Here is a 53,272-nt window from a genome sequence, read left to right on the forward strand (position 1 = left end):
AGAACGACAATCGCCTCTCGGACAAGGAAGCTCTCCATATCGCGGAGACCACCGACGTTTCGCCGCGGCAGGCCAAGGAATTGGCTGAGAAGCACGGCAAGGAAAAAGCCGAGAAGGAAGCCAAGAACTTCAAGGCCGAAGGTTGATCCGGGTCTGGTTCTGACAAGTCCAGTGTCGCAAGTCGACGTCTCGAGGCAGCAGGGCGGGTGGCCGCGAACGGTTCAGGAAAAACTGTCGTAGCCCGCGCGGCCCTCGTCCAGCAGCCGCCTGATCACCGCGACGCCGCCGGCAACATCCTCGCGCCCGCTCGGCTGCGAAACACCGAAGCGCACCCCATGGAAAACCCGCTCCGAGCGCCCCGCCTTGAATTCATCCTCATCGTCAATCAGCACGCCATGCTCCAGGCAGGCATTCTTGAACGTGCCGGAAAGCCAGGGATCGGGCAGGGTGAGCCAGACGAACGGCACCTTGTCGTGCGATCTGAGTGAGAATCCCGCCAAACTTTCGCGCACTATGGACATGCGGGCGCTGATCTCCGCGATGCTACGCTTGCGGATTTCGCTGGCCTGGCCGGAAAGCACCAACCGGGCATTCACCTCCGCCAGCAGGAATGGCATGCCGCCCGTCATCATCTTGTGGGCGACCCGGATGCGATGGCGATAGGCGGGCGGGCAGGAGAGCCAGCCGCCACGCAGGCCGGCGGCGACCGATTTCGACAGGCCGCCGGCGATGATGGTGCGCTCGGGCGCGAATTCGGCAAGCAGCGGAGTCGGGTCGTCGGTCAAATGGCCGTAGAGGTCATCCTCGATCAGGATGACGTTGTAATCACGGGCGATACGCGCGATCGCCTCGCGTCGCGCCGACGACAAGGTCACCAAGGTCGGATTCTGCGCCGTCGGTATCAGGAAGATCATCCTGGGGTGCTTTTGCGCGCAGACGCGTTCGAAATCCGCCGGATCGAGGCCTTCATCGTCGGATGCCACCAGCGCGGTGCGCCGGCCGATCAGGCCGGCACTGCGGGAAATCTGCGAGTAGGTGAGGTGCTCGAAGGCGACATAGTCGCCGGGCGTGGTCAGGGCCGCGATCGCGGCCATCACCGCCGCATGGGTGCCGAGGGTAGGCACGATTGTATCGATCGTTGGTCGGAAGGCATTCCGCGACAGCCACCGGGCGCCGGCTTCGTACCAGCGATCCGGGAAGTCGCGCGTGTAACTTGAAATCTCATGCGGATGGTCCTGTGCGGTGCGCGACAGGACATCGGCTACAACGGCGCCCTGGCCGATATCAGGGGCTGCCGTGCTGTCGAACCGCAACTTGCCCTTGGGGGCATCGACATAGCGCGTGCCCTCCACGCTGGTGTCGGGCGTCTCCGGCTTCGTAACTCCGATGTTCTGGCTAAGCACGTAGGTCCCGCGTCCGACTTCGCCGCTGACGAGACCGCGCTCGCGCAGCAATTGATAGGCCCGCCCGACGGTGCCGACCGTGGCGCCGATGTCGTAGGCAAGGTCGCGCTGTGGCGGCAGTTTTGCCCCCGCGCCGATCACTCCTCGATCGATATCCGCCTCGATGGAATCCGCGAGACGCTGATACAGCGGTCCTGAACCGGTGAGATCTGGAACCCAATTTGTCATGGTGACAATTTTCTATATTGCACCGTTTTCGGAGTCAATACATATCGGCAGTGCACCCAACCAAGGGTGCAATTGACATTTGGCAGAAAGAAAATGAATACAATCGGAACATTCCGCCACTCGGCAACCCAATTGCTCGGTCAGCCTGCTCGCCCGTCCGGGCAGCGCGGCTTCGCCGGCCGAATTGTGCAAGTGCTCAGTTCGCTGGCGAAATGGATCGACCACCTGCTTGAGCGCCGGCGCGGCCGGCTGGCGCTGCTGGAGATGACCGACGATCAACTCAAGGACATCGGCATCTCACGCTGCGACGCTCACCGCGAAGGCATCAAGCCGCTCTGGGAATAGCGGCACGTCTACCGGATGCCTTTGCTCCTGAGGCGTCCGATAGCGTGGTCGACGAAAACGGCGACGACGCATATCACAAGGAAAAGTGTGGTTATGGCGAGCGCGGCCATGGCGACGCTTTCAACGCCGTTCCTGGCGACATCGAGGAAGGGATAGGGCACTTCGCCCGCCAGCGGCGCGCGCGCCAGCGCATAGGCCAGATAGGCGATGGGATAGAGCACCCACCAGGAGATGTCGCTCCATCGCGTCCTGCCATCGGCGCCCGATATCAGCCACCACAGCACGAACAGCACCGGCTTCACGTAGTGCAGCAGGATGTCGCAGAGCAGGAACAGGCCTTGCGGCTGCCAGAGCCGCGCCAGAACCGTGGCATAGACGATGAACACCAGGGTGATCGAAGCCGCGACGCCCGCGCGCATCCGTGGTCCGGCAAAGGCCGGCAGCCATGCATAGAAGCTGGATGACAACAGCGAAGCGTGGACCAGCACGGCGCCAATGTTGGTCAGGATGGTGAAGAAGCTGAAATAGAACACGATCGAGCCGAGCAGGCCGCGGCCCGCTACCATCGAAGCCGGAATGGTGATCGAGAACTGCAAAGCGAGCGCTATCAGGCCAACAACCAATCCCGCGATCTGCAGGAACCGGCCCATGGCAGGCTCAGGCGGTGGCCGCGCAGGCCGGATTGCCCGCCTGCCAGCGCGCGACATCAGAGCTGATGCGTGCGCCGAGCGGGTCGTTCATCAACGGTCCGAAGACGTCGACACGGCTTGAATTGCCCTGTGCCTGCACGACCAGCAACGGTTTGCCGCCATAGTGCTTGGCCGGAACCAGAAGGAAGCGCGGCGTGCCGCTGAACGAGTTCAGCTCATTGGCCATCTGATACTGCTTGAAGGCCGGATCCTTGCTGGCGATCCAGCATTTGTGGGCCGATATCGCCACCTGTTCCATGGAGAGCAGCGCGGCGCTCTTGCCGGACGGCACGGGCGTGCTCTTGGGGCTCGATTGGCAAGATGCCAAGGCAAAGCCTGACGCGGCGATCAGGGCGATCGTCCTGTTCTTGATCAAGCGGCACCCATTTCGAGTTCGGACAGAAAGATCTTCAGGCCGTCGGTCATCTCGCCCCACACCCTGGACAATGCCGGATGCTGCGAGGCGATCTGCTCATAGGCATCGAATCTGGGATAGGCGTCGAGCAGGTCGTGGCGGCCGGTCATGGCGCGGAAATTGTTGAAGATGAACCGCGTCGGCGTCAGCCAGGCATCGGCGAAACTGATGTCGCTGCCGAGCGCGAAGGGGCCTTGCGCCATGCGTGCCTCGATGGCGGCCAGCCCATGGTGCAGACGGGCGAATTGGGCGTCGATCTCGGCAGTGTCGCGCTTCGGCACGAAATGCAGTTCGAAAAGCTTCATCGTCGGTGTGAGTACGTCGAGATCGACGATGCGGGCAAACATGCGCACCAGCGCGCGGTCCTTCGAATCGGGCGGCAACAGAGCCGGTTCGGGAAACCGTTCCTCGAGATATTCGGCGATCACCACCGATTCGACGATCGTTTCGCCCGAGCCGGTGATCAGAACCGGAATCCGGTTCATCGGCGAGATGGCGCGAAACGCCTCGGGGATCGGAAAACCGGGCGGCGGCGCGATGATCTTGATCGGCACGTCCTTGATATAGGCCAGCGCCCGCACGATCGAAGAGTAGGGCGACAACGGCCGCGAATAGAGTTTCATGACCGTCTCTCCCTCACGCTATGATCTTGAATTGCCGCAATTCTTAAGGTTGCGGTTGCAAACTTCAAGCGGCAATGCCCAAGGCGCCTTCGAACAGCGCTCTGCCGTCATTGCCGCCATGCGCTGCTTCTATCAGATTCTCGGGATGCGGCATCAGGCCGAGCACATTGCCTTGTTCGTTGACGATGCCGGCAATGTCGTTGATCGAGCCGTTCGGGTTGGTGCCTTCGGCATAGCGGAACACCACCTGGCCTTCGCCCTCGAGACGGGCAAGTGTGTCGGCGTCGGCAAAGTAATTCCCGTCGTGATGCGCCACCGGCGAGCGGATGATCTGGCCCGGCTGGTAGCGACGCGTGAACATGGTGTTGGCGTTGGCGATCTCGAGCTTGACCTGCCGGCAGACGAATTTCAGCGAGGTGTTGCGCATCAGCGCACCTGGCAGCAGACCGGCCTCGACGAGGATCTGGAAACCGTTGCAAACGCCGATGACCATGACGCCCTTGGCCGCCTTTTCGGCGACCGCCCGCATGACCGGCATGCGTGCCGCGATCGCGCCGCAGCGCAGATAGTCGCCAAAGGAAAAACCGCCTGGGATGGCGATCAGGTCGACATCGGGAATTTCGGTGTCGGTCTGCCAGACGGTTGCCGGCGCCTGTCCGGAAATCTTGGTCAGCGCCGCGATCATGTCGCGGTCGCGGTTGAGGCCAGGGAGAAGGACGACGGCTGATTTCATTTTGGTTCGTAAGGCCTTTGTGCTTCGGCAAGCTCGCGCGGATCGAGACGGTGCTCGATATGTTCTAGCCAATCATCCCGGCGAGCGAGCACGCCATAGATGTTCTTCACGTCACTCTCGGTGGCTATCAGATGACCGCGGATGGAGCCAAGCTCGGATTTTACCTCTCCGAGCGTCAAATCCATCCTGTCCAACCGTGATTGAATGGACTTGAGGCCTTCAAATATCAAGCTTCCATCGCTCTCGGCCATCAGTTCCTCCGGCACAACTTCAGGTAAGCGTCACACTATAATTCTCAATTACAGTGTTCGCCAGCAGCTTGTCGCACATGGCCTTGAGATCGGCCTCGGCCTTGCCCTTGTCGCTTTCCGAAAGCTCGACGTCGAACACCTTGCCCTGCCGCACTTGGCCGACGCCATCGAAGCCCAGCCCCGACAGCGCGTGTTCGATCGCCTTGCCTTGCGGGTCGAGCACACCATTCTTGAGGGTGACGGTAATGCGGGCCTTGATCACGCTGGACATGCTCCTGTTCTGAACGTTGGGGGCAAGCCGCTGTCAGTGCGGCTTGCCTTTGAGGCCATCGGTCGAGGCGACAAGCACCGGACCGGTAGGACGCGGCGGCTCGTTCTCGTTCATGATGCCGAGGCGGCGGGCGACTTCCTGATAGGCCTCGACGAGGCCGCCCATGTCGCGGCGGAAACGGTCCTTATCGAGCTTGTCCTGCGTCGCCACGTCCCACAGGCGGCAGGAGTCCGGCGAAATCTCGTCGGCCACGACGATGCGCATCATGTCGCCCTCGAACAGGCGACCGCACTCGATCTTGAAGTCGACGAGCTGGATGCCGACCCCCATGAACAGGCCGGAGAGGAAATCGTTGACGCGGATGGCCAGCGCCATGACGTCGTCGATCTCCTGCGGGCTTGCCCAGCCGAACGCCGTGATGTGCTCTTCCGAAACCATCGGATCGTCGAGCGCGTCGGCCTTGTAATAGAATTCGATGATCGAGCGCGGCAGGACGGTGCCTTCCTCGATGCCGAGGCGCTTGGACAGCGAACCGGCGGCGACATTGCGCACCACCACCTCGAGCGGGATGATCTCGACTTCCTTGATCAGCTGCTCGCGCATGTTGAGCCGGCGGATGAAGTGGGTCGGGATGCCCATGCGGTTCAAATGATTGAAGATGTATTCGGAAATGCGGTTGTTGAGTACACCCTTGCCGTCGATGACCTCGTGCTTCTTCTTGTTGAACGCGGTTGCGTCGTCCTTGAAGAACTGGATCAGCGTGCCCGGCTCGGGTCCCTCATAGAGGATCTTGGCCTTGCCTTCATAAATGCGGCGGCGATTTTTCATTTGAATTTTTCTCTGGATTTGCGGACAGGCGGCAAGCGACCACTTCCTGTCCGTCCGCCTGAATTAATGCGGCGACGGTGACGTTCAATGCCGGGTCTATCCCAATCACACCGTTTGCTCAATCGGCAAATCCTTTCAATCAACCGCTTTCGGGACTGAAATGCCGCAGCGCAGCATATGACGAAGCATATTGACCGGCCCGCGACCTTTTGGTTTGTGCTTCGGCAACACACATATCCATTGCCAACGAATCGGATTTGACCGGAGGGACGCCATGAGCAGCATGAAAGACCGCGAAGAGGGCTTCGAGCGCAAATTCGCATTCGACGAGGAGCTTCGGTTCAAGGCTTCGGCGCGGCGCAACAAGGCGCTTGGTCTGTGGGCAGCCGAAAAGCTCGGAAAGTCCGGCGCCGATGCCGACGCCTACGCCAAGGAAGTCGTTGTTTCCGACATCGAGGAAGCCGGCGACCACGACGTGTTCCGCAAGATCCGCAAGGATTTCGATGCCGCCGGCGTCGAGCAGTCCGATCACCAGATCCGCCGCACCATGGACGAAATGATGGCGCAGGCGATCGAGCAGATCAAGAACACCTGATCCGGCCGCTTTCTGGCCCAATCGACCGCCCGGCCGATCCGGGCGGTTTTTCTTTGCCTTTGCGGCGGTTTCCGGCTGAAACTGCCGACGTTAACGAGGAAAGAGATTAGATGTCCCTGAAGTCCCGTCTTGCCGCAGATGAAACGCTGGTAACCGCCTGGTCGGGCGTGCCGGACGCCTTGACCGTGGAGATCCTCGCCAGGCAGGACTTCGATGCCGTGACACTCGACATGCAGCATGGCGGCCATCACGAGGACAGCGTCCTGCGCGGCCTGGCACCCGTGCTGGCCGTGGGCAAGCCGGCGCTGGTGCGCATTCCCGTTGGCCGTTTCGACATGGCCAGCCGCGCTCTCGATTTCGGCGCCGAGGCGGTCATTGCGCCGATGGTCAACTCGGTGGCCGATGCAAAGCTGTTCGCCGCGGCCATGAAATATCCCCCGCTCGGCGAGCGCTCGTGGGGTCCGACCTATGCCTTTCCCCGCCATGGCAAGGGCGACTATGCCGAATGGCTGCGCGACACCAATCAGCGCACCATGGCTTTTGCCATGGTCGAGACGCGCGCCGCGCTCGATGCGCTCGACGGCATCCTCGACACGCCAGGCATCGACGGCATTTTCCTCGGGCCGTCCGACTTCTCGATCGCCTGGACCAACGGCACCACGGTCAATTCGACGCTGGAAAGCATGATGGAGACGGTGGCTTCGGTTGCCGAGCGCACCCGCAAGGCCGGCAGGCATGCGGCGATCTATGTCGTCGAACCGGCTATAGCCGGCCGCGTCGTGTCGATGGGCTATCGCCTGCTCGCCACGGGCTCCGAGCACGCGCTGATTTCATTGGGAGCAAGGACCTTGCTCAAGGACATGCGGGACTCGATCGGATCCTGAACCAGCGGACTGCTGTCGCCAGCGTGTTGCTCAGGCCTCTGCACCGCGAGCGCCGTGGCGGCCGATCCGCCGCGTCTGATCCTGTCGAACAAAGCGCCGAGCGCCTGGACCCACCAGTTGTTGAAAGCCATCAGCGGCAATGCCGCGAGGGTCGACCCAGATATCGCGGCGGCAGCGCCGAGTGCGGCGGAGTCGCTTGCCAACAGCGCCCATGATCCCAACGAGCAGATAACGGGTACATGCACGAGGTAGAGCGGGAAAGACAGGTCGCCCAGGAAACGTGCGGCCTTGCCGGAGAGCCATGACGGTGGGTCATCCGTGCTCAGCACGGCGTAAACCAGCATGATGCTTGCCGGGATGGCCACGCAAGCTTGCCGCAAACCGATATCGGAAGCTGCAATATCGAGCACGGCGAAGGGCCGGTATATTCCGACAGCGTCTCCTGCATAACCCAGCAGCACCAGCGAAATAATCGCCATGGCCCCTCTCACCCATCGATTCGGGCGAAATCCCATGGCGAGAAGCGGATAGAGTAGGAGGCTGGCCGGAAAGGCACAAAAGAAGAAGCTGACTTGCGCCGCCAAGAATACGCCTGTTGCTATGCAAAACCAGGACAATAGCGCCCAGCGGCCTTGGAAGAAAAAGACGATCGGGGCGAGGGCGAAGGTCAGCATGCTGCCCCAGAACTCGATCGTCATGGTCCACAGGCTGCTGTCGTAATATTTGTCGCCGAAAATGAATGTCCGCCACGCTCCTTGCAGGAATGCGTCGGAGAAACTCGCTGTCTCCCGCGACAGTACCTTTGAAGCATTGCCGAATCTGCCGAGCCACTCAGATTGAGCGACCGCCGCTGCATCCTCGAAGAAATACAGATCGAGCTTGAAGATGACACAGGACGATAGAACCACAACAAGCACGGGTCCAGCCAGACGAGGCAAACGTTTGATCGCACCCAGCCGAAGGTCTTGTGCGTCGCGGGACTGGAAATAACGCTTCACAAGCACATAGGAAGAGAGGACGAAAAACAAGTAGACGGCAGAGCCGCCATTGAAAGCGATGAAAGCCAGACTTGTCTTGAGCGATTGCGCAGCCTCCTCTTCGCCCGCCGCGGACGGCGCAAAAGCACACAAGATATGCCAATTGAGAACGATAAGCGCTGCGGCACCTCTCAAGAATTCGAGTGAAGCGTCCTTGCGCAAGCATTGACCTCTGTTTCAAGGGCGAAGAATTGGCAGCCCGGTTCAAGCACGGATGATCATCCAGAAAGCAATTTCCACTGCTTCTGAATAGTTAACGCTGGCCCTCTTAAATTATTATTTATTCGAGTCCTGCAGTTTGATCGAATGCCATCGTGCGTTGATTTTGGCGCGCCTCAGAGGTCCGTCAGGAACTTGGCGAAGGTCATCGATCCCTCGGGCCAGGGGCCAAAGCCTGAATCCTCGCTGAGATGGCCGGTTTCTCCGGCATCGATGAACAGCGAGCCCCAGGCGCCGGCGATGTCCTCGGCGACATCGAAAGGGCAGAAGGGGTCGTTGCGGCTGGCGATCACGATGGAGGGAAACGGCAGCGGTTCGCGAGGATAAGGGCCGAAGGTCATCAGATGTCTTGGCTTGATCTTGGGATTCGCGACGTCCGGCGGTGCCACGAAGAAGGCGCCGGCGACCGGCTTCCGGAACTGCGGAATGGCTTGTACGGCCGCGGCCACTCCAAGTGAGTGAGCGACGAGAACGACAGGTCTCTCGGCCTCGTTGACCGCCTTGGCCACACTTGCCGTCCAGTCCTCGCGCACCGGCTTCGACCATTCCGCTTGCTCGACGCGGCGCGCCGTGGACAGTTTCGATTGCCAGCGGGTCTGCCAATGCTCAGGCCCCGAATTGGTGTATCCGGGAATGATCAGAATATCTGCGTCCTTGACTTTCATGGCGCTCAGATAGCGAGCGCGATTGCCTCATGCAACCGTTGATGGGCAGGCTTCCGGTCGCAACGGTGAACACCATGTTCGCTTTTCGCTGTCTTGTGTGAACGATGAAGATCGACGATCTCTGTCGGGAGAGAAACAGCCGTGGAGGACCGGGATTTTGGCGCTGACACGACGTAGAGTGATCGGCGCCGCCGGACTCCTCGCTTTGGGAGCTTCGCGAGACGTCGCCGCAACGGAGACAATGATGAGCGAATTGCCATTTGCCGCCACCACGCCGGTGAGCGTCGCCCGCGTCGGCCTGAAGGCGCGTGATGCCGAGAGTCTTGCCGCCTATTATCGCAAAGTCGTCGGACTGCAGGAATTGAGCCGCGCCGACGGCGCGATCACGCTCGGTGCCGGCAGCCGTCCGCTGATGGTGCTTGAGCCGGACAGCTCCGCCAAACCGGACGATCCGCGCAGCGCCGGCCTGTTCCATACGGCTTTCCTGCTGCCCAGCCGTGCCGATCTCGGACGCTGGATCAACCACGCCATCTCAGACAAGATCGCTATCGAGGGCGCTTCGGACCATCTGGTCAGCGAAGCGCTCTACCTGACCGATCCCGAGGGCAACGGCATCGAAATCTATGCCGACCGCCGCCCGCAGGATTGGAAATGGAACGGCGACAAGATCGCCATGGCGACCGAGCGGATGAACATTCCGTCTGTCGTTGCCGAAGTGCCGGCCGGCGATGCGGGATGGCAAGGCGCGCCGGAAAACAGCATTGTCGGCCATGTCCACCTGCGCGTCGGCAGACCGGAAGAGGCCGAAGCCTGGTGGAACCAGGAATTCGGCTTCGACACGGTCGCCAAATATGGCGGCCAGGCGGTGTTCCTGTCGTCGGGGCATTATCACCACCACATCGGCGCCAATGCCTGGCAAAGCGCCGGCGCCGGCCGCCGCGATCCCTCCCGCTCGGGCCTTGCCTGGGTCGAGATGCGTTCGGACAATGTGACCAGCGAAACGAGCCGTGAGGATCCTTGGGGCACGGTGATCAGGACCGTGCCGGGTAAGGCTTGATTGGACGTCATCACGGCACCTTCTCCCCGTAACGGGGAGAAGGAAAGCTCATGCCCCTCCGAACACCCGCTTGAAGATCGTGTCGACGTGCTTGGTGTGGTAGCCCAGGTCGAATTTCTCGCGGATTTGCGCCTCCGGCAGTGCGGCTGTCACTTCCTTGTCGGCCAGAAGTTCCTCAAGAAAATCAGCGCCTTGTTCCCACACCTTCATGGCGTTGCGCTGCACCAGCCGGTAGGAATCCTCGCGTGACAGGCCGGCCTGCGTCAGCGCCAGCATGACGCGTTGCGAATGCACGAGGCCGCGAAACTTGTTCATGTTGTTCAGCATGTTGTCGGGATAGACGACCAGCTTGTCGACGACGCTGGTCAGGCGTGACAGCGCGAAATCGAGCGTCACGGTGGCGTCCGGGCCGATCATGCGCTCGACCGAGGAGTGCGAGATGTCGCGCTCATGCCAGAGCGCAACGTTCTCCATCGCCGGCAGCGCCATGGAACGCACCATGCGGGCAAGGCCGGTGAGGTTTTCGGTCAGCACCGGGTTGCGCTTGTGCGGCATCGCCGACGAGCCTTTCTGGCCCGGCGAAAAATACTCTTCCGCTTCCAGCACTTCGGTGCGCTGCAGATGCCGCACCTCGATCGCCAGCCGCTCGATCGAGGAGGCGATAACGCCGAGGGTCGCGAAGAACATGGCGTGGCGGTCGCGCGGAATCACCTGCGTCGACACCGGTTCCGGCTTCAGTCCGAGCTTACGAGCCACATGTTCCTCGACATAGGGCTCTATGTTGGCGAAGGTTCCGACCGCGCCCGAAATCGCACAGGTGGCAATGTCTTCGCGCGCGTGCACCAGCCGCTCGCGGCAGCGCGAGAATTCGGCATAAGCCTGCGCCAGCTTTATGCCGAAGGTCGTCGGCTCGGCATGGATACCGTGGCTGCGGCCGATGGTGACGGTGTCCTTGTGCTCGAAGGCGCGGCGCTTGAGCGCTGCAAGCAACGTATCGATGTCGGCCAGCAAAATGTCGCTGGCGCGGGTGAGTTGCACCGCAAAGCAGGTGTCGAGCACGTCCGAAGACGTCATGCCCTGATGGATGAAGCGCGCGTCGGGCCCGACGAATTCGGCAAGATGGGTGAGGAAGGCGATAACGTCATGCTTGGTGACGCGCTCGATCGCGTCGATCTTCTCGACGTCGAATTCGGCCGCGCTTCCCTTTTCCCAGATCGTTTTGGCCGCTTCCTTGGGGATGACCCCCAGTTCGGCCAGCGCGTCGCAGGCATGGGCCTCGATTTCGAACCAGATGCGAAACCGGGTTTCGGGCGACCAGATGGCGACCATTTCCGGCCGGGAATAGCGAGGGATCATCGGTCATTCCTGATGTATCGGAGGGATTTGTCCGCGTCCTAACAGAGGCGGGCCAAATGCTCAACGCTGCTGCCGTGCAAACCAGAGGCTGACGGCGAACAAGGCGACGAAACCAAGCGGGAAATAGAGCCGGATGCCCAGCACCACGAACTGGTAGGACGCCACCGCCATCGTGAAGGCGAGCTGAAAGCCCCAGGTGAGGGTGAATACGGGCGCATGCCATTCGGCATAGTAGGAGCGGTATTGCAGGGCATACAGCAGGGCGGTGAGGCCGATCGTTGCGGCAGCAAGCCCTACGAATATCGCCGCGAAGGCGACCTCCCGGCCCCTTCCGAGCGAAACCAGCCGTGCGGCAAAGAGGCCAACCGGAAAGGCCAGGGCGCCGCCGACGGCAAACAGCAGGGACACGGTGCGGATCTTGCCCGGCGTCACCCAATTGTCCAGCAACAGGTTGACGAGTGCGCTGGCGCCCATGGCGGCGGCCCACAGCAGCGCACCGAGAAGCGCTGCACGCAGTGTCGGCATGGCGCCGCGAAGGTGGTGCAGGGCGCGATTGCGCCTGACGGGTTGGACAAGCTCTGTCACAGGCGGCCGGTCACGGCGATCCAGCGAAAGTCCGGCCCTTCGAAGCCATACTGGCGCACCGCGATCAGCACCGCATAAGCGCTGAGGCTGTCCATCGAGAACGTCTGCACCGCGCCGATGCGGTAGCCGTTCGGGCAGCCCCGGCTCTTGGGGATCGCTTTGTCCTCGTGCAGCAATTTGGTGGTGCCGCCATCCCGCGCCTCGATACGCAGCAACCGGAAGCCATTGATCTCGCCCTGGCTGGCGCAACTTTCGGTGTCATTCATGCCGATCTCGTCGAGCCGGAACTCGAGCGGCTGGTCGACAGGGGAAAAGATCGGTCGCGGATTGACCACTATGCGATGTGGATCGGCCGAAAGCTCGGTCACCGGGTTGGAGCCGGCGGTGATGCCGCGGTTGGCACTCAGCTCGGCCTGGCTGACAATGGCCTCGCCCTTTTGCCGGGCCTGAAGGCGGGCAGCGTCGAGCGTTGCCTTCTCGTCGTCGAGCCGGACCCTGACCGGCGTGCCCTTGAGAAAGCTGTCGTTGCTCGTGTCGATGTAATACCGGTTGGCATAGGGAAAGCCCGACCCGTCCTGGATGCCGTACTCCTCGAAGGCGAACACGCCGCCATCCCGGGTGAAGCCCAGGATTTCGAGCTCCGCGACATCGCCGGCCTGGGCAATCGACGCCGCGAACTGCGTGGCCAGGCAAACGGCAAACAGGAAAAGCGTCCGCATTGTCATCGCTCCTTCGGCCTGATCGCTTCATCCCTAGCACGACGAGATCAAAACGTCGTGCGGACCAAGGCCGATGCATCCAAACCGCTCGTCATTTGTTATTGTCGGCAGTCCCAAGGGAAACCCACCCCAATGGAGAAGCTAACATGACCGACACCAGCAAAATTCGTGAGCACATGGACGTCGTCGGCGCCGACGGCGTGCATATCGGCACCGTCGACAAGGTCGATGGCCAGCGCATCAAGCTGACCAAGGCCGACAGTGGCGAGGGGGCTCACAAGGGCCATCACCACTATATTTCACTGGCCCTGGTTGCCGAGGTCGATGGCAAGAAGGTGTGGCTGTCCGCGAATTCCGATGTCGCGGTGACGTTCGAGGAAGAAAAATCCGATCCGGTTTGATCGACGGCTTTAGCCAGCCTAGTGACGTGACGACCAGACGGGAAACAGGTCGTTGTCGGCTGGCGTCGCGGCAAACACGCCACGGCTGATGGCGCGCGCCATAGTGGCGCCGGCGGCGGCGTAGAGGTCGATTGCCGCGTCGGCGGTCAGTTCGACCCCGCTATTGCCGGTGGCCAGCGCGAACACCAGGTCGCCGTCGGCCGGCGTATGGGTCGGCCAGATGGCGCGTACGAAGCCGTCATGCGCCGAAATTGCCAGGCGTTTGGCGGCGGCCTTGGTGAGAACCGCGTCCGTGGCAATGACCGCGATGGTCGTGTTGCCGCCGCTGTCCAACTGCCGTCCGTGATCCTTGTCCCGGTATTTCAGCAAAATCCGCTTCGCGTCCTCGGGCATGGGCGAGGGATAACCAAGCCCGCCGAATTCATCGCCGATTTCGAAGGGTGCCGCCCAGAAATGGCGGGTGCGGCCGACGGTCACCGAGCCGGTCGGGTTGACGGCGGCCAGCGCGCCGATGGTGATCCCATTGTCCAGCAGTGTCGAGGCGGAACCCAGGCCACCCTTCAGCCCCGACGTCAGTGCACCGGTTCCGGCGCCCGCCGTGCCAAATTGGAAATCGACAGCGGCAGTCTGCACCGACTCGTAGCCGAGGTCGCGATAGGGGGGATAGCGGCCCCAGTCCTTGTCGCCGCCATTGCGCAGGTCGAAGAGGATCGCCGCCGGCACGATCGGTACGCGGAAGCCGCCAACCTCGAAGCCGATGCCGCGTTCGCGCAGTGCGGCCTGCACGCCGGAGGCAGCATCGAGCCCGAAAGCAGAACCGCCCGACAGCACCACGGCATGGATCGTCTCCACCAAATTGTGCGGTTCCAGCAGATCCGTCTCGCGGGTGCCAGGCGCGCCGCCAAGAATCTGGACTCCCGCGACCGCCGGCTCGTCGCAAAGGACGGTCGTCAGGCCGGACTTCAGCCTCGCGTCGGAAGCATTGCCAACGCGCAGGCCCATGACATCGGTGATGAGATTGCGTGGACCGGTGCGGAACATCAGTTGTTTTCCAAGGGCACGAAGCGGGTGCCGTCGAAGCGGAAGACACGGTAGAGGCTCTGGCTGAGGTCGCCCTTGTCGTCGAAGCGGACCGATCCGATCGCCGTGGTGAAATCATGCCCGGTGAGTGCCTCGGCCAGCGGCCCGCCGGAGCCTGCTGCGTCCGACGATGCGGCCTTGGCGATCTCGACCGCAGCATAAGCCGGCAGGGCGTAGCCGTCCGGCACGATCTTGTGCGCGGAGAAGCTTTCCAGCACCTTGGGATCCGCGACATCGGCCCATTCGGGTGGCGCGATCATCAGCGTGCCGGTCGCGTAAGGCACGTCGCCGGGCGGCGTGCGCAGGTTTTCGCCGCCGGCAAGGACGATGCCCGTCTGGAGCTGGGCGGCATCGCGCCCCATAATGGCGATGTCGTCGCCATCGCCGCCGGCAAAGACATGCGTGGCGCCGGCCTTTTTCAACCGTCCCATCAGGCCGATCTGGTTGTCGAGCTGCGGCCGGAACGTGTCGACGAAGACCGGTTTCAGTGCCGCCTGCTCGGCAGCAGCACGAAATGTTTCCGCCATCTCGCGGCCATAGATAGTGCCGTCGTCAATGATCGCGAACAGCTCGTTCTGCCATAGGCGGGTAAGGGTGGAGGCGACGGCATTGCGCTCGTCGTCGCCTCGCGGGCCGAGGCGATAAACCGGCCAGCCGGTCTTGGCGCGGCGGTCGGTCAGGCTTTCGGTTCGCACACCAACGGTGATGGCGGGAATATTGGCGTCCTTAAGGACAGGCATCGCCGCCTCGATCGCCTCCGTGCAGAGGAAGCCGATCACGACATTGACCTTGGCTGCCACGAATTCCCTGGCCGCCGCGGCGCCGCCATCGCCGGTGCAGGCGTCATCAACAGTCTTGAGTTGGATGCCGTCCACCTCTGCCGCGAGCCCGGCGCCAGCCTCGATCTGCCTGCCGAGGATGGCCGATGGTCCCGACAGGGGTGCTGCGACACCAATCGTGAGCGTCTGTGCGCTGGCGGCGCCGGCCATGAACAGCCAGGCCAGCGCTGCGGTTATGGTTGCCCCGGATCGCATGCTGCCGAAGAATTCCTCCAAGCCCGCGACGTCGCGCAGGCGTCAAATTCCCGCCAAGACCTAAAGGCTGCCCGGCCTTGGTGCAACACGCGAATTCGGGATATGGGCCAAGCACTTCGCTTGTGGCATGTGATGTCTGGCCATATATGTCAGGTGAACAATGGCCATGGAATCTTCCAGTGCTGAAGAAGAACGATATTGGACCGCAGGCCTATCGCGACGCGATGAGTCATTTTGCCGGTCATGTCCATGTGGTGACCACCGACGGACCCGCCGGAAAGCGGGGGACGACGGTGATCGCGGCATGTTCTGTGTCGGATACGCCGCCGACCATTCTGGTCTGCCTCAATCGTGAAAATGCCAAGAATGAGCTGTTCGTGAAGAACGGCAAATTTGCCCTGAACACGCTGGCTTCGCACCAGGAGCCGCTGTCGATTGGATTTTCCGGCATGACTGGCCTGCCGGTCGAAGAGCGCTTCGCGCTCGGCGAATGGGATGTGATTTCCACCGGCGCGCCGACGCTGAAGGGCGCGCTCGCCGTGTTCGACTGCGAACTGATCGACACCAAGGACCTGGCCACCCATCGTGTGCTTTTTGGCAAGGTGACAGGTCTGCGTATGGGCGATAATTTGCGGCCGCTGATCTATCACGCCCGCGGCTACCACGTCCTGGAAAGTGGGGCCGCCGCACCCGCGGAGAAGGAATGAGCGACTTGAAACCGCGCCCCGTGCCGCGGACGATCGACGAAACGCTCGATCTCCTGACCGGCGCGGACTATGTCGCGGACCGGTCGCTGGCAACGGTGCTTTTCCTGTCTCTGCGCATGAGACGGCCGCTTTTCCTCGAAGGCGAGGCCGGCGTTGGCAAGACCGAGATCGCCAAGGTGTTGGCCGAGGCGCTTGGCCGCCGGCTGATCCGTCTGCAGTGTTATGAGGGGCTCGACGTCTCCTCGGCCGTTTATGAGTGGAATTACGCCGCGCAGATGATCGAAATCCGCATGGAGGAGGCCGCCGGCAAGGTCGACCGCTCCGCCATGGAGCGTAACGTTTTCTCCGAAAAGTACCTGATCCGCCGGCCGGTGCTCGATGCGCTGACGGGCAAGACGGGCGCAGCCCCGGTTTTCCTGATCGACGAACTCGACCGCACCGACGAAGCCTTCGAAGCCTTCCTGCTCGAAATCCTCTCCGACTTCCAGGTGACTGTGCCTGAACTCGGCACGATCAAGGCGGAAGAGCCGCCGATCGTCATCATCACCACCAACCGCACCCGCGAAATCCACGATGCGCTGAAGCGGCGCTGCCTTTATCACTGGGTGGACTACCCCGATGCCGAGCGCGAACTGGAGATCGTGCGCCGCAAGGTGCCTCGGGCCAACCAGCGGCTTTCGGCCGAAGTGGTGTCATTCATCCAGAAGCTGCGCCAGATCGAGCTGTTCAAGGTGCCGGGCGTCGCCGAAACCATCGACTGGGCCGGCGCGCTGACCGAACTCGACAAGGTGGCGCTCGATCCGGAGACGGTGTCCGACACGATCGGGGTGCTGCTGAAATACCAGGACGACATTGCCCGCATCGGCGCGGGCGAGGGCCGGCGCATCCTGGATGAGGTCAAGGCCGAGCTCGCGGCGGCGGAGTAGGGTGGTGAAGGCGTCCCGACCCGACCCTGGAGAGGCGACGGCGGACGGCCGGATCGCAGACAACATCGTCTATTTCGCCCGCGCCTTGCGCAAGGCCGGCATGCGGGTCGGGCCCGCTTCGGTCAAGGACGCGATCGAGGCGGTGCTCGTCGCCGGCATCGGCTCGCGTGATGACTTTTACTGGACCCTGCACGCCGTTCTGGTCTCGCGGCATGAGGATCATGCCACCTTCGACGAAGCTTTCCGACTGTTCTGGAAATCGCGCGAATTGATCGAGAAGCTGCTGGCGATGTTTTCGCCGGTGGCGCCTGACGTCAGGCAGAAGCAGAAACCGCGCGCGGCTGAAAATCGCGTCAGCCAGGCGATGTTCGAGGGGCATCAGAAAAACCAGACGCCTCAGGAAATCCCTGAGATCGAGGTCGACGCCCGCTTCACCTTTTCCGGCAACGAGCTGTTGCGGGGCAAGGATTTCGCGCAGATGAACGCAGTCGAGATGGCTGACGCCAGGAAGGCGATCGCGGCGTTGCGGCTGCCTGTCGACATGGTGCGGACCAGACGCTTCAAGGCCGATGCGCATGGCCGCCGCATCGATCCACGTGCCATGATGCGCTCGGCGGCGCGCACCGGCGGTGAATTGATCCTGCCGAAATTCCGCTCGGTCCGCGAAGTTCATCCGCCCCTGGTGGTGCTGGCCGATATTTCCGGTTCGATGAGCCAATACACGCGCATCTTCCTGCATTTCCTGCATGCGCTGACGGAAAAGCGCCGGCGCGTGCACACTTTCGTCTTCGGCACGCGGCTGACCAACCTGACCCGGCAGATGCGCCACCGCGATCCCGATGCCGCCCTTGCCGATTGCTCGGCGGCGGTCAAGGACTGGTCGGGTGGCACGCGCATCGGCGATACGCTAGCCGAGTTCAACCTTGTATGGTCGCGACGTGTGCTGGGACAGGGCGCGGTGGTGCTTCTGATCACCGACGGGCTGGAGTGCGACGATATAGGGGGCTTGGCGGAAGAAATGGAGCGGCTGCACAAATCCTGCCGGCGGCTGATCTGGCTCAATCCGTTGTTGCGCTTCGATGGTTTTCAGGCGCGCGCCCGCGGCGTCAAGGCGATGCTGCCGCATGTCGACGAATTCCGCGCGGTGCACAATCTCGACGCGCTCGCCGATCTCTGCACCTCGCTGGACAAGAAATCGGTCCTTTCCGTCGATCCACGGCGGTGGATGGATGCTGGCGCAAGGCGCGCCGCATAGCCATATATTTTCCTGCTTTTGGAAAAACAGACCCTGAGAGAAGCAACGATGAGTGACAGTCTTTATCTCGATGAGGCCCGCGACCCGCTGATCATCGCGGAAGCCTGGATGAAGGACGGCAAGGATGTCGCTGTCGCGACCGTGGTCGAGACCTGGGGTTCAGCGCCGCGCCCGGTCGGCAGCCACCTTGTCATCGATGCCGATGGCAATTTCCACGGCTCAGTTTCGGGCGGTTGCGTCGAGGGCGCTGTCGTGACCGAGGCGGTCGACGTCATCGGCTCCGGCAAAGCCAGGATGCTGGAGTTCGGTGTTGCCGATGAGACCGCCTGGCAAGTCGGCCTGTCCTGCGGCGGCCGCATCAAGGTTTATGTTGAGCGATTGGGCTGACCCCGATGGATCCTTATGCGCTGAAGACGCTCAATGCCGAGCGGCGCGCCCGCCGCGCGGCGATCCTCGTCACCGATCTCGGTGATGGTCGCGACCGTATTGTGCGGGAGGGCGATCAGGTCGCCGGCGACCTCGGAGCGGCGATCGCCAAGGCGTTTCGATCCGGCAATTCGGGGTCTGTCGAGGCGGAAGGGCGGACCTTCTTCCTCAATGCGCATCTGCCGCGGCCGCGCCTGGTGGTGATCGGCGCCGTGCATATCAGTCAGGCGCTCGCGCCGATGGCCCGGATCGCAGGCTATCCATTGGAGATCATCGATCCACGCACCGCCTTTGCCACATCGGACCGCTTTCCCGATGTCGCCTTGCATGCCGACTGGCCGCAGGACGTGCTGGAACGCCAGCCGCTCGACGCTTACACCGGGCTCGCCGCCGTCACCCATGACCCCAAGATCGACGATTTCGCGTTGAAGGCGGCACTCGACGCCAACTGCTTCTATGTCGGAGCGCTCGGCAGCCGAAAGACGCATGCCAAGCGCGTCGAGCGCCTGCTGGCGTTGGGCGCGAGTGCGGACCAGATCGCGCGTATCCACGCGCCGATCGGGCTGGACATCGGGGCGGCAAGCCCCGCCGAAATCGCCGTCGCCATTCTCGCGCAGACCATTCTTGCCTTCCGCTCACGAGGCCTCGATGCGAAGGGCGCGGCGGCGTGAAATTCGGTCCGATCCCGATCGAGGCGGCCGAAGGGGCGGTGCTGGCGCATGCGACCGCGGCCGGCGAAAAGCGATTTCGCAAGGCGCACAGGCTGAGCGCCGAAGATGTCTCAACGCTCAAGGGGGCAGGTGTTTCGCAGGTCGTTGCGGCCGTGCTGGCGCCGGACGATCTCGGCGAGGACGCCGCGGCGCAAAAAATTGCCGAAAGCATGACCTTAGGCGGCATCGAGGCGAAGCCCGCCGCTACCGGCCGGGTCAATCTCCACGCCAAGGCGGCTGGCATCTTCACCGTCAATGCCGCTGTCATCGATGCCATCAATGCGGTCGATCCTGCCATCACCATCGCCACGCTGGCCCAGCACGCGTCGGTCGAAAAGGGCCAGATGGTCGCGACGGTGAAGATCATCCCCTTCGCGGTCTCTTCCTCGTTGGTGGCTGCCGTGACGGAAATCTGCGCCAGCGGCGAAATTTTTGCCGTCAACGCCTATCGGCCGATGCGTGTCGGCGTCATCCAGACGGTGCTGCCGGGCACCAAGCCAACCGTGCTCGACAAGACGCTGCGCGTCACCGAAGCCCGGCTGGCGCGCTCCGGCGGCTGGCTGACGGCGGAGCGCCGTACGCCGCATGAGATCGCCCCTGTCGCCGAGGCCGCCATCGCGCTTGCGCGCGACAACGACATGGTGGTGATCTTCGGGGCTTCCGCCATGAGCGATTTCGCCGACGTCGTTCCGGCGGCGATCGAGGGGGCGGGCGGTACCGTCATCCGCGCGGGCATGCCGGTCGATCCCGGCAATCTGCTGGTGCTCGGCACACTCGGCGGCAAGCGTATCATCGGCGCGCCTGGCTGCGCCCGCAGCCCCAAGGAGAACGGCTTCGACTGGGTGCTCGACCGATTGATTGCCGGCCTGGACGTCACCGCGCGCGACATTGCCGGCATGGGCGTCGGCGGCCTGCTGATGGAGATACCGACGCGGCCGCAGCCGCGCGAGCCGCTGCCGGCCAAAAGCCGGCTCAAGGTCGGGATCGTGCTTCTGGCGGCAGGCCGGTCGAGCCGCATGGGCGGGCCGAACAAGCTGATGGCGCTGTTCGACGGCCAGCCGCTGGTGCGCCGCACCGCCGAACGCGCGCTCGCCTCGAAGGCTTCGGGCACGATCGTCGTCACCGGTCATCAGCGCGAGCGGGTGCGCGCGGCATTGTCGGGCCTCGACGTCACCTTCGCCGACAATCCTGATTTTGCCGATGGCCTGTCGACCTCGCTTAAGGCCGGCACTGCCTATCTGCCCGAAGACGCCGCTGGTGCGATGATCGTTCTGGGAGACATGCCGGGTGTCGCATCCGACGACCTCGACAGGCTTATCGATGCCTTCCGCAGGGCCGGCGGCAACTCGGTGGTCCGTGCCACGCACCAAGGCAAACGCGGCAACCCGGTGCTTTTGCCGCGCTCGTTATTCGCGGCAATCGCCCATCTCGAAGGCGACACCGGCGCTCGCCATCTGATCGAGGCCGAAGGGCTCGATGTCATCGATGTCGAGATCGGCGAGGGCGCGTCCGTCGATGTCGACACCCGAGAGGCACTGGAAGGCGCGGGCGGCGTGCTGCAGGATTGACAAACGGAGGCGGCATTAGCATGCCTGCGGTATGGCTATTCGTACCGTCGCGTGCCGCGTTTTCGTCACGGCAATGCTTTTCTTGTTTTCCTCGGCCGCCAGTGCCGACACCTTGTCCTTGAAACCCTTCAAGGACGATCTCTTCGCCTATCCGGCGACGCTGTCATCCGACAGCAACGGCGCCTACACGGTCCTCGACTACCGCGAGATGCGCGACATCAACCAGCGCGACGAGGTGCCGGAAAAACGCGTGCATGCCCAGTACACCGACACCGGCGTGCGCAAGGTACAGCAGGATCTGATGCTGAAGACCGACGCCGGCGATGTCAGGCATGTCGCCGTCGGTAGGACGCAAGGAGCCGCCATCATCGTGCTTTACCTGCATGGGCAGGGCGGCAGCCGCAAGCAAGGCGTCGACGATTTCACCTTCGGCGGCAATTTCAACCGGCTCAAGAACCTGATGGCCGGCAATGGCGGGCTCTATATTTCTCCGGATTTCCCTGATTTCGGCGACAAGGGCGCGGCACTGGTCGCCGCCCTGATCGACCATTATGCCGAACAGTCTCCGGGCGCGAAAATCTTCGTCGCCTGCGGCTCGATGGGCGGCGCGCTGTGCTGGAAACTTGCCGCACGCAAGGATACTGGTGGCCGCGTGAATGGACTGCTGCTGCTCGGATCGCTGTGGGACGAGGGCTTTCTCGGCAGTCCCGCCTTCAAGCGTCGCGTGCCAGTGTTCTTCGGCCAGGGCAGCCATGACGTGGTCTTTCCCGTGGCGAACCAGGAAGCGTTCTTCCGCTCCATCCTTGCCAAATCAAAAAACTATCCGACCCGCTTCGTGCGCTTCGAGACCGGCACGCACGGCACGCCGATCCGCATGGTAGACTGGCGCGGCACGCTCGACTGGATGCTGTCGAAGGCACCATAAGCCTGATGCGCTAGAGGGTCTAAGGCGCGGTGTTGTAGTCGACGACCGTCTGCGGGTTCTCCTCGCCGTCATAGGACGCGTCGACGTCATACTGGACCAGCGAGAAATCGCCGTTGCGGAACAGATATGTCCCGGCATCCGAAGCATCGCCGACGCCGCGCCATTTGTTGAGCGTGGTGATGGTGTGAGCATTCTGGTCATAGTCGGAATTGACCGCCCACCCTGTGGTCCGGAAGCCGATCACCGTTACACTCAACAGCTTGCCGTCGCTGTCGTTGTTCTCGTAGCGTATATCGGTCTCCGGCTCGGCGAACTGCAATTGCCTGACACCGTCCACCTCGTCGGTCATGTAATAGACCGAGCTTTCATTGTAGGCGGCGGCCGAGCAGGAGAAGTGGAACAGCCGGGTCTCCTTGTCAGGATCGTTCGGCTGAGCATTCCTGTCCTTGTATTTGATCGAAAAGACCTCTGGCTCATTGGCCAGGCGGTCCTTGTCGCATTGGTCGCCATAGGTCGCCAGGAAGGCCTTCTTGGCCTGTTCCAGTGCGGTGTCCTTTTTCGGCGGCGGCGGGCCGTCGCCGCAGCTTGGCGGCAACGCCTCGTCGAAGTCGGCGGTGGAGGGCTTCAGCGCTCCCTTGTCGATGAAGATAGGCTGGAACGGCGGCGCCTGGATCTGGGCGTTGACCTGGCGCAGCGTATAGCAGCCGGCGAAAACCTTCGCCTCGCCCTTCTTGTCGGTTGCCTGGATGGCGACCGGGACGTTGTAATAGATGCTGCCCGCCGCGCCCTCGTCCGAAATCGGACCGGTCTTGACCTCCACCCTATCGGTGCCGTCATAGCCTTTGACGAATGTGTCGAAATCCTTTGCCGGCTTTGTATCACCGAAGTAGCCCCAGGCGCGGGCGAATTCATGCCGGTTGATGGCGCTGTAGAGTGAATGCACGACCGCATCCGCGCTCGACCGATCATCGACGTAAGGCGCTTCGGGCGTATCGGCTGCGGCCAATGCCGCGTGGCCTGTCGTGGCAAGGGAGAGAAGGGCAGTCGCTGCGAAAAGGGCGCGTGTCATCGGGGATCTCCGCTCGATAACGAAGATTCTACCACGGCGATTGCGGCGACGTGGTGACGCCATGCGCCCGCCGCTTGAAGAATCGCGCCTGAGAGCGCTACGTCCTCGCGCCGGCGTTCCTGCCGGACAGGAGATCCGACGTGACGATATCGATGTATGAGGCATCCGTGCCCGTGTTTTCAGCCAGGCTGAAAGCACTTTCCAGTGTGCTGGCTGCAGCCGAACAGAATGCGCTTGACCGCAAGATCGACCCGCAGGTGTTTTTGACGGCGCGGCTGGCGCCCGACATGTTCGCACTTGCCAGGCAGGTGCAGATCGCAACCGACCATGCCAAGGGCGCGCCTTCACGGCTGGCCGGCCGCGAAGTGCCTAAATATGAGGACAATGAAGCAAGCTTCGCCGATCTCGAAGCGAGGCTCGCCAAGACGGTCGCCTACCTGGCGACTTTTTCCGCAGCCGATATCGACGGGTCGGATGACCGGATGATCGAACTGAAGCTGGGGGGCCGGGAAACGACGCTGAGCGGCACGCAATATCTGCTGCATGTGGCCATGCCCAATTTCTATTTCCACCTGACCACCGCCTACGACATCCTGCGCCACAATGGCGTGCCGTTGGGCAAGGCGACATTCCTCGGATCGCATTGAGAAATCAGACTTTGGGATGTCCCGGGTCGATCCGGGACATCTCGCACCTGCTTAGCGGATGGACATTTCGCGGGCGATGCGCGGGAAATCGGCGGGCTTGATGCCGATGTCGGCGCGCTCGGCATTGCTCATCGAATAAAGGAGCGCCAGCGCCGCGCGATATCTCAGATGTTCCTGCGGGCGCGGCCGGGCGAACATTTCCGTGAAGAAACCCATGATTCAGGCTCCTGGTTGGTCCTCCACATCAGGCAATATAGATGAATCGTGAAGATTGTGCAGTGCAGCATATGCATGCCTGCCATGTCCGGATGGTTTTTGTAAAATTTTTTTGCAGCAAGGTGAAACTCTTGCGCCGCGCCCAACGTAGGCTTCGAAGCTGGTACATGACCAGTTTTCCTCGCCGCTCCTGGCGAATTTCCGGACTGCATGAACATGCAGTCCGGCTTTTGCCGGCGCCTCCGGCAACGATCCCCTGAAGGGAAATTAGTTAAGACCGGCGGCATTTATTTTTAACGAGCTGGTTCTATGGTCTGAAACTCGACTGTCGGGCATGGGGGAGGCTGATATCGCTACCGGCGCCAAGCGGGATTTTGCGTCACTGCTCGACGACCTCTTCGTTGCCACCGAAAAGGGCAACGGCGGTGAGGGCGTAGAGACCGGCGCGCGCCCATCCATCCCGTTCGACTATCTCTCGGTCGCCGATGAACTCCATTCCGGCCGCATCAAGGTATCCGCTGCGGAATATCGCGAGGCCGGCGCTGATCTGGCCAGCGAATTTGCCGCCGTGCTTGAACAGGCAAGGCTGGCGCTGGCTGGCGAAGAGCCGAAGCCGGAAGAAACATTGCCGCCAATCGATCCTGAATCGATTGCGGTCGAACTGGGTCTGGAGCAGTCCAAGAGCGCCGCCGACTTCGGCCGCATGCGCCGCAGCTTTGCTTTCGCCAACCATCCCGATCGCGTCGCCCCGCATTTGCGCCAGCGCGCCATGATCCGCATGCAGGTGGCCAACATGCTGATCGACGAGGCCAAGCGCCGCGCCGTGGCCGCCGCACGACGCTAACCCCGCTCTGCTCACGCAAAAGTCGGCCTGGCAAGGCTTGGAGAGCGCTTCCGCTTTTCCTATAAGATGCGAACTCCTCCCCGCGCAGCCGCGCATACATGCCCTCCGGAGCAGAATTCCATGCACAAACGCCGTCTCGGTCGGACCGATCTTCTTGTTACCCAGATCTGCCTTGGTTCGATGACCTGGGGCCAGCAGAACACCGAGGCCGAGGGCCATGCCCAGATGGACCTGGCCTTCTCGCGCGGCGTCAATTTCATCGACACCGCCGAACTCTATCCGATCCCGCCCAAGGCGGAGACGCAAGGACGGACCGAGAAGATCATCGGCAGTTGGATGAAGGCCAAGGGCAACCGCGACAAGGTGATCCTGGCCTCCAAGGTCGTGGGCCGCACGGCCAACAGCTGGTTTCGCGGCGACCGGCCCTCGCAATTGGTGCGGGCCGATATCTTCGATGCCATCGACAAGTCGCTGGCCAAGCTTGGCACGGATTATCTCGACCTTTATCAGATCCACTGGCCGGAGCGGGACATCCCCTGGGGCGCCAACCCGACGCGCGTCGGCGCCGTGGCGCCGCGTGCCGATTCTGTCGGCGCACCGGTCGGTGAAACGCCGATCGCCGAAACGCTCGCGGCATTCGAGGACCTGGCGAGGGCAGGAAAAATCCGCCATTTCGGTCTATCCAACGAGAGTTCCTGGGGCCTGATGCGCTTCGTCGCAGAGGCCGACAAAGGGATCGGTCCGCGCGTCGCCTCGATCCAGAACGCCTACAACCTCGTCAACCGCACTTTTGAGGTGAACCTCGCCGAGGTCTGCGAGCGGGAAGGGGTGTCGCTGCTTGCCTATTCGCCGCTGGCCCAGGGTTATCTGACCGGCAAATACGATCATGGCGCCCGCCCGCAGGGCTCGCGCTCGCAGCTGTTCAACCGCGGCCAGCGTTACGAGACGCCCAATGCCGCCGAAGCGCAGCTCGAATACAATGAGCTGGCACGCTCTTTCGGGTTGGAGCCGGCGCTGTTTGCCAATGCCTATGTCTCGAGCCGGCCCTTCGTGACCTCCAACATCATCGGCGCGACAACCATCTCCCAACTGGAAATGGCGCTGTCTTCGGTGGATGTCGTCTGGACTGAAGAAATGCAGAAGGCGGTGGATGCCGTTCACCAGAGGGTCGGCAATCCTTGCCCGTGACCGAGCCCGGAATTGTCGTGTAGCAGCAAAGGGATGGAGACCATGGTGGATTTTTCGATCGAGGCCGTGCGTGGAAAATTCCCCGCTCTCTCGCTGACCGACAAGGGCCGGCGGCGCATCTATCTCGACAATCCTGCCGGCACGCAGGTGCCGCAGGCCGTGGCCGACGCGGTGTCGCGCTGCCTGCTTACGACCAACGCCAACCTCGGCGGTTATTTTGAAACGACGATCGCGGCGCAGCAGGTCGTTGACGAGGCGCATCTGGCGATGGCCGACTTCCTCGGCGCGGCGAGCCCGCGGGAGATTGTCATCGGCGCCAACATGACGACGCTGACCTATCATATGTCACGCACGCTCGGCCGCACGATGAAATCAGGCGACGAGATCATCCTCACCCGCATGGATCATGAGGGCAATGTGTCGCCCTGGCTGCAACTGGCCGAGGACCTTGGCCTCGTCGTGCGCTGGTTGCCGTTCGACGAAAAGACCTGGCAGATCGAGGAGGCGACGCTCGCCGGTCTGCTGTCCGGGAAGACAAGGCTGGTGGCGTTGAACTATGCCAGCAATCTCACCGGCTCGATCAACCGGGTCAGGTCCTTGACCCAACTTGCAAAACAGGCCGGCGCGCTGGTTTATGTCGATGCCGTGCAATTCGCGCCGCATGGGCTCATCGACGTGCAGGAGCTCGGCTGCGATTTCCTGATCTGCTCGGCCTATAAATTCTTCGGTCCGCATATGGGCATCTTGTGGGGCCGGCGCGAGGTCATCGAAGGTCTGCAAGCCTATAAGTGCCGCTGCTCCTCGAACGGCTTGCCGGAGCGGTTCGAGCTCGGCACGCCCCAGATCGAACTGATGGCCGGCTTGACCGCCGCGGTCGACTATTTCGCCGAACTCGGCGCTGCGGCAGGTGAGGGTGGTTCAAGAAGGCAGAAGATCGCCAGGGCGTTCCAGGTCTCCATTGCCCATGAAAACCCGCTGGCGCAAAGGCTGATCGATGGCCTGTCCGACATTTCCGGGCTGACGGTCCGAGGCATCACCGATCCGAAACGGCTCGGCGATCGTGTGCCGACTGTCTCCTTCACCGTCGATGGGATTGTCCCCGAAACGATCGTGCGGCAGATGAACGCCGAGAACATCTTCGTGTGGTCGGGCCACAACTATGCCTGGGAGATCGTCCATCAGCTCGGCATTCCGGCCGAGCAAGGCGTCGTGCGCATCGGCATCGCGCATTACAATACCGCGTCCGAAATCGGCGAAACGCTGGAGAGCGTGCACCGGGTAATTGCCATGCTCAGGCAGCAACGCTCCTGACTTGGGTTTGAACTCTCACCGCGCCTTGCCGCCAAAGCCGGTGAGGAATGCGGTGAGATTGTCGCCGAGTTCGTCGCAGAGATAGCCGCCTTCCTGGACGATGACCGCCGGTAGGCCGAGCCCGGCGATGGCCTCGCCGATGCGCGAGAAGCCCGGCGTCGTCACCGAAAGCCCGCCGAACGGATCGCCCTCGAACGCGTCGAGGCCGAGCGCCACGACCAGCACATCGGGGGAGAAGGCGCGGATACGCTGGAACGCCACGCCGAGCGCTTCCAGAAACGCCGCATCCGCGGATTTGCGCGGCAGCGGCAGGTTGCAATTATAGCCAAGCCCGGGACCTTCACCGCGCTCGTCGGCATGGCCCCAGAAGAACGGGTAGAACCGCACCGGATCGGCGTGCAGCGACACCGTCAGCACGTCAGGTCGCGCATAGAAAATGCCTTGCGTCCCGTTGCCGTGATGCAGGTCGACATCGAGGATCGCGACGCGGGCCGCCTGCCTGCGCAGCACTTGCGCCGCCACGGCTGAGTTGTTGATGAAGCAGAAGCCGCCGGCGACATCGGCGAAGGCGTGGTGGCCGGGCGGGCGGCAGAGCGCATAGGCGGCCGACGCTCCGGCCATGACGGTTTCGGCGGCTTCCACCGCGCTCCAGGCGCTCCACAGCGCGCTCTGCCATGTCTCGCCCGAGATCGGGCAGGCGGTGTCGGCCATGTGGTAGCCGGCTTGGCCCACTGCTGAGGCCGGATAGGAGCCGTTGCGGGCGATCGGGTGGATGTTGGGAATGACCTCGGCCGACGCCCCTTCGATCCGCTGCCAGCGTTCGAAAATATGTTCGAGGAAGTCGAGATACTCGGGTGTGTGCACCGCCGAGATCGGACCGAGGCCGTGATCGCGCGGTCGCTCGACCGTGCAACCAGCGGATTTTGCGCCGGCTAACAATCTTTCGACGCGCTCCGGCTGTTCAGGGTTGGGCTGCGCCGCGCCACTGGAAAGAAAGGCCCTGGGATCGTGGCGCTTCTGCTCCTGCGCATAGAAGGCCTTCATTGCTGCTCCCCATTTTCCGGCGCGTCGGCGAAGGCGAAAAAGGCCTCACCGATGATTTTCTGCGTCTGCTCGTAGCTCGACCAGGCAATGCCCAGCCGTTCGTAAAAGGACTTGGCACCCTCATTGTCGGTGTCGACCGACAGCCTCAGATACACGCCGCCCTCTTTGCGGCACTCGGCAGCCACGCGTCGCAGCAGGCGTTCGCCGATCTTGCGGCCGCGAAACCGGTCCTCGACATAGAGGTCCTGCACATAGACGCCAGGCCGCCCCATCCAGGTCGAGAAGATCGGGAAATGCAGGCACAGCCCGGCGAATTCACCGTCGACTTCAGCGATCAGGGTCGAGAAGGCGGGTTTTTCGCCAAAGCCCCAGCTTCTGAGATCGTCCGCCGTCGAGATGATTTCCTCGGGCGCCCCGATATGAGTGCCAAGCTTCAGGATCGCCGCGTGAATGGTTTCGACGTCATCGATGGTGCCGGGGCGAAGGATAATCGCACGCGTGACAGGTACAGTGGCAGGACCGGGCGCTGTCATCTCGTCAAAAAGCCACCCTGTCGCCGCCCTTGAGCGCCAGCATGTCGCGCGCTTCGGCCGGCGTGGCGACCTCCAGCGACAGTCCATCGAGAATGCCACGGATGCGCCGCACCTGGTCGGCGTTGGACTTCGCCAGCTGGCGGCCATCATAGAGGCTGTCCTCCAGTCCGACCCGCACATTGCCGCCCATGGCTGCGGCGATCGAGATCAGCGGCATCTGGTTGCGGCCGGCGGCCAGCACCGAAAACTGGTAGCTGTCGCCGAACAATTTGTCGGCGATGCGCTTCATATGGATGAGGTTGTCCGGGTCGGCGCCGATGCCGCCCAGGATGCCCAGCACGAATTGGATGAACAGCGGCCCCGAAACCAGCCCCCGGTCGCGGAAATGCGCCAGCGAATAGAGGTGGCCGACATCGTAGCACTCGAACTCGAAGCGGGTGCCGCAGCCCTTGCCCAGCCGCTCGATCACGCCTTCCATGTCGGCGAAGGTGTTCTTGAAGATAGTGTCGCGGGTGGCCTCGAGCAGCTTCGGTTCCCACTCGTGCAGCCATTCCCTTGGCTTGTCGAGCATAGGGAACAGCGCGAAATTCATCGAGCCCATATTGAGTGAGCACATTTCGGGCTGAGCCCGAAGCGGCGCCGCCAGCCGCTGGTCCAGCGTCATCAGCGAGGAGCCGCCTGTCGTGATGTTGATCACCGCATCGGTCGCCTGCTTGATGCGCGGCAGGAATTGCATGAACACTTCAGGGTCGGCGGTCGGACGGCCATCTTTGGGATCGCGGGCGTGCAGATGCAGGATCGAGGCGCCGGCCTCGGCCGCGGCGATAGCGTCCGCGGCGATCTGGTCCGGCGTCACGGGCAGATAAGGCGACATCGACGGCGTGTGTACCGAGCCTGTAACGGCGCAGGTGATGATGACTTTTCGCGGCGCCATTTTTCGCTACCCTCGGCCTTCGACCGGCAGGTCGAATTCGGCGGCCAGAACCTCAAGCGAGTCGCCGATAATGGAGATGATCTCGCCGACCTGCTCGCTGGTGACGATCATCGGCGGCGCGACCATGAAATTGTCGCCGTCGACGCCACCCTTGACCCTGCGGCCATAAATGATCAGCCTGCGGTCATAGGCGAGATCGAGCAGGCGCTGCGTGGCTTTTTTGCTCTGCTCGATCGGTTTCAGCGTATCGGGATCGGCGACCATTTCGGCGCCCGTAAGCAGCCCTTTGCCACGCACATCGGCAATGAACGGGAACCGCTTCGCAAGCGCCTTCAATCCGTCCATCAGCACGTCGCCCATGGCAGCCGCATTGGCAATCAGGTCGAGCCGGTCCATTTCGCCCAGCACTGCAAGCCCGGCGGCGCAGGCGAGCGGATTGCCGGCATAGGTGTGGCCATGCTGGAAGCCGCCGGAAGCGAGCAGCGGCTCGACCAGTCGCATCGGTGCGGCCAGCGCGCCGAGCGGCGCATAGCCCGAGCCGAGCCCCTTCGACAGCGCGACGATATCAGGCTTGCAGTTCCAGTGGTCGCCGCCGAGGAATTTGCCGGTGCGGCCGGCACCGCTCATCACCTCGTCGTGGATGAGCAGGATGCCGTGGCGATCGCAGATTTCGCGGATGCGCGCATAATAGCTGTCGGGTGCCACCAGGGCCGCGGTTGCAGCACCCCCGATCGGCTCCATGATGAAGGCGACGACGCTTTCGGGACCTTCGGCGAGAATCTTCTCTTCCAGCATGTCGGCGTAGCGGACGCCGCGCTGCTCCATCGAGAGATTGTCGCGGTCGCGCCAGGCGGTCGGTGCCGGCACGGTCGGCATCACCCGCATCATCGGAGTAAAAGTTTCGGCCAGCGCGTCGTCGCCGGTGATCGAAAGCGAACCGAGCGTGCCGCCGTGGTAGGAAGGAAACCGCGTGATCACCTTCCAGCGGCTGGCCTGGCCGGTGGCCACGGCCCATTGCCGCGCCAGCTTGATGCAGGATTCCGTCGCCTCCGAGCCGCCGGACACGAAAAAGATGCGGTCCATGCCTTCCGGCAACTTTCCAGCCAGTTCGCGCGCCAATTCTTCCGCCGGCTCGTTCTCGAAATGCAGCCGGTAGGCGAAGGTGGCTCGGTCCATCTGCCGCTTCATCGCATCGAGCACATTGCGGTTGGAATGGCCGATATTGGCGACCATTGGGCCGCTCGATCCGTCGATGAAACGGCGGCCGTCCTGCGTCCACATGTAAATGCCTTCGGCGCGGTCGATCAGCGGCCGGCGCAGGCTGGAGAGGTAGAACAAGTGCGATTGGCGCCGGGCATCAGTGTCTTGAACGGCGGTCTGGGCTTTCGACATGTCAGGACTTTCCGAGATAGCGGTCGAGGACATTCTGGGTAACCCGTTCGACCATCGGGTCTTGTCTTAGCAGGCCGGCGACCCATTCGCAGCTTCCGGCATGGAACACCTCGCCCTTGCCGCGCGGGAAGTTGACGATCATGCCATTGCCGCGTTTGACCTTTTCGAGATTGGCGTCGCTTGCCTCGCCAAACAAGGTTTCGGCGGTGAAGCGGCCATCCTCGTCGGTGAGGAACTGGTCCTCGATCGGAATGTCGGCGCTTTCCTCGACCTGGCTAGCCATGCCGACGGCCAGCACTTGCAGGCCGTCGGGCGCGCCGCTGTCTGGCGTGGGGTAGGGCAGCCCACCGCGGATCTCGAAATCGAGCCCGTCGACCTCATAGCCATAGACGTGGCTGTCGGCGCCCAGCAGGTCGCCATAGTAGATGCCGGTGCCGGCAAAGGCCCAGTGCTCCGGCCGATAGACCGGAAAGCCGCGTACGCCACGTGGCGCGCAGCCACCCCAGCCGGCATAGACGCCCCGTGTCGCATTGAGCCCGAAGGTCGCCGAACCCGGCCGGCCGATTTCCGGTGCTTCCCAGGAATTGGTGGCGCGGGTCACGTCGCCGCCGCGATAGGCCGGGTCCTCGGTGCGGGCGCGATATTTGTAGCAGACCTGCCGGCGGCCCTCATCTTCCAGCCGCGTCTGCCACATGAAATTGCCGGCAAAACGCGCCGCATGGCCGCCGCGTTCGACATAGAAGTCGACCGCGTCGCGCATCTCCCAAGTCCAGTATTCGTCATGGCCGACGAAGACCGCGCAGTCATAACCGTCGAGAATCTCGGGCGAGAAGTGGAGGTCATGCTGACTGGCGAGGTCGACGCCGTAGCCTGATCGTTCGGCGAAGCGAAAAAAATGACTGTCGTAGCTGGCCCAGCCCGACGAGGCGTATTTCTTCGAATGGCCGGTGGCGAGCGCCCATTCCATGTGCGGATAACGCGGCACGGTCTTCGGCGGCACCGCCACCTCCAACGGCACGCGCGGTGCATCCCCGGGCAACACGACGAAGCCGCGGCACCAGGGGCGCTGCGTCGACACGATGGGCGAGTACTGGTCGCGGTTGGGCCCGGTGATGCCCTGATAATGGTTGGAGCCGCCCCAGGTATTGTAGGCAAGCCAGGTGCCTGTCGCCGCCACCTGCAGCACACGGCCAGGTTTCTTGCCGGGCTGGGGAGAGACGATGAAAATGTGGTGACTTTGGATCGGCTTGCCGTCACGTCCGTCGGCGGTCAGCGTTATCAGGTAGGCGCCGGAGGGCCAGTCGCTCTCCACGCGAAATTCGAAGGAGGCTTCCCAGCCGCAGCCTTCGACCGAGCATTGCTCCGGACTCTCCTGCCAGCGCGCCGCAATGTCCGATTTCTCGAATACTCTCGTTTCGGTGCCGCCATCGCGGATGATCCTCATGCCGAAGGACGGAGCGGTCGAGCTGACATGCAGCGTCACTGTCTCGCCGGCGCGATAGGAAAACCGGTCGCTGTAGCACCAGATTTCGCCGCGCTCGCCATCCATGCCTGGCCACTCGTAATAGTGGCCGCGCACCGCGTGGCGGCGCTGCTCGGCTGTCAGCCCGAAATCGGGGAATTCGGTCGGCGGATTGATCATGAAGCCCTGGCCCATCTGAGGCGCCATTTCGGCGATCCGCCCGCCAGGCGTCAAATGGAAACGATCATGCCAGCATTCGTTAGCCGCACCCTTGGCCGCCTTCGCCAAACCGACTATCTCAGTAAGACGGCGGCAGTTCCGCCATGGGGACAGGGCATGCTCAGGGTTCAACAGGTCAAGGTCGACGACATCTACGTGCCCACGGCGCGGAAGAAGACGCTGCACCCCGAGACCGTCCGGCATCTGGCCGAGGACATACTCGAGAACGGCATGAAGACGCCGATCCAGGTCCGCCACGATGGCAAGCGGCACATACTTGTCGAAGGCCTGCACCGGCTCGAAGCCGCCAAATGGCTGGGCGAGACCGTAATCGACGCCTACCTGGTGCAAGCCAAGCGGCACTGACACGCGCTCCGCTCACGGTTTTCAACCTGCGTTTCCAGAATTTTTCGCGGGCGATGTCGGTTTGCTTTGCGTCGGCTCGTCCTTGGGACGGAAGCCAGATCAAACCGAGGAGACCACCGTGGCCACCAAGCTCGACATCGCCCCCGCCGACGACCGCGAACTGGTTCTCGCCCGCATCATCGATGCACCGCGCGGGGAGGTCTATCGCTGCTGGACCGAACCGAAATTGATCACGCAATGGTTCGCGCCAAAGCCGTGGACGACGCCACGTGCCGAGATGGATGTGCGCACCGGTGGCAACAGCCTGGTCGTCATGGCAGGGCCCGACGGCAATGAGTTCCCCAACCCCGGCGTCTTCCTCGAGGTCGTTCCCGGCGAGAAGATCGTCTTGACCGATGCTTATACCCAGTCATGGGTGCCATCGGAAAAACCGTTCATGACAGTCGTACTGACCTTCGAGGACGAGGGCGAGGGCAAGACCCGCTACATCGCGCGCGTCCGGCACTGGAGCGTCGCCGACCGCGAGCAGCACGAGGCCATGGGCTTTCACGCCGGTTGGGGCCAGTGCACCGATCAGCTCGAAGATCTCGCCAGGACGCTCTGACAGAGCCACACCGGAGGAGTTCGATATATGTCCAAAGTTCTGTTTTTTGCCATTTTTGCCTCGGCCGCTGCGTTTCTCGCTTGCCTGGGCACCATCAATGCAGAGGAGACAAAGCCTGCCGTGACGACCGAAACGAAAACACTGCCGAAGCCGCAAAAGTCCGGCCTGCTGCCGATCAATGGCGTGAATTACTATTACGCCGTCTATGGCAAGGGTGAGCCGCTGCTTCTGCTGCATGGCGGCCTCGGTTCCACCGACATGTTCGCGCCGATCCTGCCCAAGCTAGCCGAAAACCGCACCGTCATCGGGGTCGACCTGCAGGGGCATGGCCGCACCGCCCTTGGCGACCGGCCATTCAGCCTGCAGGCGATCGGCGACGACATGGCTGGTATCGTCAAGACACTCGGCTACGACAAGGTCGACGTCATGGGCTATTCGCTGGGCGGCGGGGTTGCCTTCCGCATGGCGGTCCAGCATCCCGAGGCCGTGCGCCGGCTGGTCCTTGTTTCGACCGGTTATGCCGCCGACGGCTTCTACGACGAGATGCGTCCGCAGCAGGCACAGGTGAGTGCCGCCGCCGCGACGTACATGAAAGACACGCCGATGTACAAATCCTACGTCGCCGTCGCCCCGCATCCGGAGGACTTCCCGAAACTGCTCGACGCGCTCGGCAATTTCATGCGCCAGAACTACGACTTCTCGGCCGACGTTCCCAAGCTGAAGATGCCCGTGATGCTCGCCTATGGCGACAGCGACATGTACAAGCCCGAGCACGAGATCAAGTTCTACCAGATGCTCGGCGGCGGCCTGAAGGATGCCGGCTGGATGCGCGAGAACCTGTCGAGGAACCGGCTGGCCATCCTGCCCAACCGCACCCACTACGATGTCTTCTTCGCTCCGGAACTGACGGCCGCCGCACTGCCGTTCCTCGATGGCGAGACCAGGGTGAAGAGCTGGGACGAGGTGGTCGGCGAAGCCGAATGACCCCTGCCATCTCCGCCGGCCGTCTCCTGCGAGACAGCCGGCGTGCTGTTCAGGAAGCCTTGGCCCGGCGCGGCTGCCTCAGATGCTTGATGCCGCTCATTTCGACGAAGTTCGTCGCTGACTCCCAGAGATAGTCGCCGTAAAGAAACGGCGCGAAGGGTTCGGCGCCATCCAGCGGTAGAGGCGAGATTTCCGCGTCGACGCGTGGCTCGTGGAAGAACGGGATCGAGAACCGCACCGTTTTTGGCGCAATAACCCGGTGCCGTGTCGCCCGCACGCGGCCGCCGGTCCAGCGTTCCAGCAATTGGCCGAAATTGACCGCCAGCGTGCCATCGGCTGGAGGCACGTCGATCCATTCGCCGGCGAGGTTCTTCGCCTGCAAGCCCTCGACGCCGTCCTGCGCCAGCAAGGTGACGAAGCCTGAATCGGCATGTTCGCGGCCTATGATGGTGCGCGTCTCGCCTTTGTGGGTCACCGAAAACTCGGGCCCACTGGTATCGACGCCCGCACTGGCGTCGCGCAGCGGATAGCGGATCAGGCGCAGCGTCGAGATGCCACCGTCGAAATAGGCATCGAAGGTCATCTCGGGCAGGCCAAGCCCGCGGGCGATCGACCGCATCAGCATGGTGCCGACCGTTCCCATCACGCGATAGTAGTCGGCTGCCGCAGCGCGCCAGCCGGGCAGGGCATTCTCGTCCGGCAACGGTGTGGGCTCGCACAAAGGATCGTCGGAAGCCGTGACTCGCGCCGCATCGGCAAGGTCCGGCCCCATGTCGATACCTTCCTTGTAGGAAACGGCTTGCGGCTGCAGCGGAAACCAGCCGCGGTAGAAATTTTCTTGGTGTGATCGAAATTCCAGCGCAGCAATTCCTGCTTCTCGGCGTCAGGAAGCGCGAAGATGCGCAGCAATTGCGCGCGCTTGTCGGGCGTCAGCCAGTTATTGCCGGGAAAATCCCGGACCGCCAGGAAGCCGATGCCGGCCGCCGCGGCCATGATCCCGGCGTCGGCGCGGTCGCGCGCGGGCGAGGGCGACCCGAACAGGGCCGCGATGCCGATCGTTTCGATGTCGGGTGTCATGACAATCCTGCTGCATCACGATAATCGATGACCTTGTATCAAAGCTTTTCAATTGACCCAATCGACCTCGCCGGTACTTTTGCCGCCTGTTCACTCCACCAATGGATCCAGGCGATGGCAAAATACGAGGGCGGATGCCTGTGCAGGGCCGTGCGCTATCGCACCGATGCCGCCCCCATCAACGAGCGCATCTGCCATTGCCGGCTTTGCCAGAAGGCGATCGGCGCGGCGTTCAATGCGCGTGTTCTTTTCCGCATCGACGATGTGACGGTCGAGGGCCCGTCGGCCACGGTCAACACCTCGCCGGACCTCAAGCGCGGGTTTTGTCCGGCCTGCGGTACGACGCTGTTTTCGCGGCGCGATTCCGCCGGCATCATCGGCGTGACGACCGGTTCGCTTGACGACCCGTCGCTGTTCAGGCCCCAGATGCACATCTGGACCGTCTCGAAACAGCCCTGGGTGATGCTGGATGACGGCCTGCCGCAATTTGAAGGCGCTCCGCCGGCCTAGCTTTCTTCTTCCCCGCGAAGGGAAAGGACGTGCCCCAGGATGACCAAAAATTAATCCAAAAGAGACACGTGATAGCCGGCAAAGCGTCATTGGCGGGCCATCTTTGTCTCCCTATCTAAGCGTCGCGGGCCCGGCATTCGAGGAGACGACGGATGAACGACAGCATCAGCACCCTGGACGAGCTTTTGAGCGATCCGATGGTCCTGCTCGTGATGGAACGTGACCGTGTGCGCCCGGAACAGGTGCGCATGCTGCTCGAGCGGGCTCGCCGGCCCTCCACGGAGGAGCCTGTCGTGCCGCCCGCCCATGTTATTGCCAGGACCTGCCAGAAACTTTGGCTCTGCCCATAATCGTCTTGCCAACCTCCAGCCATGGGAGCATCGCCGGCCCTTCGGGCCGGTTTGAACCGTGCGCGTCCGACGCGGCGGTGCCAGCTTACAAATCCGTAAATTGATTATCCGCCGCATGACGGTATGCCTTGCCGGGCACCGATCTCCTCCGATGGTGCCTTCGCAACTCCGATCTCTCCCGGATGGAACCCGACATGGCTGATATCTGCACGCAAGGCGTCGACACGGGCTTTGTCGGCCTTGGATTTGCCAAGGTCGCATTCCTCGGCCTGGTGCAAGGCATAACCGAACTGCTGCCGATTTCCTCGACCGCCCATATGCGCATTGTGCCGGCGGTGCTTGGCTGGCAGGATCCGGGTTCCGCCTTCTCCGCCGCCATGCAGCTTGCCGCCCTTGCCGCCGTGGTCAGCTATTTCTGGGGCGATGTCAGGGATCTCCTGTTCGGTTCGATCGACGCTCTCACACGGCGCGATTTCGCCGATCGGCATTTCCAACTGGCTTCCTGGATCGTGGTGGCGACAATCCCGATTGTGATCGCCGGCGTGGTACTTTCGGGTGTTCTCAACACCTGCAATTCGCCGTTGCGCAGCTTGAGCGTGATTGGCTGGGCCTGCATAGGCATGGCTATCCTGCTGGCCCTGGCCGAGATTTTCGCCCGCCACAAGCGCACCATCGGCGAAGCGTCGCTCGCCGACGCGCTTCTTGTCGGTGTCGCCCAGGTCGGCGCGCTGATCCCGGGCGTCTCTCGCTCCGGTTCGACGCTGACGGCGGCACTGGGGCTCGGCTTCAAGCGGGCCGAGGCGGCACGCTTCTCGTTCCTGCTCGGGCTGCCGGCCATCGCGCTCGCCGGCCTCAAGGAATTGTGGGAACTGCACAAGGTGCATCTCGATGCCCATGGATGGTCGGTTCTTGGCCTGGGGCTGCTCGTCGCCTCGATTTCGGCCTTCTTCGCCATTTGGGGCCTGATGCATGTGCTGGAACGCTTCTCCGCCTGGCCCTTTGTCATCTACCGTGGCCTGCTTGGCGTCGTCCTGCTGCTGGGTGTGGCGATGGGATGGCTCGTCTAGCTCCCTAGCCCGAACCTCGGTGTTGCGCTGCTGCAACCCTCGAAGGGGCATGCGGCGTCCCTCCAAGATGTGATCGGCCGGTTTGGTTGACTTCGGGATACAACCGCCCTTAACGTTCTGTTAACAAAACAGATGGGCGGGGCCGGATGGCATCCTCGATGGGTTGGCGCCGGAAGGCGAAGGGGCTGGGGCTTGCGATTGCCCTGATTGCTTTCTGTTCGGCGGCGAATTCCGCCTACACGGCTCCCGTTTCCATGGCTATCGGCGGCTCGACGTCCCAGCCGATCGGCCACTATGATTTTTGCAAGATTCATGCCGCCGAGTGCTCGATCCGTTCATCCGACAGCGAGCCGGAACAGATGACTGGCAAGCTGTTGCGGGAGATCAGCGCCGTAAACCTCTCGGTCAACGCGCGCGTCAAGCCGATGAGCGACATGGACAATTACGGCAAGGAGGAATGGTGGGCCTATCCGGACAATGGCTTCGGCGATTGCGAGGATTACGCGCTGGAAAAGCGGCGTGAGCTCAACAGCCTGGGCATCGCCATAGCCAATCTCCTGATGACGGTGGTTCGCAAGCCGGACGGCGAAGGCCATGCCGTGCTGACGGTGCGCACCGACAAGGGCGACTTCATCCTCGACAATCTCGTCGACAAGGTTCGCCTCTGGAACCAGACCCCGTATCGCTATCTCAAAAGACAGGCGAGCGACAATACCGGGCGCTGGGTCTCTATTCTTGCCGGCGAGGAGAAGCTGGTCAGCGCCGTCAAATAGTCGCTGCCGACGTCCGGGCGATAACCATACTTCTTTCAGCAAATCCTTCATCGTGCCGGCAAGCGGTGCTATCCACGACAGTTCGTTGGAATGGCAATCCGGAACGCGCATGGATTTTTTGACCGTCCTTTATTCGGCGCCCTTGCTGCTGAGCTTGTTCAAGGCCGCGTTGCCGTACGCGGTCGCCACGACAGCGGCATTCGGCCAGTGGTTCGCTTCGGTGCCGCCGTGCCGCGACGTCTCCTTCGAGGCTACGAGCTTCCTCGTCTGCGAGGTCGATCCGAAGCTCTATTCGATCGAACTGTTCTGGAAAGACCCGGCAGGCAAGCCTTTTCAGTCGCTGCACAATCTCGACAACGCCCAGCGCATGGCGGGCCGGACCATGCTGTTTGCCATCAATGCCGGCATGTACCACCCCGATCTCAGGCCGGTCGGCCTTTACGTCGAACGCGGCCAGGAAATGGCCGGTGTGAAAACGGGATCGGGAAGCGGCAATTTTTCGCTGCAGCCGAATGGCATTTTCTATATCAGCCGCGGCAAGGCCGTGGTGCGGGCGACCAAGGACTTCGTCAGGCAGCGGCCAGCCACCGACTATGCGACACAATCAGGGCCAATGCTGGTAATCGACGGCCAGCTTCACCCGAAATTCCAGGCCGACGGCACCTCGCGCAAGAGCCGCGACGGCGTCGGAGTGCGAAAGGACGGTGTTGCCGTCTTTGCCATCTCGAACGGCACGGTGACGTTCCATGCCTTCGCCCGCCTGTTTCGCGACGCGCTCGGCTGCGACAACGCGCTCTTTCTCGACGGCACGATATCGAGCCTGCTCGCTCCGGCCATCGGTCGCAACGACGACTACTGGAATCTGGGGCCGATGATCGGCGTCTTCAGGAAGCGCGGCGGCTGATGCAAGGCGCCTTCAATCGCGAGACGCACTCCCTGCATTGCGCCTGCCACGCAGTCTGACGACAAGCACGGCGACGATGATCGCCACCACCATGGCCGCGATCACCGCCAGGCCGAACAGGCTGGTCGCGTCGAGTTCGGGCAGATTGTCGGCTCCTTTCGCCACCAGCCATCCAGGCGACAGCACGACCGGCGCCCAGGTGATCGCCGACAGGATGTTGGCGGCCTGGAAGCGCCGCCTGTTCATGCCCATCATGCCGGCGACCAGCGGCACGGTGGCACGCACCGGACCGAAGAAGCGGCCGACGAAAACGGCGGCGACACCGTAGCGGTGGAAGAACAGGCGCGCCCTGGCGATCTCGCGGCGATAGCGGTTGAGCGGCCATTTGTGGACGACGCCGCGCCCCAGCCATTTGCCGAGAAAATAGGAAATGGTGTCGCCAAGCGCCGCGCCGAGCATCGCGGCGAGGAGAACGGGCAGGGGCTGGACGATACCGGCGCCCACCAGCCCGCCGACGATGATCAGCACCGTGGTGCCAGGCAACAGGATGCCGACCAGCACCAGCGATTCGCCGAAGGCCAGCAATCCGACCACGAGACCCGCCCAGGCCTGATGGTTCTCGATGAAACATACGCTCTGGTCGATGAACGACTGCACGCAAGCTCCGTGTTGAAAGTGTTCCTCAGCTGCCCTGTCGAGCAAGCTCCTGAGTTCGTCGAGCTTGCCGTCGACGAGCCAGCCGTAATAATTCTCGACCGGCAGCTTGCGGCCGTTGGCGCGGGCAGGGCCGCCGCGCCGCACCCCGTTCTCAACAGCCACATCATGGCCCTGTCAAGGCTTGGCCGGGCCGCTGCCGACGACTGTCGGAACGCGGCCACAGCTATGGTAAAAAACTTGATTCAAACTTTATTGGTAATTTCTCGTTCATAACTCGTCTGGTTGTCCGTCGGCCGTCGCCTTCGGTCTGTTGTGTTCGAGTACAGGTCCAGATGCGGTTACCAGGCGTCGTGAGTTTCGTGATCGCATCGCTGTGCCTTGCCGGCTGTTCGTCGACATCGGGCATGGATGCGCTCGACATGCAGAAGCCGTCCAATGAAGTCACCAGTTCGGTGGTGCGTCCAAGCGCGCCGATCGCGTCCGTTCCGGTGGCCAGGGCAAACGCGGCGCGCAAGCGGATTGAGGCTGCGGCAGAGGATACCACCGCTCGGCCTTATGGCCTTGCCGAGGAAGAGACGGTGGCGTTTCCCGCACCCGAACTGCCCGACAGCGTCGAGCCGCCGATCGAGGAGGCCGCCCTGGTGTCGCCGCCGAAGCTGTTGTCGCGGGCGGCACCGTCCATGCTGGCCGGCCCGGTCACGCGTTATGGCTTCCGCGATGCCAAGCCGATCAATTTCGGCCGCTCGTCGCCCCGTCACCTTGCCGTGCACGGGGTGGACGTGTCGCGCTGGCAAGGCAACGTCAACTGGGAGAAGCTGCGCGCCCAGGGCGCCAACTTCGCCTACATCAAGGCGACCGACGGCGGCGACCACCTCGACCCCCTGTTTATGAAGAACTGGCGTGATGCCGACGCGGCGGGCCTGAAGCGCGGTGCCTATCATTTCTTCTACTGGTGCCGCACCGCCGGCGAGCAGGCCGACTGGTTCATCCGCAACGTGCCGAAGGTCGACGGCGCGCTGCCGCCGGTGATCGACGTCGAATGGAACGGCGACTCCAGCTGCCAGCGGCGCCCGTCGCGCGAAAAGGTCCTGGAGAAGATGCAGGTGTTCATGGACAAGCTGGAGCGCCATTACGGCCAGCGGCCGATCATCTACACGGCGCCCGATTTCTATCGCGACAACCTCCAGGGCGCATTCCCGGATTACCCGTTCTGGCTGCGCGCCGTGGCCCGGCATCCGTCAAAGGTCTATCCCGATCGCAAATGGCTGTTCTGGCAGTATTCCGGCTCCGGCTTGTCGCATGGCGTGACCGGCCGCATCGATCTCAACGTCTTCCATGGCGATGAGCGGCAATGGCGCGCCTGGGCCGGCGGCGGAGGTCGGGCGGTGATGGCCGACGCGGATTAGAACCCATGCTTTCGCGTCGGCGCTCGTCCTGTCCACCTATTGGAACTGGTTGCTCCCGCCGTTCTTTTCCTCGCTCAACCGCAGCCGCGCCCTCAAGCCCATGATCTCGGCGATCGCGGCATCGATCATGGCGAGAAGGGTCAGCGTGTCGTGCTGGGTCGGATCGGCCCTGACATAGGCGAGCTGGTTCAGTATATCGGTGTCATCTTCGGTTTGTTCGCTCATGCGCATCGTCCCGGCTGTTGTCTCCTGGATCTCCGTCCGATCGGATCGATCGTCCTTTTATCACGTCGTCGTGCGGATGGCCCGCCGCATTGGCCACCAGTTCCTGGCGTGGTTCCCACCGTGCTTCGGACACGTCCTCGGAGGCAAGATGGAGAACATTCGTGTCAGGCTTCGGCTCGGTGGGGCACTGGTCTGCTTGCTGACATTGCTGTTGCCCGCGAGCCCGATGGCCGCGGGTCTGCAAGACGCCACCGCCGATACGCTCGACCGCTGCCTGGATGATCCAGCCAATGGCTCTACAGCAGGCCAAACCGACTGCGAGGCGACGGCATCAAGCGACTACGATCGCCGCATGAATGCCGCTTATGCGACACTCCTGCGCAAATTACCGCGCCAGGCAGCGCAAAATCTTCGCCTGTCACAACGCGCCTGGCTGGCCTTCCGCGACAGCGAGGCGAAGACACGGGGCGCTCTCTATGAAACAAGGCAAGGCACGATGTACGTGCCCATGCAGGCAGCCGACGCCACCAACATCATCCGGGATCGCGCCCTTCAGCTGGAGGGCTATGTTCGTGTCATGGCAATAGAGGATGCCGAATAGCGGCTGGTCGCCGCTCCCATGGCCACGCGACAGCATTGAACCTTGCCGGCGGTCATTTCCTGATCTTGCGAATAGACGAGACATTGCCCTCGCCATGCTGTCTATATGCGTGCTGCTGTACTCTAGTCGTCGGGGGGACGAGTTGGAGCTCAAGTTTCTGTTGGTCGGCTTTGCCTGCGCGGTCGCTGGCATGCTGTCGATCGTCACCTTCCTGAAATGGCTCGAGGTCAAGGCGGCCAGCCGCTGGTTGCCGACGCCTGGAAAGATCGTCTCGTCGCGCGTCGAGGCGCGCGAGGTGACAAGCTCGGGTACCGGCTCGGAGAGCAGCACCTCGACCGAAATCCGCAACTTTCCGGCCATCACGTATGAGTACAAGGTGGGCGGCAAGACATTTCAAAGTTCGCACTACAGCGTGCAGGAGAACCTCGGAAATTTCGAAGTCGCGGAAACCCTTGCGCGGTTTCCGCGTGGCGCGGCGGTAACCGTGTTCTATGACCCGTCCAGTCCGGGCAAGGCCGTGATCGAGCGCACCATGCCGGACGGCGCCTTCAAGTTCATGGTCCAGCTTTCGGCGGGGCTCGTGCTTGGCGCGCTGGTGTTGGTGTTTTCGGTCGGTGGCGTGCTGGAGGCTATCGGGCCGCATCTGCCCAAGCCGCGGAACCTCGGTGTAGCGGCATTCCTGCTGTTCATGGGGCTTTTTGTGCTGCGCATGGGCTTTGCCCAAAGATCGATGGCCGGACAAGCGGCAACATGGCCGACCGCCGCCGGCCGTATCGATGCGTCCGGCCTGCAGGCAATCAAGACCCGCGACCGGTTTGAGGGCGGTGGGTACCGGCCCTGGCGCACGGTGTTCAAATCCCGCATCGTCTACAGCTATGGTGTCGCCGGACAGCGCTACAGCGCCGATCGCGTCGCTTTCGGCGCCAGCGTGACGGCCTCGCTGCCCGGCCTCGTCGGCGGTCAGGCGCGGCGCTATGTCCAGGGCAGCAAGGTCGACGTTCGCTATGACCCCGCCAACCCCGCCTCGGCGGTGCTCGAATGCCGGGTGCGTGGGCTATGGCTGCTGTGGGTCTGCTCGGCAGGCTTTCTCGGCGGCGCGGCCTTGCTGGTCGGGTTGGTCTGAGTGTCACCGCCTTCAGCAGCGCACGAGAGGTCCGCTGTCGAATCCGCGCCAGCTCAACCGCACCGTCGCGCCGTCGATTTTGATATGGATGGTGCGAGAAAATGGCTCGTCGAGCGATGGGTCCGCGCCGTAGCACTGGCTGGCGCGAACCACCCAGCCGATGGCGGTTTTGCGAAAGATCGCGTGCTCGCAGCCGAGGTTGGGAAACGACAGGGCCGACTGATCCACAGTGAAGACAGTCTGGCGCTGGATGTCGGCGGTCGCATGGCAGTTCAACCTGTCGCTGGACCACGTCCCGACATAGGGCGCTGCCGCTACGGCCGGCACAATCGCCGTTGCGGAGATCGCTATGATCAGTGCCAAACGCTGCATCTTTTGTCTCCTGGGCCGCTGCGTTCGATCATACAGATTGCGGGTTTGTGTGGGGCAAGTTTTCGATCGAGGGACGATAAACGCAGCGGTTCCGGATTTCGTTTATGGTTTTGTACCGATGATGCGACTGTGCGGCCCGGCACGCAGCCGGCCTTGCTTCACAAACACATTGCCCGAGATATCGATGATCATTCGCAAACTGGCCTTCGTTGCCCTGGGTTCGCTCGGGCTCATGCAAGGGGCGAGCGCCAAGGAATGCCTCCTGAGCCACGCCACCTACCAGGAGCCACGCTCGGGCGCGGTCATGCAATTCCGGCCGCTGGGCAACGAACCGGCGGCACTGACGACGCAGGTGTTCTCGCTGGCCGTGCCTCATACCGGCATAAGCCTGCCGGCCGATATTACCTGGACCAACGGCAAGAACTCGTTTCCGCTCGGTACCATCCGCCACCCCTGCACCGACGACGACCGCGAAGCGGGTCTGCAAGACGACAGCGGGCTTTGCCGGATATGGGACGGGCAGGTCTATGCCTTGACCGGAGGCGGCGCCGAGCAGCTGAATTCGCGCGAAGCGACACCGGCGCCGAAAGGGTTGCTGTTGCCGGATTTCGGCGCGGCTTTCACCGAATGGGCCGATTTCGCCAATGCCAATCCGGATGGCTGGGCATGGGATGCCTTCACTTTGACGGGATGCAGCGATGAATAGCGCCATGAGATCGATCGTCTGGACCTGCGCCCTGTTCGCGTCCGTGACGGTATCTGCCGGGGCGCGTGCGGAGGAGCCGGTACCATCGCGGCAGCCGATCGACAAATGCGTCTGGGAAAAACTGACGGACAAGACGATCGGCCTGGTCGCATGGGCGCAGCGCTGCGATTCCGGCTTTCGCCAGATCCATTTCGAGTTTGTCGGCAATGCGCTTGCCATCAAATACAGCGATGGCGGTGCGCCAGATCCGCTTGTCGAGGTGCTCGACATCCAGCCTGGCGAAACCGCGGAGGCTGCCATGCGGCGTCTGTTCCTGGAAAAGACCGACAAGGCCGTCAACGCCCGCTGCGTGCTCGCGCCTTACACGGAGGGCACCGTGCCCGCCGGCGTCAAACGCTACACATTCAGCCCCGACGCCGCTTATGAGAAGGAACTGAAGGCGAAGGCCAATGATGAAGTACCCGAACCGCCCTGTGGCGATTGGGGCGAAATGCCGGATGGCATCCAGTATTTCGAGGTGCCGGCGAGTGCGGCGCACAAGCTGCTGTTCGTCCGGGCGGGGCAGGACGAACCGCTGTTCGATGAACAGACGCTGCGGGTGTTATCGGCTGGGTAGGTCGCCAATCCTTTACGCCAAGCAAACGATTGCAGGGCCGCGAACTGGCGATTTATGCCTCCACATACTCGGACAAGCTGACACCTTTGGGCACATTCAGCCCATCGGCTCGCAAGCCTTCAATATGGAATCGTATGGCGTCGCGAATTTCGGATTCTACCTTAGATACGATCGCGCCCGTCGCGATGCAGCCGGGCAAGTCCGGCACATAAGCAGAGAAGTTATCTCTGCCTTCTCGATCACAACGGCGTAGCGCATGTAATCGTCTCCTCGCACCGGACTGCTTAAGGACTCTGTTCGCAGTGGGCGGTGGCTTGTTCGCCTTACTCAAGTGGTATCGAATTCGACCGCGCTGCCTTATCGCAGCGTAGTATCCGCAATCGTATCGTGCATAAAACCAATTGCAGCAGCCATTGTTGAAAATGTCTTGCAGTTCTTGTTCTTCCTCCTGCCATTTAACTGATATACCGCTTCATATCTCCCTTTTGTCGGGGCAATCGTCAGCCGATGTAAATTGCCACCGACCTCCGCTGTCCAGTCATTAGGTTTTGATTGCACCCAGTCCAACTTAACGGACAGTGCCTCAAGGGCCTGCCGCATTTCACGCGCGCTTCCATATCGTTTGGTCGAGTCATAATGGCAGGCCTTGTTGCAGACGCGGCGAAGTCTCTGCGGGACATAACCCGGAAATCCGCATCGGTTAATGACCTTACCCTTCTTCAAATCAGAAGTGCTAAGCGAATGTGCATCCCAGTCGTTCACATTGCTTGCAAGCTGAAAAAGTGAAATTCCAGAAGAAAATATGTCAGTCTGAATTGTGGTTTTCCCGCCGGAAAATAGCTCCGGGGCAGCGTATACAGGCGTGCCTTTGGCGCTTCCATGCGGAACACCCCCAGACACTTTTGCAAGGCCAAAATCTGAGAGCTTTGCTTTTCCACCTGAAAGCATGAAATTTGCTGGCTTTATATCACGATGCAGCACAGAATGATGGTGGGCGTTCTCAAGGGCGAATAGTACGTGGATCAGCCACCGGATCGCCTTTTTCACGGATACGTGATTGTTTTCCAAATACGACTCCGCCGAGCCATCCGGCATATACTCCATTTCGATTGCAGCGAACATCTTTCCTGCATGGCTAACAGGCTGAACGTCAAAAACCTCAACGACATATTCATGTTTACATATGTGAAGTATCTGCCCCTCCACATGAGCTTTGAAAGCCACGGGGTCCTTATTCTCGACGTATTTTACAGCGCATTCCCTGTCCATCACGAGGTCGACGGCATGGTAGACTTCACCAAACGCGCCTGCGCCGACATATTTTTTAATTTGGACGTTGCTAACATTTGATCCGGGGGCAAAGAGCATTGCTTAATCCAATCCTGCTCGCCAAGCGGCCAATGCGCTTTTTCTTTGCATGTCGTCCCAGTTTGGCGAATGCGAACCAAACTGACTATCTACTTGAGAGATTGGTCTAACCCCTTGAGCCAAGCCGAACGGTCCCCCTTTGATAAAAGCTTGCGGAGAGAACACCTTCAATGGCACGTCGCACTTTTGGCAAGACAGTGCCGTTAAACCAAGGGGCAGTATTTGATACCGAGCGGAGTTGCGGGAGCCGCTCTCAAGGATTTCTGTTGCCCCAACAATAACAGGCTTTTGAGCCTTTAAGAGCTCGTCAAAGTCTAATCGCCATCGCTCGACAAGTTCACCAAGCGGAAGATCGGGATCGTACTTAATCGATCCATGAGCAACATACTGAAATCTTTCTCCATTCTCTGATATTGTGGTGTGGCGTATCCGGCCTTTTTGATAGCTAAGTCCAACGATAATCTTCGCCATATTGGCTCCCCCTCCCCAATGCTTTTGCCTATCAATACGGGGGTTTATTCGTTGAGACAAGATGCGTGTGGATGGAGTCTCTAAGTCGACAGAAGTGTGTACGGGAGGGTTTGTCGAATATTTTCCTGCCTATTTGCATTTTCGGCCCGATCTTGCGACCGGGCCGATGATGTTACGGTTAGTTAGTGGCTAGTTCTTTCCTCAGCTGCACCCGCTCGTGGCGCCGCAAGTATCGCACTTCTCGCAGGTCCCGTTCCGCACCATCGTAAAGTTCTGGCATTCGGAGCAGGAATTGCCGGTGTAGCCCTGCAGCAGCGACTTGGCGCGGCGGTCGGCGGCGAGTTTCTTCGCTTCGGCCGCTTCATGGGCCGCCGTGTCGGTGAACAGCGCCGCGGTAGTATCGGTCGAGGCATCGGAGGCCGCTTCCTCGAAGGCGATGTCTTCCGCCAATTCCCTAGCCCGCTCCTCATAGTCGCGCTTGTAGGCGACCGCCTCGTCGGTTGCAGGCTTCAAGGCCAGCACGTTGGAGCCGGAGAAGGCTGTCGGCGCCGAGCGGGCAGGGGTGCCGGAGCCGGCAAAGCCCTTCGGCTCGCCTGCCCTCGACACCAGCTTCACCGGCGAACCGCGGGTCAGGCCCTTGGAGACTGCGTCGGTCTTGCCTTCGCTGATGCCACGGCCGAGTGCGGTGTTGGAGAAATCCGACTGGTCGACATGGGCGAGATCGTTGCGGCCGAGATACGAAATGGCCAGCTCACGGAACACATAGTCGAGGATCGACGTCGCGCTCTTGATGGCATCGTTGCCGATGACCATGCCGGCCGGCTCGAACTTGGTGAAGGTGAAGGCGTGCACATATTCGTCGAGCGGCACGCCATACTGCAGGCCAAGCGAGATCGCGATGGCGAAGTTGTTGAGAAGGCCACGCAGGGTGGCACCCTCCTTGTTCATGTCGATGAAGATCTCGCCGAGACGCCCATCGTCATATTCGCCGGTGCGCAGGAAGATGGTGTTGCCGCCGATCTTGGCCTTCTGCGTATAACCCTTGCGGCGGCCGGGCAGCTTTTCCTGTTCGCGCGACACGCGTTCGATGATGCGTTCGACGATGCGCTCGGTGATCTGCGCCGCGCGCGCCGCCGCCGGTGCCTGGATCAGCTGCTCGATCGCCTCGTCCTCGTCCTCCTCGCCATCGGCGAGCAGCGACGCATTGAGCGGCTGCGACAGCTTCGAGCCGTCGCGGTAGAGCGCGTTGGCCTTCAGCGCCAGCTTCCATGACAGCATGTAGGCGCTCTTGGCATCCTCCACCGTCGCGTCGTTCGGCATGTTGATGGTCTTGGAGATGGCGCCGGAGATGAAGGGCTGTGCCGCCGCCATCATCTGGATGTGGCTGTTGATCGACAGCGAGCGCTTGCCGATCTTGCCGCAGGGGCTGGCGCAGTCGAACACGGGGAGGTGTTCGGCCTTGAGGAAGGGCGCGCCCTCCAGCGTCATCGCACCGCAGACATGGATGTTGGCGGCCTCGATGTCCTTCCTGGAGAACCCCAGTGCCGGCAGCATTTCGAACGAGAAGTCGTTGAGCTGCTCGTCGGTGAAACCGAAGGTCTCCTTCACCCAGTCGGCGCCGAGCGTCCACTGGTTGAAGACGAACTTGATGTCGAAGGCCGACTTCAGCGCCGCGTTGAGCGCCGCGATCTTGTCGTCGGTGAAGCCCTTGGCCTTGAGCGAGCCGGGGTTGACGGCCGGCGCCTGGTTGAGATTGCCGTGGCCGACGGCATAGGCCTCGATCTCGGCGATCTGGCTCTCGGAATAGCCCAGCGTGCGAAGCGCTTCCGGCACGGCGCGGTTGATGATCTTGAAATAGCCGCCGCCGGCGAGCTTCTTGAACTTCACCAGGGCGAAGTCGGGCTCGATACCGGTGGTGTCGCAATCCATGACCAGGCCTATCGTGCCGGTCGGCGCGATCACGGTTGCCTGTGCGTTGCGGTAGCCATGCTCCTCGCCGAGTTCGATGGCGCGGTCCCAGGCGGCCTTGGCGTGGATGGCCAGATCCTGCTGCTTCAGGTCCGATGCGACGAGAGGCACAGGATTGACGGCCAGCTTCTCGTAGCCGTCCTTGTCGCCATAGGCGGCGCGGCGATGGTTGCGCATGACGCGCAGCATGTTCTGGGCGTTGCGGTCATAGTCGGGGAAGGCGCCGAGTTCGGAGGCCATCTCGGCCGAGGTGGAGTAGGCGACGCCGGTCATGATGGCGGTCAGCGCGGCACAGATGGCGCGGCCCTCGTCGGAATCGTAGGGAATGCCCGAGGTCATCAGCAGGCCGCCAATATTGGCATAGCCGAGGCCCAGCGTGCGGTAGTCGTAGGAGAGCTTGGCGATCTCCTTCGACGGGAACTGCGCCATCATGACCGAAATTTCCAGCACCATGGTCCACAGCCGCACGGTGTGCTCGTAGGCTGCGATATCGATGGTGCCGTCGGTGTTGCGGTAGGGCAGCAGGTTGATCGAGGCGAGATTGCAGGCCGTGTCGTCGAGGAACATGTATTCCGAGCACGGGTTGGAGGCCCGGATCGCACCGGCCGAAGCGCAGGTGTGCCAGTCGTTCATCGTGGTGTTGAAGTGCAGGCCGGGATCAGCCGACGCCCAGGCGGCGTAGCCGATCTTTTCCCAGAGGTCCCGCGCCTTCAGTGTCTTCAAGACCTTGCCGTCCTTACGGGCGGTCAGATGCCAGTCTGCGTCCTCTTCAACGGCGCGCAGGAAATTGTCCTTCAGCGACACCGAATTGTTGGAGTTCTGGCCCGAAACGGTGAGATAAGCGTCAGAATCCCAGTCGGTGTCGTAGGTCTTGAACGCCATCGAGGTGTAGCCCTGCTTGGCGAACTGGATGACGCGGTAGATGTAGTTTTCCGGCACAGCCGATTTCTTGGCCAACTTGATTTCGCGCTTCAGCGCCGTGTTGATGGCCGGATCGAAGCAGTCGTTGTCATGGCCTTCGCAGTTCACACAGGCCTTCATGATCGCTTCGAGATGCTTCTTGACGATCTTGGAGCCGGTCACCAGCGAGGCGACCTTCTGCTCTTCATTGACCTTCCAGTCGATGAATTCCTCGATATCGGGGTGGTCGGCGTCAACGATGACCATTTTCGCCGCACGGCGCGTCGTACCGCCCGACTTGATGGCGCCGGCGGCGCGGTCGCCGATCTTGAGGAAGCTCATCAGGCCGGACGAGCGGCCGCCGCCGGACAGCTTTTCGCCTTCGCCGCGCAGCAGCGAGAAGTTCGAGCCGGTGCCCGAGCCATATTTGAACAGGCGCGCCTCGCGCACCCACAGATCCATGATGCCGCCCTCGTTGACGAGGTCGTCCTGCACGCCCTGGATGAAGCAGGCATGCGGCTGCGGATGCTCGTAGGAGGATTTCGACTTGGTCAGCTTGCCGGTGAACGGGTCGACATAGAAGTGACCCTGGCTCGGACCGTCGATGCCATAGGCCCAGTGCAGGCCGGTGTTGAACCATTGCGGCGAGTTCGGCGCGACGCGCTGGGTCGCCAGCATATAGGCAAGCTCGTCACGGAACGCGCGCGCGTCTTCCTCCGACGCCTTGAAGTAGCCGCCCTTCCAGCCCCAATAGGTCCAGGTGCCGGCCAGCCGGTCGAAGACCTGGCGGGCGTCGATCTCGGAGCCGTAGCGCTCGGCCTCGGGAAGCTTGGCGAGTTCGGCCTCATCGGCGACGGAACGCCACAGGAAGGAGGGGACGTCGTTTTCCTCGACCTTCTTCAGGCGCGCGGGGACGCCGGCCTTGCGGAAATATTTCTGGGCCAGGATGTCGGCGGCGACCTGGGAGAACTGCGCAGGCACATCGATGTTGTCCAGGCGGAACACCACCGAGCCATCCGGATTCTTGATCTCGGAAAGCGCCTTGCGGAATTCGATCTCCGCATAAGCGGCCCCTTCTTGGCCTGCATGTCCTGGCTTGGTGAAACGACGCTCGATGCGCATTGGTCCGGTCCCTTTTGTCTATATATAGCGCTTTCATCAGGGGATTTCTGCCCCCAAAAGACGAAACGCGCAGTCCGCCGTTTGCCGGCATTGCGAACAATGCCGGCATCTCCTCTTCGCAGGCTCGGCCACGCGCACGACAATACGCCTTGCAGGCATCTGCCGAGGCTGCCAACCGGCCCGCGGGCCCCTCAAAACTGAATTTTTCGATTCCCTCACTCGAGGGAAATTCACACTATCTAGCGTCGAACTTAGCTGCAAACACTAAATATAGTATTAACGGACAATTTATTCCAGTCCGACAATTCTCCCTTTCGTCGCCCACCCAACCCACGATCGCAACGCTTCCGCCGGCCTCGTGAACAGGCGGAAATGCGGGCAAAACGCACATAATCCGGGAAAAAGACCGGGCTAAGAACTTTCCGGTCGCGCTCTCAACAGGAGCGCATGGCCTATAAAAGGCGACTCGTTTCGAGCCGTCAAGGATTCGTTTGCGTAGCTTTTGTGACCCCAACATCTTGTGTGTCACACATGTGGATAACGGGGATAGAATCGACCCGCCGTCGGCCATCTGCCCGGCGGTAAGCCGGTGCGATCGTTGGCCAGCGGCACGGGCGCTGCGAAACATTTGCTGGGATGCCGCAAAAAGCCAGCCAAGCCGGTGAGCCGGGCCTCAGCCGTAGTGTAGCTTCGGCTTGGGTTCGGTCCCGTTGAACTGTACGCCGATCCGGTCGCTGCGGCGCCAGCGGACCTCGCAGCGATAGGCGACGCCGTCGAGCGGTATGTAGAGAAGGAAATGATCGGGAACCCTGGCTTCGGCCGGTAATTTCAGTTCGGCTCCGCCCGCATGCTGGTTGCGCACCGTACAGGCGACTTCGGAATTCTGGATCCCAGTGATGACTGTTCCACCTTTGAGCACGCGCGGGCGATGCTCGCGCTGCGGCTCGCCGGGGTCGTGCTGAAGTGGGTCTGCGGGATTCGCCATCGATCAAACGCCAGGACTGATCGATCCTAATCAACAAAAATTAGCAAACCCTTTGCGGCACAAGGTTGTGCGTCCACCGCGATACACGCGAAAGGCGCCGATCAGGAGAACCTGCGTGGATCAGCACAGAAATAGGCAATGATCTGGCAAAGGTCGGGTTCATTGACCATGCGCACGGCTTCGCTGGAACTGACCCATTTGCGGGTGCGGGAGTGCTTTTCCTTCCAGCGGTCCGCGATCTTGTCGACGTGCAGTGGGAACACCAGAACCTCGCAAGGCACTTCTTCGCCCGAAGCCAGCACCTTGGCATAGAAATAGCGGCCGGCTTCGAGATGAGAGATGTTTCCGCGCAAACCGGCTTCCTCGGCGGCCTCGCGGGCGGCCGCTTCGCAGAGCGGTTCCCTGGCTTCCGGCCAGCCTTTTGGAAGCACCCAGCGGCCAGTATCACGGCTGGTGATCAACATGATCTCGATGCCGTTCCCGACATCGCGCCAGGGCAGGGCGGCAACCTGCAGACGGCACGGCGCCGTGCCGAAGAGTCGCCTGACCCTTTCAGCAAGGTGGTTGTGCGTCGTTGGTCGTGTCAACATCGGAGAAGCTAGCCCCAGCCTCCAGAATCGTTTGCCGCCTCATGAATCTTAGGGCGAATGGTGACCAATAAAAGTAAAACTTTGGTCAAGCGAGCTGATTCTCGTCAATGAGGGTCGATTTCACAGGATATTTTGCCCCCAGCGCGCTCCGCGCAAGCAAATATCGCCGTCGGCGCCAGCTCAATTGATAAAAAGCAGCTTGCCGCGAATCAGCCGGCGTGATCGTCGGCGATCGGCTTCTGATAGGTGAAACCCATGTCCCAGGGAAAATAGATCCAGGTGTCCTGGCTGACCTCGGTGACGAACGTATCGACCAGCGGCCGGCCTTTCGGCTTGGCGTAGACGGTCGCGAAATGGGCCTTCGGCATCATTGCCCGCACTATGCCGGCGGTCTTGCCGGTGTCGGTGAGGTCGTCGACGATCAGCACGCCGGCGCCATCGTCGGCCAGCAAGGCCGGCGTGATCTCCTTCAGCACCTGCAACTGCCCTTGGCTGGTGTAGTCGTGATAAGAGGCGACACAGACCGTCTCGATCACGCGGATGCCGAGCTCGCGTGAAATAATCGCCGCCGGGACCAGGCCACCACGCGTGATACAGACGATAGCCTTCCACTGACCTTTGCTGGTGCCGGCAAGCCGCCATGCAAGTGCGCGCGCGTCGCGATGGAACTGGTCCCAGGAGACCGGGAAGGCTTTTTCGGGAAGGGACATGTCTCGCGCACTCCACGGCACGC

63 protein-coding genes and 1 pseudogene (1 of these 64 running past the window's edge) are annotated in these 53,272 nt (G+C 62.2%); 30 read left to right on the forward strand and 34 right to left on the reverse strand.

The window, feature by feature from the left end:
- On the forward strand, window positions 1–146 hold the 3' portion of the coding sequence (locus FJ936_RS30535; RefSeq protein WP_015318143.1) for a hypothetical protein. It extends 19 nt beyond the left edge of the window; 146 of the gene's 165 nt are visible here — the last part of the coding sequence; its start codon lies off the left edge, out of view; the stop codon is at window positions 144–146.
- 75 nt (window positions 147–221) lie between these two features.
- On the opposite strand, the gene FJ936_RS18590 is transcribed toward FJ936_RS30535, so the two are convergent.
- A complete protein-coding gene (locus FJ936_RS18590) occupies window positions 222–1,631 on the reverse strand; it encodes a PLP-dependent aminotransferase family protein (RefSeq protein ID WP_140787533.1) in 1,410 nt (469 codons plus the stop codon).
- Between the two features lie 93 nt (window positions 1,632–1,724).
- Between FJ936_RS18590 and FJ936_RS18595 the strand changes: the two genes are divergently transcribed.
- Window positions 1,725–1,976 carry a DUF1127 domain-containing protein gene (locus FJ936_RS18595; protein WP_140787531.1) on the forward strand — a complete coding sequence of 84 codons (252 nt, stop codon included), beginning with the start codon at window positions 1,725–1,727 and terminating at the stop codon, window positions 1,974–1,976.
- 8 nt (window positions 1,977–1,984) lie between these two features.
- Here the strand turns inward: FJ936_RS18595 and FJ936_RS18600 are convergent, their stop codons facing one another.
- The 7 genes from FJ936_RS18600 to purC all read right to left on the reverse strand — a co-directional run bounded on the left by FJ936_RS18600 (window position 1,985) and on the right by purC (window position 5,786).
- On the reverse strand, window positions 1,985–2,626 hold the full coding sequence (locus FJ936_RS18600; protein WP_141906847.1) for a Pr6Pr family membrane protein: 642 nt from the start codon (window positions 2,624–2,626) through the stop codon (window positions 1,985–1,987).
- 7 nt (window positions 2,627–2,633) lie between these two features.
- On the reverse strand, window positions 2,634–3,041 hold the full coding sequence (locus tag FJ936_RS18605) for a hypothetical protein (RefSeq protein WP_140787529.1): 408 nt from the start codon (window positions 3,039–3,041) through the stop codon (window positions 2,634–2,636).
- On the reverse strand, window positions 3,038–3,703 hold the full coding sequence (locus FJ936_RS18610; RefSeq protein ID WP_140717438.1) for a glutathione S-transferase family protein: 666 nt from the start codon (window positions 3,701–3,703) through the stop codon (window positions 3,038–3,040). The genes FJ936_RS18605 and FJ936_RS18610 overlap by 4 nt, the downstream gene beginning before the upstream one ends.
- Window positions 3,704–3,767: 64 nt before the next feature.
- Window positions 3,768–4,436, reverse strand: a complete 669-nt coding sequence (gene purQ / locus FJ936_RS18615) for a phosphoribosylformylglycinamidine synthase subunit PurQ (RefSeq protein WP_015318137.1) — start codon at window positions 4,434–4,436, stop codon at window positions 3,768–3,770.
- Entirely contained in the window at window positions 4,433–4,687 is a 255-nt protein-coding gene (locus FJ936_RS18620; RefSeq protein WP_141906848.1) for a hypothetical protein, read from the reverse strand. Before FJ936_RS18620 ends, purQ begins: the two co-directional genes overlap by 4 nt.
- Before the next feature lie 19 nt (window positions 4,688–4,706).
- The gene (gene purS, locus FJ936_RS18625; RefSeq protein ID WP_015318135.1) at window positions 4,707–4,949 is read right to left on the reverse strand and encodes a phosphoribosylformylglycinamidine synthase subunit PurS; all 243 of its coding nucleotides are present in this window, start codon (window positions 4,947–4,949) and stop codon (window positions 4,707–4,709) included.
- A gap of 42 nt (window positions 4,950–4,991) precedes the next feature.
- Window positions 4,992–5,786, reverse strand: a complete 795-nt coding sequence (purC, locus tag FJ936_RS18630) for a phosphoribosylaminoimidazolesuccinocarboxamide synthase (protein WP_013532127.1) — start codon at window positions 5,784–5,786, stop codon at window positions 4,992–4,994.
- Between the two features lie 274 nt (window positions 5,787–6,060).
- Here purC and FJ936_RS18635 point away from each other — a divergent pair, with 274 nt between their 5' ends.
- Together FJ936_RS18635 and FJ936_RS18640 are read left to right on the forward strand one after the other, a co-directional pair.
- Window positions 6,061–6,381, forward strand: coding sequence for a DUF1476 domain-containing protein (locus FJ936_RS18635; protein ID WP_015318134.1), 321 nt, complete (start codon window positions 6,061–6,063; stop codon window positions 6,379–6,381).
- Between the two features lie 110 nt (window positions 6,382–6,491).
- Window positions 6,492–7,265, forward strand: coding sequence for an HpcH/HpaI aldolase/citrate lyase family protein (locus FJ936_RS18640; protein ID WP_141906849.1), 774 nt, complete (start codon window positions 6,492–6,494; stop codon window positions 7,263–7,265).
- On the opposite strand, the gene FJ936_RS18645 is transcribed toward FJ936_RS18640, so the two are convergent.
- Complete coding sequence (locus tag FJ936_RS18645; protein ID WP_141906850.1) at window positions 7,172–8,464, reverse strand: acyltransferase; 1,293 nt, start codon at window positions 8,462–8,464, stop codon at window positions 7,172–7,174. The two genes, FJ936_RS18640 and FJ936_RS18645, sit on opposite strands and share 94 nt — an antisense overlap.
- Window positions 8,465–8,637: 173 nt before the next feature.
- Window positions 8,638–9,186, reverse strand: coding sequence for an alpha/beta hydrolase (locus tag FJ936_RS18650; RefSeq protein WP_140616988.1), 549 nt, complete (start codon window positions 9,184–9,186; stop codon window positions 8,638–8,640).
- Between the two features lie 244 nt (window positions 9,187–9,430).
- On the opposite strand from FJ936_RS18650, the gene FJ936_RS18655 reads away from it, so the two are divergent.
- A complete protein-coding gene (locus FJ936_RS18655) occupies window positions 9,431–10,243 on the forward strand; it encodes a VOC family protein (protein WP_141906851.1) in 813 nt (270 codons plus the stop codon).
- A 48-nt stretch (window positions 10,244–10,291) separates the two neighbouring features.
- Here FJ936_RS18655 and purB read toward each other — a convergent pair whose 3' ends face one another.
- Genes purB through FJ936_RS18670 form a run of 3 tightly spaced genes read right to left on the reverse strand, consistent with a single transcriptional unit; the run spans window position 10,292 to window position 12,903 of the window.
- Entirely contained in the window at window positions 10,292–11,599 is a 1,308-nt protein-coding gene (purB, locus tag FJ936_RS18660) for an adenylosuccinate lyase (RefSeq protein ID WP_141906852.1), read from the reverse strand.
- A gap of 60 nt (window positions 11,600–11,659) precedes the next feature.
- Entirely contained in the window at window positions 11,660–12,124 is a 465-nt protein-coding gene (locus tag FJ936_RS18665; protein WP_015318128.1) for a hypothetical protein, read from the reverse strand.
- A gap of 56 nt (window positions 12,125–12,180) precedes the next feature.
- Window positions 12,181–12,903: a DUF2259 domain-containing protein gene (locus FJ936_RS18670; protein WP_015318127.1), complete on the reverse strand. Its 723-nt coding sequence runs from the start codon at window positions 12,901–12,903 to the stop codon at window positions 12,181–12,183.
- 146 nt (window positions 12,904–13,049) lie between these two features.
- Here FJ936_RS18670 and FJ936_RS18675 point away from each other — a divergent pair, with 146 nt between their 5' ends.
- Window positions 13,050–13,304, forward strand: a complete 255-nt coding sequence (locus tag FJ936_RS18675) for a DUF2171 domain-containing protein (protein ID WP_015318126.1) — start codon at window positions 13,050–13,052, stop codon at window positions 13,302–13,304.
- 18 nt (window positions 13,305–13,322) lie between these two features.
- On the opposite strand, the gene FJ936_RS18680 is transcribed toward FJ936_RS18675, so the two are convergent.
- Together FJ936_RS18680 and FJ936_RS18685 are read right to left on the reverse strand one after the other, a co-directional pair.
- On the reverse strand, window positions 13,323–14,345 hold the full coding sequence (locus tag FJ936_RS18680; protein ID WP_141906853.1) for a P1 family peptidase: 1,023 nt from the start codon (window positions 14,343–14,345) through the stop codon (window positions 13,323–13,325).
- A complete protein-coding gene (locus FJ936_RS18685) occupies window positions 14,345–15,418 on the reverse strand; it encodes an ABC transporter substrate-binding protein (protein WP_141906854.1) in 1,074 nt (357 codons plus the stop codon). The genes FJ936_RS18680 and FJ936_RS18685 overlap by 1 nt, the downstream gene beginning before the upstream one ends.
- Before the next feature lie 179 nt (window positions 15,419–15,597).
- Here FJ936_RS18685 and FJ936_RS18690 point away from each other — a divergent pair, with 179 nt between their 5' ends.
- From FJ936_RS18690 to FJ936_RS18720, 7 genes are read left to right on the forward strand one after another with little or no spacing between them, the layout of a single operon-like run.
- Window positions 15,598–16,125, forward strand: coding sequence for a flavin reductase (locus FJ936_RS18690; RefSeq protein WP_015318123.1), 528 nt, complete (start codon window positions 15,598–15,600; stop codon window positions 16,123–16,125).
- Window positions 16,122–17,051 (forward strand): MoxR family ATPase, encoded by a 930-nt coding sequence (locus tag FJ936_RS18695; RefSeq protein ID WP_141906855.1) that lies wholly within the window; start codon window positions 16,122–16,124, stop codon window positions 17,049–17,051. The genes FJ936_RS18690 and FJ936_RS18695 overlap by 4 nt, the downstream gene beginning before the upstream one ends.
- A gap of 4 nt (window positions 17,052–17,055) precedes the next feature.
- Window positions 17,056–18,306: a VWA domain-containing protein gene (locus tag FJ936_RS18700; protein ID WP_181763150.1), complete on the forward strand. Its 1,251-nt coding sequence runs from the start codon at window positions 17,056–17,058 to the stop codon at window positions 18,304–18,306.
- A gap of 48 nt (window positions 18,307–18,354) precedes the next feature.
- Window positions 18,355–18,693 carry an XdhC family protein gene (locus FJ936_RS18705; protein WP_015318120.1) on the forward strand — a complete coding sequence of 113 codons (339 nt, stop codon included), beginning with the start codon at window positions 18,355–18,357 and terminating at the stop codon, window positions 18,691–18,693.
- Between the two features lie 5 nt (window positions 18,694–18,698).
- Entirely contained in the window at window positions 18,699–19,403 is a 705-nt protein-coding gene (locus FJ936_RS18710; protein ID WP_140874088.1) for an XdhC family protein, read from the forward strand.
- Window positions 19,400–21,010, forward strand: a complete 1,611-nt coding sequence (locus FJ936_RS18715) for a molybdopterin-binding/glycosyltransferase family 2 protein (RefSeq protein ID WP_141906857.1) — start codon at window positions 19,400–19,402, stop codon at window positions 21,008–21,010. Before FJ936_RS18710 ends, FJ936_RS18715 begins: the two co-directional genes overlap by 4 nt.
- Window positions 21,011–21,041: 31 nt before the next feature.
- Window positions 21,042–21,935 (forward strand): alpha/beta fold hydrolase, encoded by an 894-nt coding sequence (locus FJ936_RS18720; RefSeq protein WP_181171049.1) that lies wholly within the window; start codon window positions 21,042–21,044, stop codon window positions 21,933–21,935.
- A gap of 19 nt (window positions 21,936–21,954) precedes the next feature.
- Here the strand turns inward: FJ936_RS18720 and FJ936_RS18725 are convergent, their stop codons facing one another.
- Complete coding sequence (locus tag FJ936_RS18725) at window positions 21,955–23,004, reverse strand: DUF1176 domain-containing protein (RefSeq protein WP_141906858.1); 1,050 nt, start codon at window positions 23,002–23,004, stop codon at window positions 21,955–21,957.
- A gap of 140 nt (window positions 23,005–23,144) precedes the next feature.
- Here FJ936_RS18725 and FJ936_RS18730 point away from each other — a divergent pair, with 140 nt between their 5' ends.
- Window positions 23,145–23,651, forward strand: a complete 507-nt coding sequence (locus tag FJ936_RS18730) for a DUF1993 family protein (RefSeq protein ID WP_140616976.1) — start codon at window positions 23,145–23,147, stop codon at window positions 23,649–23,651.
- A gap of 51 nt (window positions 23,652–23,702) precedes the next feature.
- On the opposite strand, the gene FJ936_RS18735 is transcribed toward FJ936_RS18730, so the two are convergent.
- Entirely contained in the window at window positions 23,703–23,867 is a 165-nt protein-coding gene (locus tag FJ936_RS18735; RefSeq protein ID WP_015318114.1) for a hypothetical protein, read from the reverse strand.
- A gap of 334 nt (window positions 23,868–24,201) precedes the next feature.
- Between FJ936_RS18735 and FJ936_RS18740 the strand changes: the two genes are divergently transcribed.
- From FJ936_RS18740 to FJ936_RS18750, 3 genes are all read left to right on the forward strand, one after another.
- Window positions 24,202–24,711 (forward strand): hypothetical protein, encoded by a 510-nt coding sequence (locus tag FJ936_RS18740; protein ID WP_181171047.1) that lies wholly within the window; start codon window positions 24,202–24,204, stop codon window positions 24,709–24,711.
- Window positions 24,712–24,831: 120 nt separating this feature from the next.
- The gene (locus tag FJ936_RS18745) at window positions 24,832–25,899 is read left to right on the forward strand and encodes an aldo/keto reductase (protein ID WP_140787505.1); all 1,068 of its coding nucleotides are present in this window, start codon (window positions 24,832–24,834) and stop codon (window positions 25,897–25,899) included.
- A gap of 42 nt (window positions 25,900–25,941) precedes the next feature.
- Complete coding sequence (locus FJ936_RS18750; protein ID WP_181763151.1) at window positions 25,942–27,210, forward strand: cysteine desulfurase-like protein; 1,269 nt, start codon at window positions 25,942–25,944, stop codon at window positions 27,208–27,210.
- A 15-nt stretch (window positions 27,211–27,225) separates the two neighbouring features.
- Here FJ936_RS18750 and FJ936_RS18755 read toward each other — a convergent pair whose 3' ends face one another.
- From FJ936_RS18755 to FJ936_RS18775, 5 genes are read right to left on the reverse strand one after another with little or no spacing between them, the layout of a single operon-like run.
- Window positions 27,226–28,254: a histone deacetylase family protein gene (locus FJ936_RS18755; protein ID WP_140787503.1), complete on the reverse strand. Its 1,029-nt coding sequence runs from the start codon at window positions 28,252–28,254 to the stop codon at window positions 27,226–27,228.
- Window positions 28,251–28,787, reverse strand: coding sequence for a GNAT family N-acetyltransferase (locus FJ936_RS18760; protein ID WP_140662047.1), 537 nt, complete (start codon window positions 28,785–28,787; stop codon window positions 28,251–28,253). Before FJ936_RS18760 ends, FJ936_RS18755 begins: the two co-directional genes overlap by 4 nt.
- A 4-nt stretch (window positions 28,788–28,791) precedes the next feature.
- Window positions 28,792–29,721: a 3-keto-5-aminohexanoate cleavage protein gene (locus FJ936_RS18765; RefSeq protein WP_140787501.1), complete on the reverse strand. Its 930-nt coding sequence runs from the start codon at window positions 29,719–29,721 to the stop codon at window positions 28,792–28,794.
- Between the two features lie 6 nt (window positions 29,722–29,727).
- Window positions 29,728–31,113 (reverse strand): aspartate aminotransferase family protein, encoded by a 1,386-nt coding sequence (locus FJ936_RS18770; protein ID WP_140787499.1) that lies wholly within the window; start codon window positions 31,111–31,113, stop codon window positions 29,728–29,730.
- 1 nt (window position 31,114) lies between these two features.
- Window positions 31,115–32,755: a N,N-dimethylformamidase beta subunit family domain-containing protein gene (locus tag FJ936_RS18775; RefSeq protein ID WP_140787691.1), complete on the reverse strand. Its 1,641-nt coding sequence runs from the start codon at window positions 32,753–32,755 to the stop codon at window positions 31,115–31,117.
- A 156-nt stretch (window positions 32,756–32,911) separates the two neighbouring features.
- Between FJ936_RS18775 and FJ936_RS18780 the strand changes: the two genes are divergently transcribed.
- From FJ936_RS18780 to FJ936_RS18790, 3 genes are all read left to right on the forward strand, one after another.
- Complete coding sequence (locus FJ936_RS18780) at window positions 32,912–33,160, forward strand: ParB N-terminal domain-containing protein (RefSeq protein ID WP_140617245.1); 249 nt, start codon at window positions 32,912–32,914, stop codon at window positions 33,158–33,160.
- A gap of 118 nt (window positions 33,161–33,278) precedes the next feature.
- Complete coding sequence (locus FJ936_RS18785; RefSeq protein ID WP_140717407.1) at window positions 33,279–33,764, forward strand: SRPBCC family protein; 486 nt, start codon at window positions 33,279–33,281, stop codon at window positions 33,762–33,764.
- 27 nt (window positions 33,765–33,791) lie between these two features.
- Window positions 33,792–34,748 (forward strand): alpha/beta hydrolase, encoded by a 957-nt coding sequence (locus FJ936_RS18790; RefSeq protein ID WP_140787497.1) that lies wholly within the window; start codon window positions 33,792–33,794, stop codon window positions 34,746–34,748.
- A gap of 49 nt (window positions 34,749–34,797) precedes the next feature.
- On the opposite strand, the gene FJ936_RS30930 is transcribed toward FJ936_RS18790, so the two are convergent.
- Both FJ936_RS30930 and FJ936_RS30935 read right to left on the reverse strand, forming a co-directional pair.
- Entirely contained in the window at window positions 34,798–35,451 is a 654-nt protein-coding gene (locus FJ936_RS30930; RefSeq protein ID WP_246680492.1) for a 2OG-Fe(II) oxygenase family protein, read from the reverse strand.
- Window positions 35,391–35,825: a hypothetical protein gene (locus FJ936_RS30935; protein WP_246680493.1), complete on the reverse strand. Its 435-nt coding sequence runs from the start codon at window positions 35,823–35,825 to the stop codon at window positions 35,391–35,393. Before FJ936_RS30935 ends, FJ936_RS30930 begins: the two co-directional genes overlap by 61 nt.
- A 114-nt stretch (window positions 35,826–35,939) precedes the next feature.
- Here FJ936_RS30935 and FJ936_RS18800 point away from each other — a divergent pair, with 114 nt between their 5' ends.
- From FJ936_RS18800 to FJ936_RS18820, 5 genes are all read left to right on the forward strand, one after another.
- Entirely contained in the window at window positions 35,940–36,335 is a 396-nt protein-coding gene (locus FJ936_RS18800) for a GFA family protein (RefSeq protein WP_140720612.1), read from the forward strand.
- A gap of 152 nt (window positions 36,336–36,487) precedes the next feature.
- Window positions 36,488–36,685, forward strand: a complete 198-nt coding sequence (locus tag FJ936_RS18805; protein ID WP_140616965.1) for a hypothetical protein — start codon at window positions 36,488–36,490, stop codon at window positions 36,683–36,685.
- Window positions 36,686–36,879: 194 nt separating this feature from the next.
- Window positions 36,880–37,752 carry an undecaprenyl-diphosphate phosphatase gene (locus FJ936_RS18810; protein ID WP_140787493.1) on the forward strand — a complete coding sequence of 291 codons (873 nt, stop codon included), beginning with the start codon at window positions 36,880–36,882 and terminating at the stop codon, window positions 37,750–37,752.
- Window positions 37,753–37,898: 146 nt separating this feature from the next.
- The gene (locus FJ936_RS18815; protein WP_015318098.1) at window positions 37,899–38,525 is read left to right on the forward strand and encodes a transglutaminase-like cysteine peptidase; all 627 of its coding nucleotides are present in this window, start codon (window positions 37,899–37,901) and stop codon (window positions 38,523–38,525) included.
- 109 nt (window positions 38,526–38,634) lie between these two features.
- Complete coding sequence (locus tag FJ936_RS18820; RefSeq protein WP_140787491.1) at window positions 38,635–39,429, forward strand: phosphodiester glycosidase family protein; 795 nt, start codon at window positions 38,635–38,637, stop codon at window positions 39,427–39,429.
- 12 nt (window positions 39,430–39,441) lie between these two features.
- On the opposite strand, the gene FJ936_RS18825 is transcribed toward FJ936_RS18820, so the two are convergent.
- A complete protein-coding gene (locus FJ936_RS18825; RefSeq protein WP_348642577.1) occupies window positions 39,442–40,086 on the reverse strand; it encodes a DedA family protein in 645 nt (214 codons plus the stop codon).
- Between the two features lie 332 nt (window positions 40,087–40,418).
- On the opposite strand from FJ936_RS18825, the gene FJ936_RS18830 reads away from it, so the two are divergent.
- A complete protein-coding gene (locus FJ936_RS18830) occupies window positions 40,419–41,492 on the forward strand; it encodes a GH25 family lysozyme (RefSeq protein WP_140787489.1) in 1,074 nt (357 codons plus the stop codon).
- 36 nt (window positions 41,493–41,528) lie between these two features.
- Here the strand turns inward: FJ936_RS18830 and FJ936_RS18835 are convergent, their stop codons facing one another.
- A complete protein-coding gene (locus tag FJ936_RS18835; protein WP_140662059.1) occupies window positions 41,529–41,717 on the reverse strand; it encodes a hypothetical protein in 189 nt (62 codons plus the stop codon).
- Here FJ936_RS18835 and FJ936_RS18840 point away from each other — a divergent pair.
- Together FJ936_RS18840 and FJ936_RS18845 are read left to right on the forward strand one after the other, a co-directional pair.
- Complete coding sequence (locus tag FJ936_RS18840; protein WP_246680494.1) at window positions 41,716–42,318, forward strand: lysozyme inhibitor LprI family protein; 603 nt, start codon at window positions 41,716–41,718, stop codon at window positions 42,316–42,318. The genes FJ936_RS18835 and FJ936_RS18840 overlap by 2 nt on opposite strands.
- Window positions 42,319–42,460: 142 nt before the next feature.
- On the forward strand, window positions 42,461–43,441 hold the full coding sequence (locus FJ936_RS18845) for a DUF3592 domain-containing protein (RefSeq protein WP_246680495.1): 981 nt from the start codon (window positions 42,461–42,463) through the stop codon (window positions 43,439–43,441).
- A gap of 12 nt (window positions 43,442–43,453) precedes the next feature.
- Here FJ936_RS18845 and FJ936_RS18850 read toward each other — a convergent pair whose 3' ends face one another.
- On the reverse strand, window positions 43,454–43,813 hold the full coding sequence (locus tag FJ936_RS18850) for a hypothetical protein (RefSeq protein ID WP_140787487.1): 360 nt from the start codon (window positions 43,811–43,813) through the stop codon (window positions 43,454–43,456).
- 184 nt (window positions 43,814–43,997) lie between these two features.
- Here FJ936_RS18850 and FJ936_RS18855 point away from each other — a divergent pair, with 184 nt between their 5' ends.
- Window positions 43,998–44,519, forward strand: coding sequence for a hypothetical protein (locus FJ936_RS18855; RefSeq protein WP_140787485.1), 522 nt, complete (start codon window positions 43,998–44,000; stop codon window positions 44,517–44,519).
- A gap of 4 nt (window positions 44,520–44,523) precedes the next feature.
- The gene (locus FJ936_RS18860; RefSeq protein WP_246680496.1) at window positions 44,524–45,135 is read left to right on the forward strand and encodes a hypothetical protein; all 612 of its coding nucleotides are present in this window, start codon (window positions 44,524–44,526) and stop codon (window positions 45,133–45,135) included.
- A gap of 52 nt (window positions 45,136–45,187) precedes the next feature.
- Here FJ936_RS18860 and FJ936_RS18865 read toward each other — a convergent pair.
- From FJ936_RS18865 to gpt, 7 genes and pseudogenes are all read right to left on the reverse strand, one after another.
- Window positions 45,188–45,393, reverse strand: a pseudogene (locus FJ936_RS18865) (type II toxin-antitoxin system HicB family antitoxin).
- 99 nt (window positions 45,394–45,492) lie between these two features.
- On the reverse strand, window positions 45,493–46,503 hold the full coding sequence (locus tag FJ936_RS18870; RefSeq protein WP_140787481.1) for a serine/threonine-protein kinase: 1,011 nt from the start codon (window positions 46,501–46,503) through the stop codon (window positions 45,493–45,495).
- A 3-nt stretch (window positions 46,504–46,506) separates the two neighbouring features.
- The gene (locus FJ936_RS18875; protein WP_140787479.1) at window positions 46,507–46,974 is read right to left on the reverse strand and encodes a hypothetical protein; all 468 of its coding nucleotides are present in this window, start codon (window positions 46,972–46,974) and stop codon (window positions 46,507–46,509) included.
- A 201-nt stretch (window positions 46,975–47,175) separates the two neighbouring features.
- Window positions 47,176–50,964: a vitamin B12-dependent ribonucleotide reductase gene (locus FJ936_RS18880; RefSeq protein WP_140787477.1), complete on the reverse strand. Its 3,789-nt coding sequence runs from the start codon at window positions 50,962–50,964 to the stop codon at window positions 47,176–47,178.
- 673 nt (window positions 50,965–51,637) lie between these two features.
- On the reverse strand, window positions 51,638–51,949 hold the full coding sequence (locus tag FJ936_RS18885) for a PilZ domain-containing protein (RefSeq protein WP_015318086.1): 312 nt from the start codon (window positions 51,947–51,949) through the stop codon (window positions 51,638–51,640).
- 101 nt (window positions 51,950–52,050) lie between these two features.
- A complete protein-coding gene (locus tag FJ936_RS18890) occupies window positions 52,051–52,539 on the reverse strand; it encodes an NUDIX hydrolase (protein ID WP_140787475.1) in 489 nt (162 codons plus the stop codon).
- A 209-nt stretch (window positions 52,540–52,748) separates the two neighbouring features.
- Window positions 52,749–53,249 carry a xanthine phosphoribosyltransferase gene (gene gpt, locus FJ936_RS18895; RefSeq protein ID WP_015318084.1) on the reverse strand — a complete coding sequence of 167 codons (501 nt, stop codon included), beginning with the start codon at window positions 53,247–53,249 and terminating at the stop codon, window positions 52,749–52,751.
- Window positions 53,250–53,272: the final 23 nt, after the last annotated feature.

The organism is Mesorhizobium sp. B2-4-13 (assembly GCF_006658535.1).
Classification (GTDB): domain Bacteria; phylum Pseudomonadota; class Alphaproteobacteria; order Rhizobiales; family Rhizobiaceae; genus Mesorhizobium; species Mesorhizobium australicum.

Excerpts from the sequence above, each read along its gene's own strand:
- FJ936_RS18590 (WP_140787533.1), bottom strand. The coding sequence starts at position 1,631 with ATGACAAATTGGGTTCCAGATCTCACCGGTTCAGGACCGCTGTATCAG.
- FJ936_RS18595 (WP_140787531.1), top strand. The coding sequence starts at position 1,725 with ATGAATACAATCGGAACATTCCGCCACTCGGCAACCCAATTGCTCGGT.
- FJ936_RS18600 (WP_141906847.1), bottom strand. The coding sequence starts at position 2,626 with ATGGGCCGGTTCCTGCAGATCGCGGGATTGGTTGTTGGCCTGATAGCG.
- FJ936_RS18610 (WP_140717438.1), bottom strand. The coding sequence starts at position 3,703 with ATGAAACTCTATTCGCGGCCGTTGTCGCCCTACTCTTCGATCGTGCGG.
- purQ (WP_015318137.1), bottom strand. The coding sequence starts at position 4,436 with ATGAAATCAGCCGTCGTCCTTCTCCCTGGCCTCAACCGCGACCGCGAC.
- FJ936_RS18620 (WP_141906848.1), bottom strand. The coding sequence starts at position 4,687 with ATGGCCGAGAGCGATGGAAGCTTGATATTTGAAGGCCTCAAGTCCATT.
- purC (WP_013532127.1), bottom strand. The coding sequence starts at position 5,786 with ATGAAAAATCGCCGCCGCATTTATGAAGGCAAGGCCAAGATCCTCTAT.
- FJ936_RS18635 (WP_015318134.1), top strand. The coding sequence starts at position 6,061 with ATGAGCAGCATGAAAGACCGCGAAGAGGGCTTCGAGCGCAAATTCGCA.
- FJ936_RS18640 (WP_141906849.1), top strand. The coding sequence starts at position 6,492 with ATGTCCCTGAAGTCCCGTCTTGCCGCAGATGAAACGCTGGTAACCGCC.
- FJ936_RS18650 (WP_140616988.1), bottom strand. The coding sequence starts at position 9,186 with ATGAAAGTCAAGGACGCAGATATTCTGATCATTCCCGGATACACCAAT.
- FJ936_RS18655 (WP_141906851.1), top strand. The coding sequence starts at position 9,431 with ATGAGCGAATTGCCATTTGCCGCCACCACGCCGGTGAGCGTCGCCCGC.
- purB (WP_141906852.1), bottom strand. The coding sequence starts at position 11,599 with ATGATCCCTCGCTATTCCCGGCCGGAAATGGTCGCCATCTGGTCGCCC.
- FJ936_RS18665 (WP_015318128.1), bottom strand. The coding sequence starts at position 12,124 with ATGCCGACACTGCGTGCAGCGCTTCTCGGTGCGCTGCTGTGGGCCGCC.
- FJ936_RS18670 (WP_015318127.1), bottom strand. The coding sequence starts at position 12,903 with ATGCGGACGCTTTTCCTGTTTGCCGTTTGCCTGGCCACGCAGTTCGCG.
- FJ936_RS18675 (WP_015318126.1), top strand. The coding sequence starts at position 13,050 with ATGACCGACACCAGCAAAATTCGTGAGCACATGGACGTCGTCGGCGCC.
- FJ936_RS18680 (WP_141906853.1), bottom strand. The coding sequence starts at position 14,345 with ATGTTCCGCACCGGTCCACGCAATCTCATCACCGATGTCATGGGCCTG.
- FJ936_RS18685 (WP_141906854.1), bottom strand. The coding sequence starts at position 15,418 with ATGCGATCCGGGGCAACCATAACCGCAGCGCTGGCCTGGCTGTTCATG.
- FJ936_RS18695 (WP_141906855.1), top strand. The coding sequence starts at position 16,122 with ATGAGCGACTTGAAACCGCGCCCCGTGCCGCGGACGATCGACGAAACG.
- FJ936_RS18705 (WP_015318120.1), top strand. The coding sequence starts at position 18,355 with ATGAGTGACAGTCTTTATCTCGATGAGGCCCGCGACCCGCTGATCATC.
- FJ936_RS18710 (WP_140874088.1), top strand. The coding sequence starts at position 18,699 with ATGGATCCTTATGCGCTGAAGACGCTCAATGCCGAGCGGCGCGCCCGC.
- FJ936_RS18720 (WP_181171049.1), top strand. The coding sequence starts at position 21,042 with ATGGCTATTCGTACCGTCGCGTGCCGCGTTTTCGTCACGGCAATGCTT.
- FJ936_RS18725 (WP_141906858.1), bottom strand. The coding sequence starts at position 23,004 with ATGACACGCGCCCTTTTCGCAGCGACTGCCCTTCTCTCCCTTGCCACG.
- FJ936_RS18735 (WP_015318114.1), bottom strand. The coding sequence starts at position 23,867 with ATGGGTTTCTTCACGGAAATGTTCGCCCGGCCGCGCCCGCAGGAACAT.
- FJ936_RS18740 (WP_181171047.1), top strand. The coding sequence starts at position 24,202 with ATGGGGGAGGCTGATATCGCTACCGGCGCCAAGCGGGATTTTGCGTCA.
- FJ936_RS18745 (WP_140787505.1), top strand. The coding sequence starts at position 24,832 with ATGCACAAACGCCGTCTCGGTCGGACCGATCTTCTTGTTACCCAGATC.
- FJ936_RS18750 (WP_181763151.1), top strand. The coding sequence starts at position 25,942 with ATGGTGGATTTTTCGATCGAGGCCGTGCGTGGAAAATTCCCCGCTCTC.
- FJ936_RS18755 (WP_140787503.1), bottom strand. The coding sequence starts at position 28,254 with ATGAAGGCCTTCTATGCGCAGGAGCAGAAGCGCCACGATCCCAGGGCC.
- FJ936_RS18760 (WP_140662047.1), bottom strand. The coding sequence starts at position 28,787 with ATGACAGCGCCCGGTCCTGCCACTGTACCTGTCACGCGTGCGATTATC.
- FJ936_RS18765 (WP_140787501.1), bottom strand. The coding sequence starts at position 29,721 with ATGGCGCCGCGAAAAGTCATCATCACCTGCGCCGTTACAGGCTCGGTA.
- FJ936_RS18770 (WP_140787499.1), bottom strand. The coding sequence starts at position 31,113 with ATGTCGAAAGCCCAGACCGCCGTTCAAGACACTGATGCCCGGCGCCAA.
- FJ936_RS18775 (WP_140787691.1), bottom strand. The coding sequence starts at position 32,755 with ATGATCAATCCGCCGACCGAATTCCCCGATTTCGGGCTGACAGCCGAG.
- FJ936_RS18780 (WP_140617245.1), top strand. The coding sequence starts at position 32,912 with ATGCTCAGGGTTCAACAGGTCAAGGTCGACGACATCTACGTGCCCACG.
- FJ936_RS18790 (WP_140787497.1), top strand. The coding sequence starts at position 33,792 with ATGTCCAAAGTTCTGTTTTTTGCCATTTTTGCCTCGGCCGCTGCGTTT.
- FJ936_RS30935 (WP_246680493.1), bottom strand. The coding sequence starts at position 35,825 with ATGACACCCGACATCGAAACGATCGGCATCGCGGCCCTGTTCGGGTCG.
- FJ936_RS18800 (WP_140720612.1), top strand. The coding sequence starts at position 35,940 with ATGGCAAAATACGAGGGCGGATGCCTGTGCAGGGCCGTGCGCTATCGC.
- FJ936_RS18805 (WP_140616965.1), top strand. The coding sequence starts at position 36,488 with ATGAACGACAGCATCAGCACCCTGGACGAGCTTTTGAGCGATCCGATG.
- FJ936_RS18810 (WP_140787493.1), top strand. The coding sequence starts at position 36,880 with ATGGCTGATATCTGCACGCAAGGCGTCGACACGGGCTTTGTCGGCCTT.
- FJ936_RS18815 (WP_015318098.1), top strand. The coding sequence starts at position 37,899 with ATGGCATCCTCGATGGGTTGGCGCCGGAAGGCGAAGGGGCTGGGGCTT.
- FJ936_RS18820 (WP_140787491.1), top strand. The coding sequence starts at position 38,635 with ATGGATTTTTTGACCGTCCTTTATTCGGCGCCCTTGCTGCTGAGCTTG.
- FJ936_RS18830 (WP_140787489.1), top strand. The coding sequence starts at position 40,419 with ATGCGGTTACCAGGCGTCGTGAGTTTCGTGATCGCATCGCTGTGCCTT.
- FJ936_RS18840 (WP_246680494.1), top strand. The coding sequence starts at position 41,716 with ATGCGCATCGTCCCGGCTGTTGTCTCCTGGATCTCCGTCCGATCGGAT.
- FJ936_RS18835 (WP_140662059.1), bottom strand. The coding sequence starts at position 41,717 with ATGAGCGAACAAACCGAAGATGACACCGATATACTGAACCAGCTCGCC.
- FJ936_RS18850 (WP_140787487.1), bottom strand. The coding sequence starts at position 43,813 with ATGCAGCGTTTGGCACTGATCATAGCGATCTCCGCAACGGCGATTGTG.
- FJ936_RS18855 (WP_140787485.1), top strand. The coding sequence starts at position 43,998 with ATGATCATTCGCAAACTGGCCTTCGTTGCCCTGGGTTCGCTCGGGCTC.
- FJ936_RS18860 (WP_246680496.1), top strand. The coding sequence starts at position 44,524 with ATGAGATCGATCGTCTGGACCTGCGCCCTGTTCGCGTCCGTGACGGTA.
- FJ936_RS18870 (WP_140787481.1), bottom strand. The coding sequence starts at position 46,503 with ATGCTCTTTGCCCCCGGATCAAATGTTAGCAACGTCCAAATTAAAAAA.
- FJ936_RS18875 (WP_140787479.1), bottom strand. The coding sequence starts at position 46,974 with ATGGCGAAGATTATCGTTGGACTTAGCTATCAAAAAGGCCGGATACGC.
- FJ936_RS18880 (WP_140787477.1), bottom strand. The coding sequence starts at position 50,964 with ATGCGCATCGAGCGTCGTTTCACCAAGCCAGGACATGCAGGCCAAGAA.
- FJ936_RS18885 (WP_015318086.1), bottom strand. The coding sequence starts at position 51,949 with ATGGCGAATCCCGCAGACCCACTTCAGCACGACCCCGGCGAGCCGCAG.
- FJ936_RS18890 (WP_140787475.1), bottom strand. The coding sequence starts at position 52,539 with ATGTTGACACGACCAACGACGCACAACCACCTTGCTGAAAGGGTCAGG.
- gpt (WP_015318084.1), bottom strand. The coding sequence starts at position 53,249 with ATGTCCCTTCCCGAAAAAGCCTTCCCGGTCTCCTGGGACCAGTTCCAT.